35 protein-coding genes and 1 tRNA gene are annotated in these 42948 nt (G+C 71.6%); 15 read left to right on the top strand and 21 right to left on the bottom strand.

All coding sequences use genetic code 11. The features are described 5' to 3' along the window. From AAHZ94_RS01520 to AAHZ94_RS01495, 6 genes are all read right to left on the bottom strand, one after another. A partial coding sequence (locus AAHZ94_RS01520; RefSeq protein ID WP_349989985.1) for a cytochrome P450 occupies positions 1 to 1285 on the bottom strand: 1285 nt, incomplete at its 3' end. Beyond that, positions 1278 to 2309 (bottom strand): MOSC domain-containing protein, encoded by a 1032-nt coding sequence (locus tag AAHZ94_RS01515; protein WP_349989984.1) that lies wholly within the window; start codon positions 2307 to 2309, stop codon positions 1278 to 1280. The genes AAHZ94_RS01520 and AAHZ94_RS01515, both read right to left, overlap by 8 nt. Before the next feature lie 243 nt (positions 2310 to 2552). Continuing rightward, the gene (locus AAHZ94_RS01510; RefSeq protein WP_349989983.1) at positions 2553 to 3269 is read right to left on the bottom strand and encodes a class I SAM-dependent methyltransferase; all 717 of its coding nucleotides are present in this window, start codon (positions 3267 to 3269) and stop codon (positions 2553 to 2555) included. Between the two features lie 505 nt (positions 3270 to 3774). Further along, entirely contained in the window at positions 3775 to 4377 is a 603-nt protein-coding gene (gene rdgB, locus AAHZ94_RS01505; RefSeq protein ID WP_349989982.1) for an RdgB/HAM1 family non-canonical purine NTP pyrophosphatase, read from the bottom strand. Between the two features lie 64 nt (positions 4378 to 4441). Further along, on the bottom strand, positions 4442 to 5779 hold the full coding sequence (locus AAHZ94_RS01500; protein ID WP_349989981.1) for an IS701 family transposase: 1338 nt from the start codon (positions 5777 to 5779) through the stop codon (positions 4442 to 4444). A 205-nt stretch (positions 5780 to 5984) separates the two neighbouring features. Continuing rightward, positions 5985 to 6245: an acyl carrier protein gene (locus AAHZ94_RS01495; protein ID WP_349989980.1), complete on the bottom strand. Its 261-nt coding sequence runs from the start codon at positions 6243 to 6245 to the stop codon at positions 5985 to 5987. Between the two features lie 868 nt (positions 6246 to 7113). Between AAHZ94_RS01495 and AAHZ94_RS01490 the strand changes: the two genes are divergently transcribed. Further along, positions 7114 to 7926 (top strand): AfsR/SARP family transcriptional regulator, encoded by an 813-nt coding sequence (locus AAHZ94_RS01490; RefSeq protein WP_349989979.1) that lies wholly within the window; start codon positions 7114 to 7116, stop codon positions 7924 to 7926. A gap of 327 nt (positions 7927 to 8253) precedes the next feature. Here the strand turns inward: AAHZ94_RS01490 and AAHZ94_RS01485 are convergent, their stop codons facing one another. Continuing rightward, positions 8254 to 10296, bottom strand: coding sequence for a LuxR C-terminal-related transcriptional regulator (locus AAHZ94_RS01485; RefSeq protein WP_349989978.1), 2043 nt, complete (start codon positions 10294 to 10296; stop codon positions 8254 to 8256). 551 nt (positions 10297 to 10847) lie between these two features. On the opposite strand from AAHZ94_RS01485, the gene AAHZ94_RS01480 reads away from it, so the two are divergent. Beyond that, positions 10848 to 11501 carry a histidine phosphatase family protein gene (locus AAHZ94_RS01480; RefSeq protein WP_349989977.1) on the top strand — a complete coding sequence of 218 codons (654 nt, stop codon included), beginning with the start codon at positions 10848 to 10850 and terminating at the stop codon, positions 11499 to 11501. A 133-nt stretch (positions 11502 to 11634) separates the two neighbouring features. On the opposite strand, the gene AAHZ94_RS01475 is transcribed toward AAHZ94_RS01480, so the two are convergent. Continuing rightward, entirely contained in the window at positions 11635 to 12306 is a 672-nt protein-coding gene (locus tag AAHZ94_RS01475; protein WP_349989976.1) for a CatB-related O-acetyltransferase, read from the bottom strand. Positions 12307 to 12405: 99 nt separating this feature from the next. On the opposite strand from AAHZ94_RS01475, the gene AAHZ94_RS01470 reads away from it, so the two are divergent. Then, positions 12406 to 13056, top strand: coding sequence for a TetR/AcrR family transcriptional regulator (locus AAHZ94_RS01470; protein ID WP_349989975.1), 651 nt, complete (start codon positions 12406 to 12408; stop codon positions 13054 to 13056). A gap of 27 nt (positions 13057 to 13083) precedes the next feature. Here AAHZ94_RS01470 and tgmC read toward each other — a convergent pair whose 3' ends face one another. The 3 genes from tgmC to AAHZ94_RS01455 are packed head-to-tail and all read right to left on the bottom strand — an operon-like array spanning position 13084 to position 15374. Beyond that, complete coding sequence (gene tgmC, locus AAHZ94_RS01465; RefSeq protein WP_349989974.1) at positions 13084 to 14250, bottom strand: ATP-grasp peptide maturase system methyltransferase; 1167 nt, start codon at positions 14248 to 14250, stop codon at positions 13084 to 13086. Continuing rightward, positions 14247 to 15206 carry an ATP-grasp ribosomal peptide maturase gene (tgmB, locus tag AAHZ94_RS01460; RefSeq protein WP_349989973.1) on the bottom strand — a complete coding sequence of 320 codons (960 nt, stop codon included), beginning with the start codon at positions 15204 to 15206 and terminating at the stop codon, positions 14247 to 14249. The genes tgmC and tgmB overlap by 4 nt, the downstream gene beginning before the upstream one ends. A gap of 3 nt (positions 15207 to 15209) precedes the next feature. Beyond that, positions 15210 to 15374, bottom strand: coding sequence for a putative ATP-grasp-modified RiPP (locus tag AAHZ94_RS01455; protein WP_349989972.1), 165 nt, complete (start codon positions 15372 to 15374; stop codon positions 15210 to 15212). 206 nt (positions 15375 to 15580) lie between these two features. Between AAHZ94_RS01455 and AAHZ94_RS01450 the strand changes: the two genes are divergently transcribed. The 3 genes from AAHZ94_RS01450 to AAHZ94_RS01440 all read left to right on the top strand — a co-directional run bounded on the left by AAHZ94_RS01450 (position 15581) and on the right by AAHZ94_RS01440 (position 18316). Next, on the top strand, positions 15581 to 16681 hold the full coding sequence (locus AAHZ94_RS01450; RefSeq protein WP_349989971.1) for a helix-turn-helix domain-containing protein: 1101 nt from the start codon (positions 15581 to 15583) through the stop codon (positions 16679 to 16681). 20 nt (positions 16682 to 16701) lie between these two features. Then, on the top strand, positions 16702 to 17283 hold the full coding sequence (locus tag AAHZ94_RS01445) for an HD domain-containing protein (protein WP_349989970.1): 582 nt from the start codon (positions 16702 to 16704) through the stop codon (positions 17281 to 17283). A 250-nt stretch (positions 17284 to 17533) separates the two neighbouring features. Further along, positions 17534 to 18316 (top strand): hypothetical protein, encoded by a 783-nt coding sequence (locus tag AAHZ94_RS01440; protein WP_349989969.1) that lies wholly within the window; start codon positions 17534 to 17536, stop codon positions 18314 to 18316. A gap of 226 nt (positions 18317 to 18542) precedes the next feature. Here AAHZ94_RS01440 and AAHZ94_RS01435 read toward each other — a convergent pair whose 3' ends face one another. After that, positions 18543 to 19751, bottom strand: coding sequence for an MFS transporter (locus AAHZ94_RS01435; RefSeq protein ID WP_349989987.1), 1209 nt, complete (start codon positions 19749 to 19751; stop codon positions 18543 to 18545). 88 nt (positions 19752 to 19839) lie between these two features. Here AAHZ94_RS01435 and AAHZ94_RS01430 point away from each other — a divergent pair, with 88 nt between their 5' ends. Continuing rightward, positions 19840 to 20340: a winged helix-turn-helix transcriptional regulator gene (locus tag AAHZ94_RS01430; protein WP_349989968.1), complete on the top strand. Its 501-nt coding sequence runs from the start codon at positions 19840 to 19842 to the stop codon at positions 20338 to 20340. Between the two features lie 244 nt (positions 20341 to 20584). Further along, positions 20585 to 20656: transfer RNA gene (locus tag AAHZ94_RS01425), tRNA-Leu, on the top strand. 207 nt (positions 20657 to 20863) lie between these two features. Here AAHZ94_RS01425 and AAHZ94_RS01420 read toward each other — a convergent pair. Next, entirely contained in the window at positions 20864 to 21628 is a 765-nt protein-coding gene (locus tag AAHZ94_RS01420) for an NAD(P)-binding domain-containing protein (RefSeq protein ID WP_349989967.1), read from the bottom strand. 876 nt (positions 21629 to 22504) lie between these two features. Beyond that, complete coding sequence (locus tag AAHZ94_RS01415; protein WP_349989966.1) at positions 22505 to 23470, bottom strand: alpha/beta hydrolase; 966 nt, start codon at positions 23468 to 23470, stop codon at positions 22505 to 22507. A 130-nt stretch (positions 23471 to 23600) separates the two neighbouring features. Here AAHZ94_RS01415 and AAHZ94_RS01410 point away from each other — a divergent pair, with 130 nt between their 5' ends. Beyond that, a complete protein-coding gene (locus tag AAHZ94_RS01410) occupies positions 23601 to 24254 on the top strand; it encodes a TetR/AcrR family transcriptional regulator (protein WP_349989986.1) in 654 nt (217 codons plus the stop codon). Between the two features lie 143 nt (positions 24255 to 24397). Next, a complete protein-coding gene (locus tag AAHZ94_RS01405) occupies positions 24398 to 24997 on the top strand; it encodes a GNAT family N-acetyltransferase (RefSeq protein WP_349989965.1) in 600 nt (199 codons plus the stop codon). Between the two features lie 56 nt (positions 24998 to 25053). Here the strand turns inward: AAHZ94_RS01405 and AAHZ94_RS01400 are convergent, their stop codons facing one another. Next, complete coding sequence (locus AAHZ94_RS01400; RefSeq protein ID WP_349989964.1) at positions 25054 to 25572, bottom strand: GNAT family N-acetyltransferase; 519 nt, start codon at positions 25570 to 25572, stop codon at positions 25054 to 25056. A 145-nt stretch (positions 25573 to 25717) separates the two neighbouring features. Beyond that, entirely contained in the window at positions 25718 to 26581 is an 864-nt protein-coding gene (locus AAHZ94_RS01395) for an SAM-dependent methyltransferase (RefSeq protein ID WP_349989963.1), read from the bottom strand. Between the two features lie 734 nt (positions 26582 to 27315). On the opposite strand from AAHZ94_RS01395, the gene AAHZ94_RS01390 reads away from it, so the two are divergent. Both AAHZ94_RS01390 and AAHZ94_RS01385 read left to right on the top strand, forming a co-directional pair. Next, a complete protein-coding gene (locus tag AAHZ94_RS01390; RefSeq protein ID WP_349989962.1) occupies positions 27316 to 30066 on the top strand; it encodes an ATP-binding protein in 2751 nt (916 codons plus the stop codon). A 336-nt stretch (positions 30067 to 30402) separates the two neighbouring features. After that, positions 30403 to 30852, top strand: a complete 450-nt coding sequence (locus AAHZ94_RS01385) for an RICIN domain-containing protein (protein WP_349989961.1) — start codon at positions 30403 to 30405, stop codon at positions 30850 to 30852. Between the two features lie 156 nt (positions 30853 to 31008). On the opposite strand, the gene AAHZ94_RS01380 is transcribed toward AAHZ94_RS01385, so the two are convergent. Together AAHZ94_RS01380 and AAHZ94_RS01375 are read right to left on the bottom strand one after the other, a co-directional pair. After that, positions 31009 to 31194, bottom strand: a complete 186-nt coding sequence (locus tag AAHZ94_RS01380; RefSeq protein ID WP_349989960.1) for a DUF1737 domain-containing protein — start codon at positions 31192 to 31194, stop codon at positions 31009 to 31011. Positions 31195 to 31421: 227 nt separating this feature from the next. Continuing rightward, a complete protein-coding gene (locus tag AAHZ94_RS01375; RefSeq protein ID WP_349989959.1) occupies positions 31422 to 32417 on the bottom strand; it encodes an ArsR/SmtB family transcription factor in 996 nt (331 codons plus the stop codon). Positions 32418 to 32505: 88 nt separating this feature from the next. Here AAHZ94_RS01375 and AAHZ94_RS01370 point away from each other — a divergent pair, with 88 nt between their 5' ends. From AAHZ94_RS01370 to AAHZ94_RS01360, 3 genes are all read left to right on the top strand, one after another. Next, complete coding sequence (locus AAHZ94_RS01370; RefSeq protein WP_349989958.1) at positions 32506 to 33783, top strand: MFS transporter; 1278 nt, start codon at positions 32506 to 32508, stop codon at positions 33781 to 33783. 135 nt (positions 33784 to 33918) lie between these two features. Continuing rightward, on the top strand, positions 33919 to 34503 hold the full coding sequence (locus AAHZ94_RS01365; protein ID WP_349989957.1) for a DinB family protein: 585 nt from the start codon (positions 33919 to 33921) through the stop codon (positions 34501 to 34503). 615 nt (positions 34504 to 35118) lie between these two features. Next, positions 35119 to 36516, top strand: a complete 1398-nt coding sequence (locus AAHZ94_RS01360; protein WP_349989956.1) for a M20/M25/M40 family metallo-hydrolase — start codon at positions 35119 to 35121, stop codon at positions 36514 to 36516. Between the two features lie 169 nt (positions 36517 to 36685). On the opposite strand, the gene AAHZ94_RS01355 is transcribed toward AAHZ94_RS01360, so the two are convergent. The 3 genes from AAHZ94_RS01355 to AAHZ94_RS01345 all read right to left on the bottom strand — a co-directional run. Further along, on the bottom strand, positions 36686 to 38182 hold the full coding sequence (locus AAHZ94_RS01355) for an ABC transporter ATP-binding protein (RefSeq protein ID WP_349989955.1): 1497 nt from the start codon (positions 38180 to 38182) through the stop codon (positions 36686 to 36688). A gap of 272 nt (positions 38183 to 38454) precedes the next feature. After that, on the bottom strand, positions 38455 to 40353 hold the full coding sequence (locus AAHZ94_RS01350; protein WP_349989954.1) for an ATP-binding cassette domain-containing protein: 1899 nt from the start codon (positions 40351 to 40353) through the stop codon (positions 38455 to 38457). 649 nt (positions 40354 to 41002) lie between these two features. Continuing rightward, positions 41003 to 42948 (bottom strand): tetratricopeptide repeat protein (locus tag AAHZ94_RS01345; protein WP_349989953.1); only part of this gene is annotated, 1946 nt, incomplete at its 5' end.

Below are 42948 nucleotides of genomic sequence, written 5' to 3'. Positions count from 1 at the left end.
GGGGGGGGGGGGGGGGGGCCGGGGCGGCCGGCGGGCGGGGGGGGGGGGGTGGGGGGCGGGGGGGGGGGGGCGGGCCCGGGGGGGGGGGGCTGGGGGCGGGGGGGGGCGGCGGCCCGGGGGCCGCGGGTACGGGGCGCACCAGGCGTCCGCGCAGGGTGCGGTAGCGCAGGGTGGGGAGTTCCGGTTCCCGCTCGACGTGCTCCGCGCGGAACGCGACGCCCGCCCGCTTCAGCGCCTCCAGCAGGGCTTCGACGGCGGAGCGGGCCAGCGGCGCGCCGGGGCAGTAGTGGTCGCCGGCACCGAAGGTGAGGGAGCGTGCGGCGGCCCCGCGGTCCTGGACGCGCAGCGGGTCCCGGTGGTGTTCGGGGTCCAGGTTGGCGGTGGCGAGGCAGAGGTTGACCCGGTCGCCCACGGCCAGTTCGTAGGGGCCGACGGTGACCGGCTCGCGGGCGTAGCGGCTGGCGAACCTGAAGGGGGTGGCGAGCCGGAAGACCTCCTCCCTGAGCCGGGGCAGGAAGAGGTGGTCGAGTTGGTCGTGGGTGACCCGCTCCCCCACCACGCACAGCGCGGCGAGCGTCGGATCGTGCGCCCCGGTGACGACCTGGGTGAGCAGGGCGGTGGCGGTTTCCGGGCCGAAGTCGGGGTCGTCCCACAGGCGTGCGATGCCGGCGACGAACGGTGTCGGGGGCGCCGCGCGTGCCGCGTCCAGCCAGTCGCGCCGCCCCTCGACGGAGGCGAGTGCCTGCTCGATCCGTTCCATGTCGAGGCGGGCCGTGGCGAGTTCGTCCATCACGGCGCGGCTCAGTTCGATGAGGGGGGGCGCGCCGGCCTGGCCGGTCATGGCGGCGACGACCCCCCGGGCCAGCGGGCGGGCCACCTCCGTCAGCCAGTCGAAGGGCGCCCCGCCCACGGCTGCCAGGCGTTCGTCGGCCACCCGGGCGTAGCTGGCGCGCACCTGGGGTGTGACGATGCCGCGCAGCAGGCGCAGGGTGACCAGGCGGATGCGCTTGTGGTAGTCGGAGTCGGAGAAGACGGGCCAGTGGGCGAAGAACGCCTTGAGCCGGGCGCGCCGCTCGCGGTCCGCGTCCGGGAGGTGGGCCAGGCGCAGGTCGGTGGAGCGCTGGGACCAGAACTGCGGGCTGGACATGATGTGGCGTACGTCGTCGGCGCGGAAGGCGTAGATGCCGCCGTTCTCGGCCGCCGCCTGGTACGGGCAGCCGGCAGCCGCCTCGGCGAGCGCGGTGGCCGGGTCGTCCTGGCTGAAGTCACCGAATACGTCAAGCATCGACGGCTCCGGCGGGGCGGCCAGGTGTCGCGGGTGCCTCCTGCCCGGCGTGCTGGGTGGGGGGTGCCGGGGGTGCTTGGGTTGCTGGGCCGGCTTGGGTTGCTTGGGTTGCCGAAGTCGTCGGGGTTGTCGGGGCTTTCGGCGCCGGGCCGGTGGGGGTCTGGGTTGCGGCCGGGGTGGTTGGGGTGGTTGGGGCTGTGGCCGAGGTGGTCGAGGTGGATGGGGCTGTGGCCGAGGTGGTCGGGGTGCCCGTCGTGGTGGCCGGGCTGCCGGTGGTGGCCGGCGCTGGGTTGCTGGTGGGGGCGGCCGGGGCCGAAGTGCCGCTGGGGGCCGGGGTGCCGGCGGTGGCGTTCTCCGGGGTGGTGGTGCTCGTTGCTGCGGCGCGGTTCCTGGTGCGGTTCGATACGTGGAACATCATGGCGGCGCGGTCCCACTCGGGCTCTTCGTCGGCCATGGTGGTGATGCGCCGGAGCACGTCCTGCTCATCGAGGATGGCACCGACCGCCTCCGCGACCGTCACGTGCTTGGCGGGGCGCCACACCACCTCGACCCGGTCCCCGACCGCGACGCTGCCCCCCTCCAGCACCCGGAGGTAGACGCCGGGGCGGCGGGCGCCGTTGAAGCGCTTGGCCCACCCCGTCTCCTGCATCCAGCCGCCGAAGGTGCCGCACGCCATGCGGGGCGCCATGACTTGCAGAAGCACCTCGCCGACCTGCCACTTCTCGGCGAGTACGGCCCCGCTGGCGTCGAAGTCGATGAGGTCGAGGTTTTCCCCGAATACGCCGTTGCGCAGCGGCCTTTGCAGGCGCTCCGACCACCAGTCGAGGTCTTCGCGCGCGTACGCGTAGACCGCCTGGAGCTCGCCGCCGTGGAAGTACTCGGCCTGCTCGTCGCCCTCAAGGCCGAGCGGGCCCACCTTGACGCGGCCCGTGGTCGGGAGCTTCTTGATGGCCGACCTGCCGCGGCGCCTGGCGAATTCAGCCGGGACGATCGGGCCCGTGTTGACCGAAATCACATTTCCCATGGGAATGACGCTAAGCGGCATGTGACAAGCCATCAACCGCGGTCTGATTAATGTGTCAGGTATTCCCATGTCCATTCCACCGGAAAATGCGGGCCCGCCGAATGGTGACCGCCCCTTCAGACAACGCCCGGTGTGCCCCAGCGGTCCGGGAGGATTCCGGCCCGCTGGGGCACCTGGGCGCGCCGCGCGGAAAGAGAAGGTCGATGCCGGTCGGGGTTCACATCGCGTGGGACGTGCTCGGAATCACTGTGCGGCGCGGGCGCGGGCCATGACGAAGAAGGCGGGGACGTTCACGTGCCGACCGTCCGTGGTGACCGTGCCCTGGTAGTCCAGCGGGGCGGTGGAGACGATGTCGAAGCCGGCGGCCTCCAGCTTGCGCTGGAGCGCGTCGTCCTCGCGGGCGACGGGCAGCGGGACCCGGTCGAAGACGAACCCGAACTTCTCCGCGGGGCCGCCCGAGCCCTTGAGCTGGCCGAGGATGAAGTCCCTGCTGGCCGGCGCGAGCTCGTAGAAGAAGGCGCCGCCGGTGGTGCCGACCAGGTGGGCCAGGGAGGTCACCGCGCGGTCGAGTTCGTCCGGGGTGAAGGCGTGCAGGACGGTGCGGACGTACAGCGAGGCGTCGCCGATCCGCTCGTGCAGCGCCGCGGCCTGCTCGGGCTGGAGCAGGTCGAGCTGCTCGTATTCGACGCCGGGCGCGCTGTGGTGCTTGCGTGCCCGCTCCACCGCGCTGGGCGCCACGTCCACGCCGATGACCCGGTCGAAGTGGCTGGCGATGGCCGCGGTCTGCGCGCCGTCCCCGCAGCCGACGTCGATGACGGGCTTCGTCGGGTCGAGCACACTGCCGAACAGGTGCACGTGGGCGTGGGCCACATAGGTGGGATCCACGTCCCAGGGCGATGCGCCCGGCGTCGGGGGAAGGTCGGTCCAGAAGCGATCCCACATGGCCTCGAAGCGGCTCATCCGTGCGTCCTCTCTCTGGTTGTCGCGCCAGTTTCCGCACCCGTTCCGCGTATGCGTTCCAACCCCTGGATGCCATGAATGCACGGGAACGGGAATTACCTTTCGATCATTTGCCTGGATGGCTGGCTCTGTAAAGCATGGGTGGCGTGATGTGTCAGGTTGGGGAAGGGTGTTCGCATTCTCCGTCCGACCGTTCCCGAAAGGGCTTACCTATTTCCATTCGGGCATGCCGAAGGGCCCCGCTGAATTTGGCGCGCGGGGGTGGCAGGTAGCGGCTTCGGGAATTTCTCGTACGGGTGTCGAGCGGTGTCGAGAAGGGCATGGTGGGCCGGGAAGGGACATTCCCGGCCCACGCATGACGTCGATGGGTCACCCGGTGGGTTGCTCAGCAGGTACGTAGATGGGTTGCTCGACCGACAAGTCGGCAGTTACGTCGATGGGCCTGCCGGGTGGGTGGCTCGACCGGCAGTTCGGTAGGTACGCCGGTGGGTTGCTCGGCCGGGGCTCAGCCGGCCAGTTCCCTGATGTGCGGGACGAGCCCGCGGAACGCGATGCCCCGGTGGCTGATGGCGTTCTTGCGCTCGACGTCCAGTTGGGCCGCGGTCACCGTCTCGCCCAGTGGCTGGAAGACAGGGTCGTAGCCGAAGCCACCCGTGCCCTCGGGCCCGGTGCGCAGCACGCCGGGCAACTCCCCGAAGGTCACCCGTTCCGTACCGTCGGGCAGGGCGAGCGCGGCGGCGCACACGTACCGGGCGGTGCGGTGCGGATCGGCGATGTCCTGCAACTGTGCCAGGAGCAACCGCCAGTTGGCCTCGTCGTCACCGTGCCGGCCGGCCCAGCGGGCGGAGAAGATGCCGGGCGCCCCACTGAGCACGTCGACACTGATGCCGGAGTCGTCGGCTATGGCGGGCAGCCCGGTGGCGCGGGCCAGCGCATGGGCCTTGAGCAGGGCGTTCGCGGCGAAGGTGGTCCCGGTCTCCGGCACGTCCGGGATGTGCGGATAAGCATCCGCGCCCACCAGGTCGTACGGGAGCTCCGCCTCGCTGAGGATGGTCTTCAACTCGACGAGCTTGCCCGCGTTGCGCGTGGCGAGGATCAGCGTGTTCATGGCTCAAGTATCCGATCCGGCTAGAGGGGTGGGGACGGTGGGGACGGTGGCGCGCGCCTGTCGGTCAGGGAGCAGGCGTTGGCGATCCGACCCGGGGGCGGGTGGGCACGGTACTGGCCGGCGGTGCCCCACGGTCTTGGTATCCGGTCCCGCCCGCGCTGGCGGTCGCGGACGGTTCGCGGCCGTGCCGGGCGGCGGTGTAGGCGGCGGACGCCAGCGTGACGTGCCGGTGCCAGCCGGCCAGCGACCTGCCGCTGAAGTCGCGCAACCCGACCGATTCGACGGCCCGGGCCACGTCGTGGTCGACGCGGCGGGCCAGATCTGCGTACTCCACCAGCCGTTGCAGGGGCGTGTCGACCAGGTCCGTCACCCAGACGCGCTCGGGTGGCCCGGCCGGGTCCGCCCACTCGCCGACCAACAGCCGTCGCGCACCGGCCGCTGCCTCCTCCGCCAGCCGGACCGGCACCGCGACGGCCAGGGTGGGAGTCGCGGGCCGCGGGTCGTCCCCTGCCGTGTGCCACACGGGTTGCCGGGCGCTGCGCGCAGCCTCCAGGATGACCTGCGCCGAGAAGCAGCCGCGCCGGTAGCCGGGCATGCCGAGGTCGGCCACCGTGAGCCGGGTGTCGAGCGCGGCCCTGGCCAGGACCGGCGTCGCGTCGTAGGCGAACCGCGCCAAGGTGGCCCGGTTCGCGCTGCCCGGCACGTTCAGCACCACCGGTTTGCCGCTCACCCCCACGTCACGGGGTGTGGTGAGGGCGGCCGTCGCGGCCCACCCCTGCGTACCGTTGCCGCCGGCGGCCGGCGAACCCCGCCCGGCGGCGGGCGCGACCCCTTCCGGCAGGTACAGCAGCCAGTTGACCGGTACGGCCAGTTCGGCGGAGGCGAGCCAGGCACCGTACGCGAGTTGGCCGTGGAAGGTCTTCCGGTGCCGCGGGTCGGGCAGCAGGTCGACACCCACGGACTGGTTTCCGGCCCGCGGGATGGTCAGCGGGTGTACGACCAGCGCACGGGCCGGCCGCCGTCGCTCGGCCCAGGCCGCGAGGGCCGCGCGGAGGGGACGCCAGTCCCAGGTCGAGTCGGCGATGAAGTGGTGCAGGCTCTGCGCCGCCGCCGGATCGCCCGTGACCGCCGCGACGTTCCTGATGGACTTGCGGCCCTGCGCCGCCAGCAGTCCGTACAGGTACTGCCGGGCCTTGCGCCGCTGGTCCTTGCGCCGCAGCGAGGCGAACACCTCGGTGCAGAAGTCCTCCGGCACCTCGGGTGGGCCGCCCGTACGGGTCGGATCGGCGCACGGACGGCCCGCGGACCCCCGCGCCGCGCCGTTGCTGGCCGCTGCCGTGGGGCGCCGCGGAGCCAGCGGGCCCCGGCCGAGGCCCGTACCGGAAGGGGTGTGGACCGTCATCGCCTGCCTCTCCTTTCGCTCCGGCTGTCTCGGTTGGCTCGCCTGGTGCGGTTGGCTCGGATAGCTCGGCTGGTGCGGTTAGTTCGGTTGGTTCGCCGGCTGGGTGGGTTCGCCGGTTCGTCCTGTGCGTCACCGCGGCCCGGTCGATGCGCCGGCAAGGCCGCCGGTGACCTGGGACAGCGGCGGGCCGCCGATCGGGGTGTGGTCATGCCTGCGCGAGCTTGCGCCGGACCAGTTCACGGACGCTGAGCAGGGTGGTGACGTTCGTGAACTCCTCGTCCGAGACGGCGACGCCGTACCGGTCCTCCAGCCGGGTGACGATCTCCAGGACGGCGAGCGAGTCGGCGTTGAGGTCCTCGGCGAACTGCGCGTCGTCGGTGACCTCCGCGGGCGGCAGCTCGAAGGTGACGGCCAGCAAGCTGCGGAGTTCTTCCAGATCGACGGAGCCCGAGGCGGGTTGGGGCACAGTGCTGTTCCTTTCGCTCATCGGAAGGGCGCGCACGGCACGTCGGACACGGTCGGGGCAGTACGGGTACGAGTCGAGTACGGGTGTTGCACCCTGCCCGTACGCGGCGTCGGGCCTGCCCGTCGCGCCTCGCCGTCGGAACGGGCGTACACCTCCGCCTTCTCCGCCTGGGGCCCCCTTCGTCCCGGCGGTTGCCCTGGTGACCGCGGACGATCCCCTTCCCGCACCCGTGCCGCGACAGTAACCACCCCGCCCCGCCCCGGGCACCGCACGACCGAGTAGGGACGGCCGCGAACCACCTACCTCTTCGAGTGGTTTCGGCACCCACCGTCCACGGCCCGCCGCCCCCACGGACGTGACACACCCTGCACGGCCCCGCTCGGCACCGCCCGGCACCGCCCGGCACCGCCCGAGAGTCCGCGCCGGAACGTACGAGACGACCGCCGCGCACACCCTGGGGCGGCCGAAACCGCCTGGTAGCGGCATGGCCGGATTTCCCCGTTCCCCGTCGTCCGGATGGCCTCGGCCCTGCCGATCCGCCGCCGCATACAGCAAACGGGCCAGTGCATTTACGCCAAGATGGTCCTGGACAAGGTGGCCGAGACACTGCACGGCTTACCCTTGTCGATAAAGCAGCACCCCGGTCGCCGTTGCCCGCATGGGTCGAACAGAAGCTTCCCGTACCCGTGGAGCAGTTCCTTCTGTCAGGCGGTTCCCCTCCGCACCCTTCTCTTCGACCAGGGCGGACGTTTCCTCGGAGAACCGGGCCACGCGCAGTTCCGGCCGACGTCCTCGGCCGACGTCCGCCCCGTCGCACGACGGCATGACCGTGCTGCTTTGTCACTCATCGGATCGCCAAGGGAGCAGTATGCAACTGGAACGGTTCGACTCGGGGCCCTGTTTCGGTCTTCTCGGCACCTCGGAAGTCCTGGTGGCGGGCCGGCGGATCAGCATCGCGGGAGTGCGGCAGCAGACGCTCGTCGCCATGCTCTCGCTGGACGCCGGGAACACCGTGGGGGCGGGCCGGCTCATCGAAGGCATCTGGGGCGCCCACCCGCCCAAGACCGCGGACGCCCAGTTGCGCATCTGCGTGTCGCGGCTGCGCCGCCGGCTGACCGAGGCGGGCACACCGGGTCTGATCAGCACCGAAAGCCACGGCTACCGCCTGGCCGTGGCCCGGGACCGGGTCGACGCGCACCGCTTCAGCGACCTGTTGGACGCGTCGCGGAAGGTGGAGGCCGCGGGGGACCGTGCGGAGGCCGTACGGTTGCTGCGCACCGCACTCGACCTGTGGCGCGGCCCGGCCGCCGAAGGACTGACCAGCCCGTTGCTGCGGGCCGCGGCGGCCCGCCTCGACGAGAAGCGCGTGGGGACGTTCGAGCACTGTTTCGCCCTGGAACTCAGGCTCGGCCGGCACCATCACATCCTGCCGGAACTCATGGCCCACACCACCGCCTACCCGTTCCGGGAGCGCCTTCAGTTCCAGCTCATCACGGCCCTCTACCGGTCCGGCCGGCAGGTGGACGCGCTGCACGCCTACCGGGAGATCCGGCGGAAGTTCGCGAAGGAACTCGGGATCGAACCCTCGCAGTTCCTGCGCACCCTGGAGCGGAAGATCCTGGTGCAGAGCCCGGAGCTGAACAACGGGACCTATCCGCAGGAGACCCGAATCCCCGCCTGACGTCTATAGGAGCATCCACACCGCCGCGACACGCCCGTAGCCGAGCCGTCGACAGTCGGGGAGGGCGCCCCTGCAAGGGCACGGCGGTACGCGGTAGGACTGCGCGGCAGCGCCGCAGTCGCCTGCCGGTGGTGCCTGAGCCGCGGGCACCACCGACAGGTCCGGACCCCGGGCACCACTGGCATCTGTCGGGCGAACCGCCCCACACGTACGACACACCCTGCTTGGCCCCCGGCCTGCTCCAACCCAACCCAACTCGGCACGGCACGGCACGGCCGAGCACGGGGCCCGGCCCGGCACAGCCACCCGCCGGTGCACCCACTCCGCTCAGTTCAGCGCACGAGCCAGCTTGACCCGGGAGTCCACATTGAGCTTCCGGTAGATCTGGCGCAGGTGGTAATTGACGGTGTGCGGGGAGCGGGCGACCCGGTTGGCCACCTGTTGGTTGGTCAGGCCCTCCGCGACCAGGCTCGCGATGCGGTGCTCGATCTCCGTCAACTCGGTTCGCGGCCGGGTGCCACCCGTCCGGCCCAGCCGCCTGGCCGGGCCGGCCGCGGGTGTGGGTGTGGCCGCGGGTGTGGGTGCGAGGGCGGAGGCAGGGGCGGGTACGGACGCAGGGGCGGGTACGGGCGCGGGCGCGGAGGTCGGAGCGGGCGAGGGAGCAGGGGCGGGCACCGGAGCCGGCGCGGACGGGGGCGCGGGGGCCACGGTCTGCGCACCCCGCCGGGTCTGCTGCGGCCCGCCGCTCCCCACATGTCTGAGCAGCGTCTCGACCCGGGTGACGGCGGCGAAGGCGCCGATGGAGCGGTACCCCTCCAACGCCGCCCCCAGGTGTCGGCGCGTGACGAACCGCTCCGCCGGCCGCTCCAGGAACAGGGTGCCCAGGTCCTCGCTGGCCGCCGCCGCTGCCCACGGAACGCTGTGCTCGATGGCCGCGTACTCCAGCGCGTCGACGTCCCGGTGCAGCAACCCCCGGGCGTGCCCGGCCGCTGCGGCGATCCCCGCGTACCCGGGGTTCTGGTCCGCGAGCCGCGTCACCCGCCGGGTGACCGCCTCGGCCAGCGCCGTCTCCCCCGCGGCCCGGCACAGCCGCACCAGATGGGCGGCCCGCCCGGGATCGAGCAACAGCACGGAGGTCTTGGTCAGGAGCTGCGGAAACCGCTTCACCAGCAGCCCGACCGCCCCGGCGGCGTCCATGCCGGCCGCGGTCACCCGGAAGTCGGCCCAGTCGTGGCGCACCAGCGCACCGGGTTGGGCCATGATCTCCGAGCGGGCCTGCCAGATCTGGTCCGCCGCCTCCGACCAGTGGCCCTGGTCGAGCGTCACGTGCGACAGCAACGACAGGCCCTGGGCGGCGGCAACATGGGCGTCGGCCCGTTGTGCCCGGGCCACCCCCGCCCGGATCTCCGCCTCGGCCTGTTCCGTACGTCCCATGCCGACGAGCAGCCGGCCGCGGGTGATCGACGCCTCCGCCAGCGCCCACGCGTGGTCGAGCCGCTCGGCCAGTCGCCGGGTACGGGCGAGGTGCGCCGCGCCCTCCGAGAAGCGGCCGAGGTGGATGAGCATGACGGACAGCGTCAGCAGCGGGTACGGGCGCCATGCGAGGGGCAGCACACCCTGGTCCAACCGGAGCGCCGCACGGCACCACTCCAGCGCCTGGTCGACCCGGCCCGCGACCCAGTCCAGATTCGTCAGCACCAGGGCGGCGACCACCGTGGCGATACTGCGCTCCCCCGTCGCGACCAGTGCCTTCGCCCGTTCCCGCTGCTCCGACTCGCCCGAGCCGAAGAGGGCGAGTATCCGCGCGAGGTCACCGCCGTCGCCCGGCGTGCCGTCGACGGGCTCGGGCGCCCGGTCAAGGGCCCGGCTCAACGCCGCGACGGTGTGCGCGTCCAGCGGCCGGCCGGGGCCCTCCCGACAGAGCAGCAGGGCCGAGACCAGGGGCTCCGGTGTCTGGTCGGGCGCGCGGGCCGCCGGCGCCGCCCACCCGGTGGTGACGGGCGGCCGGGGACGGTCGTCGGGGTCCGGTGCTACCGCGGCCGACCCGGCGGGCCGGTGCAACGAGGCGCCCCGCAGCAGGGCCTGCCGGACGCGGGCGGGAATCCGGGCGTTGAGCGTGTGGCGCAGGCCTGGCGAGCGGAACGTCAACCCGTTCCCGGTGAATCCGATCACGCCCGCCGCCATGGTCTCTTCGAGCGCCGCCATCATGGACAGCGCCGTCACCGACTGCACGCGAGCGACCTCTTGCAGCGTGAACGCCTCTCCGATGAGCGCGGCGGCCTGGGCGAACTCCACTGCGTCCGGCGACAGTTGAGCCAACTCCGGTGGCGCGTCCAGCGGCGGCTTCCGCGGCATCAGGTAGTCCGGCATGCGAGGTGTTCACCAGCTTCGGTCGGCCAGCTCTCGTCGTTGCATCGTGAGTGTTACCGACCGCTCGACATCCGAACAAGCCCGCTCCGCTTCCCGCGCCGCTGCGGATGCTCCGGTGATACGGCCGTGATACGCGAGGTCTCTCGACCCACCGCATATCCGACGAAAGTCCCTCCCGCCGGGCCCGCGACCAGGAGGCTTCGCCACCCTTGCCGGGCGCGCACCTCCGTGATGGCGACGGGCGACTGGGGCCAGTCGACAGACCGCAGGGGGCACGGGGAGTGGGCCGCAGGAAGTACACGACAGGTAGTTGACAACAGATGGCGCGGCCAGGCCGCAGACGGCAGACGCCGCGCACGGCACGATCGGATGGATGGCCCCAAGCGCTGGCGGCGTGGCGGGCGGTACACCGGAGCGAGGGTGTGCCCCGCCCCGTGCCGTACGGCAAGTAGCACACCCAACACGGACCGCAGGGCGGAGACACCCACGGACACCTTCGCCGCCCACCGCCACCCGACGCCCGAGCCCGCCCCACGGAACGGAGTCCCCGCATGGCAGTCGACCTCATCTACGAGACCCATTCACTGACCGAGGACAATGAGAACGGCATCGCGTCCGGCTGGCTGCCGGGCCGGCTGTCCGCGCGGGGCCGGCGCCTCGCCGCCGAACTCGGCGCCCGCCGCCGCGACACCGGCCTGGCCGCCGTCTACGTCTCCGACCTGCACCGCGCCGTAGAGACCGCGGACATCGCCTTCGCCGGTACGACGGTCCCCGTGCACCGGGACCCCAGGCTGCGCGAGTGTGACTACGGCGAACTCAACGGCGGCCCGGTCTCCGTGGTGGCGGCCGAACGCGCCCGGCGCATCGACACCCCCTACCCGGGCGGCCAGAGCTACCGCCAGGTCATCCGGGCCACCAACGACTTCCTCCACGACCTGGCCGGGGTCCAGGACGGCCGGCGCGTACTCCTGATCGCACATTCGGCGAACAAGTGGGCGCTCGACTGCCTGCTGACCGGAGCCGTGATCGAAGAGCTGGTCGACGCCCCCTTCAACTGGCAGGAGGGTTGGCACTACACGCTGCCCGCTGGCTGGCCTGGCACGGCAACCGACATCGACACCGGTACGGGCACGGGCACGGGCACAGGGGCCAACCCCGGCCACCACCGCCCCGGCCTACCCCCACGGTCCCGGCCGGAGCAGTAGCCCCCCGCCACTCCCCTGTCCTGAAGAGGATCGGCTCCAACCCTGGAGGCAACAGTCCAACCCTGAGGGCGGCAGCCGGCGAGGCTCACAGCGCGGGGAAGTCACGGCGTATCAGCCCCCACACCGAGCCCCGTCAGGGCCGGTCGAGCTGCGCGGCGGCCTCCTCCAACTCGTCGACGGTTCCCGACATGATCGTCCGCAGGTGCGTGGTGATGTGCTGCACGGGCCAGTCCCACCAGGCCACGGCGAGCAGCCGGGCGACGTCCGCGGCGTCGTAGCGGGTACGGATGAGCCGGGCGGGGTTGCCGCCGACGATGCCGTAGTCGGGAACGTCGGCGGTGACGACGGCGCCGGCGGCGACGATCGCCCCGTGGCCGATGCGCACGCCGGGCATGACGGTGGCGCCGTGCCCGAACCAGACGTCATGGCCGACGACCGTGTCGCCCCGCCCGGGCAGGTCGGTGATCAGGTCGAAGTGCTCCGCCCAGGAGCCGCCCATGGTGGGGAAGGGGAAGGTGGACGGGCCGTCCATGCGGTGGTTGGCCCCGTTCATGATGAAGCGGGTGCCGGTCCCCAGGGCGCAGTACCTGCCGATGACGAGCCGTTCGGGCCCGTAGTGGTAGAGGACGTTGCGCGTCTCGAACGCGGTCGCGTCGTCCGGGTCGTCGTAGTACGAGAAGTCGCCGACCTCGATCAGCGGCGATGTCACCAGCGGTTTGAGCAGCACCACGCGCGGATGCTCGGGCATGGGGTGGAGCACGGTGGGATCGGCGGGGAGGGCAGGGACAGCAGGCACGGGGGGCATTGCGGTGGGTGGTTCCTCTCTGGCGACTCTTCGGCGACAAGTGTCGCGTTAAGATGCTGGCACACCCCTCCGCCGCGCTCAACCGAATACGGATCGCCGATGACAGAGCCTCTGGACACTCCGTTGAACACGCCGTCGGACACCCCGTCGGACCGCCGCCCCGGCGGTCGCTCCGCCCGGGTCCGCACCCAGGTCCTGGACGCGGTGCGCGCCGAACTCGCCGAGAACGGCCACGAGAGCCTCACGATGGAGGGCGTCGCGACCCGGGCCGGGGTGCACCGCGCCACGGTCTACCGGCGGTGGCGCGACGTCGGCGGCCTCCTCGTCGACCTCATCGACGCCACCGGCGAAATCGACTGGCAACCGCCGGACACCGGTTCGCTGCGCGGCGACCTGACCGCCCTCAACCAGGAGATCCAGGACTCCCTGCTCGTCCGCCCGTCGTTCGCGGTGGCCCTGATGGCCGCCTCGTTCCACTTCGAACGGGCTGCCCGCGCCCAGACCCGGTTGTGGACGGACCGCTACGCCCAGTGCGAGGTCCTCATCGAACGCGCGCGAGCGCGCGGCGAACTCCCCACCCCCCACACGGACGCCCACGCCCTACTCCTCCTCGCCACGGCCCCCATCTACCACCAACTGGTCCTCCTCCGCACACCCCCGGACCCCCACCTCCCCGAACGCGCCGCAACGGCAGCAACCCTGGCCGCCGCGGCGGGGGCGTTCTCGGTGGTTCGGGGTGGGGGTGGGTGAGCGGATACGCCAGGCGTCCGCCCCCGCTCAGCCGAGGTGGTGCTGCCAGCGGAGGGCGGGGTGGCCGTCGATCCAGTAGGTGTGGGTCCTCTGGCTGATGTGCACGCGTACCGCGGTGATGTCGGGACTGCCCGCGGCCAACCATGCGGTGAGGGTCCGCTCGATCCGGTCCCACAGGGTCAGCGGACCGCCTTGGCGCACCGTCCAGCCGGTGTCGTTCTGGGTGAAAGAAGCGAAGGACTCGCGGTCGGGGTCGAAGAGGTAGAGCCGTTGACCGCCCGCCGACGTGGCGCGGGTGAGGTGCGCGCCGGGGGTGGAGAGTTGGGCGAGGAAGGCCGGCATCCACTCGTCCAGCAGCACTGGGGACACCTGGGTCGCACGCTCGCTGTCCGGGTAGGCGGTACGCGCGGAGAGGTCACCGCCGATCGGCACCTGGATCTGGGACCTGGCCTGCATGAAGGAGCTACGGCCGATGATCTGGCCGTGGGCGGTGCCGTCAGCGGCGACCGTGACCTTGGCCAGTCCGGTGCCGTAGTGCCAGCAACCGCCGACCGTGGCCAGCACGATGCCACCCGGCTTGGTCTGCCTGATCCAGGCATGGGGGATGCGGCGTACCGCGCAGGTGGCGATCGTGCGGTCGTACGGTGCCCGGCGGGGATGGCCGAGGAGCCCGTCTCCGATGACGGTCCACGTCGAGAAGCCGGCCAGCTCCAGGGCGGCATCCGCACGGGCTGCGACGTACGGGTCGACTTCGACCGTGGTGACGTTGTCCTCACCGAGTCGGAAGCACAGCAGGGCGGCCGAGTAGCCGGTGCCCGTGCCGATCTCCAACACCCGGTGTCCCTCCTCCACTTCCAGCTTCTCCAACATGTCCACGACGGTGACCGGGGTGGTGGACGAGGAGGTCGGGGAGCCTGTCACGAGGTCACCTGCCTGGTCTGCGGTGAGCTGCCCGTCGAGTTGGGTGGTGAGTGACTCATCGCGGTAGGCGATCCGTACCCACTCCCCCGGTTCGGTCCCCGACGCCGTGACCGTACGCCACCGGCCGCCACCCACGGGGAGAAACACCCCGGGGCGACGAAACAGCTCACGCGGCACCGCTTCCACCGCGGCCCGCCAGCCGGGGCTGGTGAGCACGCCCGCTCGCGCGAGGCGCTCAGCGAGGGCGCGCCGTTCAAGGGTGGTGTCGGTCATGGCGTGACTCCCTGTGTCAGCAGGTGTGCGAAGGCGGCGGACATCGGAAGGCCGGTGGGTTCCTCTAGCCAGCCCCACTGTCCGTTGGGGTTCAACTCCAGCCACCACAAGCGGCCGTCCCGCCCCACGGCGAGGTCAAAGCTCCCCGAGACCAGGCCGAAGTGGTCAAGGTAGGCCAGAAGCGCCTTCGCCACCCGATCGGGCAGCTCCACCACGCGGTAGACCAGGGCAGAGTAGTCCTTGCGCCAGTCCAGCATCCCCGACTCGATCCGTACGGCGAAGATCTGGCGACCGACGATCAGCACGCGAAGGTCGGCCACCTTGTCGATGGCGGCCTGGAACAGGTGCGGCACCACGGCCACGCTCTCGTCCAGCTCAGCCGCGGTCACCAGGTCGGCCCACCCAGTGAGGGGAACTCCCGCACGTTGGTAGGGCGTCCACCGGAGCGTCTTGTAAATGACGTGGTCGTAGCGGGTGACGAACGCCCGTGCCGCGTCGGGGTCGTTGGTCACCAGTGTCGGCGGGACAGCGAGCCCGAGCCTGTGTGCGAGGGCGAGTTGGGCCGGCTTGTAGTCGGCGGCAGCGTTGCGTTGGGGGTGGTTGACCCACAGCGCAGCGTCGAGGGCGTACAGGATGCCGCCGAGACCGTAGCGGGTCTGGGCCACGGCGTACCGCGCGTCGTCGGGGCCCAGGTGTTCGAAGGTGGGCCAGGTCGGGCGGCGCCAGTACACCGACCGGATCCGGGTCAGGTCCACGCTCCTCGATGAGGTGCGGATGTGCCCGGCCACGGGGGCCGGGCAGCTACCGAACCGAGCGGAGACTGTCAGGCCCGGGCCCATGTCGGCGGGGTTCACTCTGACCACCGGCACCTCCCGCCTGTTCAGCTCGGTGATCACCATGTCGGCGGTGCAGTCGTCCGCTTCCGTGGCCACAAGCACCGGCCTCTGGTCGGCCATGGGTCAGTCCTGTTCGGAGTCCTGGTCGTGTCCCTGGTCGGGCGCGGAGTCCAGATTGGTGTAGGTACTCGTCTCGGTGCCTTTGCCGGTCCCGTGCTTGCCTATTTCGACCGGCCGGCCGTCACGGTCGGTGTAGACGCCGAGTTGGGACTGGGGGTCGAGCGTCACCGATACGAACGGGCGGCGGGTGGTGGTCGGGTAGGGGGCAAGCCGACCGCCCCCCAGGGCCGAACGTCGGTCTCCACTGCGGTATCCATCATGGCCTCCTTCATGACAGAGAGCGACTGCCGTCGAACTACACGCTACGGTCACCGTGAATGCGGTAGGACTGATCCTGAGTACGGGTTGGTCGACCGAGGGGCCCAGGGGGCGGCATGGCCGCGAGCAGAGTGACGCGTGGGCGTACGACCACGGGCACGATCGCCGGGTTCGTCCTCCGTCTCGCCCGGGAGAGCACGGACCGGACACAGGTCGCCATAGCCGAAGCGATGAGCGTCGACCTCGCCACCTGGCAGGGCTGGGAGACTGGGCGGCGGCCGTTGGCCAACGTGAAGGCAGGCGTCCTCCGTCATCTGCGGCATCGCCTCCTCGCGCTGGGCGCCGCCCCCGAGGTCCTCCGCCTCCTCGATCCGGCCATGGACGCGGACCGCGTCATCGCCGCAACGCTCCAGCCAACGGAGCGCGATCGGCACCCGCTGGCCGATTGGGTGCACACCCGCGACACGGCACACATGATCGCCTGGGCGGTGAACGGCGTCCCGCCTCCCTGCCTCGCCCACCGGCGCAAGCCAGGACGCCGCGGGCCGGTCGCCGTCGCCCCACTGCTCCCGGCACTCGATCGCACCACGTTCTTCTCCCGCCTTCGGGACATCGCTGAATGTGCCCTACGCGCCGGAGGCGACGGGATGCTCCTGCACCGCCAAGCGCTCTACCTGTGCTCCTATGACCGGTCCCCCGAAGCCACCTCGTGGATGGGCCACACGCTTCACACCCGTCGCGGTCTGATCTCGGTCCGCGGTGGGACCTCGCAATGGGCCACCGCACGGTCAACCGCAACGGCCCTGGCTCGTCTCGGCGACCGCCAGCCGCTGCTGGACTTCATCGCCAACGACCTTGCCGGCGACGACGAAGCCGAGACGGCCAACCTCAACTACTGGGCATACTGGCTCGGTTCCATCAGAGAACCACAGCCGGACGACGGCTTCATGCTGCATGGACCCGTCAACTGGGAGCCCGTACGCCTGTTGCACGGTCTCGCCACCGGCCTCCACCAAGCCCCGACCTACCTCGACCTCTACGCCCACTCACTCTGGGCGCTACTGGCCACCAAGCCGTGGCTGCCCCTGGCCGACCCCGGCCTGACGAACGACCTGAGCGAACGTGTCGTCCAACTCCTGGACCACGGCGAGGGCCCACCTCGCACCCGCCGGGAACTGAGTTCACTGCACGACCTTCTACGCGAAAAGCGCACATGACACATCGGAGGGCGCACTTCATGGCGGACACGGAGCAGGAGCAGGCGAAGGGCACGGCAGGCTTCCTGCTGGAGATGGGAATGCTCAAGCGCGCCAAACGGTCGGGGTGGTGGATTGCCGGGGTCAAGGACCCCGAGACCATCGCCGAGCACAGTTTCAGGACCGCCCTCATCGGTTCCGTGCTTGCCATGATGGAGGGCGCCGACCCGGCAAAGACAGCCCTCCTGGGCCTGTGGCACGACACCCAGGAGACCCGAGTCAGCGACATTCCACACATCGGCCGCCGCTACCTCGAAGCCACCAGCAACGAACGGGTCACCGCCGACCAGGTCTCCGCCGCGCACCCGGCCGTCAAGGCCGGAGCTCAACGCATCGTGGAGGAGTACGAGAAAGGCGACTCTCTTGAGGTCGTCTGCGCCCATGACGCCGACAAGCTCGAATGCCTCCTCCAAGCCGTCGAATACCGCGAGCAGGGCTGCACCAACGTCCAACCCTGGATCGACACCAGCGTCGCCAAACTCAAAACCGCCTCCGCGCACGCCCTCGCCGACGCCGCACTCAGCATGACCTCCATCGAGTGGCAGCAGACCTATCTGCGCTGACCCCACCCGCCTCCACACCGCCGCCCCACCCCCGGACCCCCACCTCCCCGAACACGCCGCAACGGCAGCAACCCTGGCCGCCGCGGCGGGGGCGTTCTCGGTGGTTCGGGGTGGGGGTGGGGGGGGGTGAGCGGGGGGTGACGGACGCGGCCTCCGTATCCGTCTTCCCGCCGGTCAGGCGCCACGGGTCGTTCAACCCTCGTTCAACGCTGCCGGCGACGGTCGGGTCTTCACCCACAGAGAGGCCCCCATGCAGCGCCGTGACTTCGCCGTCGTCCTGGCCACCACCGTCCCCGCAGCCCTCGCCGCCACCCCGGCACTCGCGCACGGCCGACCCGGCGGTGGGCAGCCCGCCGGGCAACTGCCGCACCGGATGTTGCAAGCCCTGGCCGGAGAGTTGGAGGACCGGGACACAGCGGCCGAGTTGGTTCCCCACCTGTACGACGTGGGGTTCGAGTGGGAGCCGGAGACCGCCCCTCTCGGCAGGCTGGACTTCCTTGTCGCCTACGGCTTCGGCAACCGCCCTGCGGTCGGCGGTGGCGACCCCACGAAGGTGCTTCCGGAGCCCGGGCCGGTCAACGAGGAGCTGGCCGACACGGTTGCCCGCATTCGACGACGCCGGCGCATCCCCGTCTACGCACAGTGGGAGATCGCCCGGTTCCTCAAGGACAAGCACCAGATGAAGGATGTGACCTCCATCGAGCCGGTGATCGAGCCGGACGGCACCATCACCTATCTGAGCACCGACGGCGTCGCGGCCCAGGTCGCCGAAGCCCGTCGGCACCTTCCCGGCGGCATCGGCACGGCGGGCGTGATCGGCTTCCGCGACCACGTCAAGCGGTGCGTGCAGACCACCCGCGACCGTGGCATCACCGCGTACGCGCCCCGCGGCTTCGACATGCCCGACACCTACGACCCGCAGTCGGGCCAGCCCTGGACCAGGCGCCGGGACCTGTACCTGGTCCACGACATGGCGGCCCAGTGGCAGGTCCTGCGGCAGAAGATGATCACCGCGGCCTACCCCAACGGCTGACCCACCCGGGCCGGGGCCGGCCTCCACACCCGGCAACTGCCGGCCTGACCGTCGGACCTGACGACGACCAGGCCGGCAGCCCACCAGCGGACGCGGCGCCCTCCCATCCTCGGGCGCCCACGCACTGGTCGCGAACGCTCGGGCGGCGGCCCATCACACCCATACCCACGCCCGCCCAGCAGCACCGTCGGGAAATCGACAGGCACCCGCCTCACCTTCCAACCCCTCACCCTCCAACCCGTTCCACCTCCCGCCCCCGATCCACGGCCACCCCGCCACCTCCCACCCGCGCACCAACCGCCCACACCATCAATCCGCACACCGCGAAGCCGGCTCCGAGCAGGCTGGAGCCGGTCCAGCCGTGCGTGGTGAACAGGGCGGTGGTCGTGGTCGCGCCGAGGGCTGAGCCCAGGGAGTAGAAGACCATGTAGCCGCCGATGACGCTGCTGGTCCGGTCGGGGTGGGATGCGGTCAGGAGGTGTTGGTTGCTGACGTGGACGGCTTGGACCGCGAAGTCGAGAACCACGATGCCGATCGCAAGCAGCCACAGCGACCGGGGCAGTTGGGCGATCGCGAGCCAGGAGAGGGCGAGCAGGCCGAGGGCGAGGCCGGAGACAGGGATCGCGCGGCCCGCGTCCGCCCAGCGGCCCGCCCGGGCCGCGCCGAGCGCGCCGGCGAGTCCCGCGATGCCGAACAGGCCGATCTGGCTCTCGGTCAACCGCCACGGCGCGTCCGCCAACGGCAGGGAGAGGCCGTTCCACAGCGCGCCGAACGAGGCGAACAGGAAGAACGCGATCAGTCCGCGCGTCAGGAACGTCGGCTCCCTAAACGACCCACCCAGCGCGCGGACCGCCCTCCGGTACCCCGCGCCCACCGCCGGGCGGGAGCGCCCTTCCGCCGGCAGCAAGTACAGGACCAGGGCGGCGAGGGAGAGCGAGAGCGCCGCGAGCGCGAGGTAGATGCTCCGCCAACCCCATGCGTCGGCCAGCGCGCCGGTCGCCACCCGCGCACCGAGGATGCCCACCACCACGCCCGAGGTCACCACGCCGATGGTGTGCCCGCGTTCGGCGGGTGCCGAGGCCGAGGCCGCGTAGGCCACCGTGGTCTGCACGACGACCGCAAACACCCCGGCCAGCGCGAGGCCCACGAAAGCCACCCACGCCGCCGACGCCACAGCCACCGCGGCCGTGCCCACCGCGGTGACGACCAGGTGTCCGGCGATCAGGCGCCGCCGGTCCAGTACGTCGCCGAGCGGCACCAGGAGCACCAGGCCGGCCAGGTAACCGAACTGGCCGATCGCCACGATCCATCCGGCGAGCGAGGCCGAAAGCCCCAGGTCATGCCCCATCGGCTCCAGCACGGGCTGCGCCGCGTACACGCTTGCCACCGCAACGCCGCACACCACGGCCAGCAACAGCCGCCGCCATACGTCCATCGTGCCCCCAGATAAATTTAGTAGCAGATTGCAACTGCTTTGACCGTACGGCATGATGGTTTCAATCCGCAACTCATTGCGAGGTGTCATGTCACGGGCCACTACGAACCCGCCCGCCGTCGACTGGACGGACGCCCCCTGCCCCGTCGCCCGCACGCTCGACCTCATCGGCGACCGGTGGAGCATGCTCGTCATCCGCGACGCGATGGACGGCGTACGGGCGTTCACCGAGTTCCAGCGGCGCACCGGAATCGCGCGCAACATCCTCACCGATCGACTGCGCAAGCTCACCGCGCACGGGCTGCTCGCCCAGCGCACCGCGCCGTCGGGCCGCCGCCAGGAGTACGTGCTCACCGACGCCGGGCGCGACCTGTTCCCGGTCGTCCTCACCCTGCGCCAGTGGGGAGAGCGCCATGCCTTCGACCCGGACGAGCCCCACTCCACACTGCTCGACCAGCACGGCACCCGGGTACCCGACGTCACCCCGACCGGCGTCGACGGCACCCCGCTCACCTGCGAGACCACCCACGTACAGAAGGTTGATGAGCAGCCGGTGACACCCGACCAGCGACCCAACGAGGCGGGGTGACCCGGGTCCATCTCATCCCCACGCCAGGGCAACTCCACTTGCGGGCAGCACAGTTGGAGGCTGGAGGCTACACCCGAGTTCCACGCCGTTGGCGACTCGCGGGGGGATGCGGCGCCTTTCCGGCGGGTTTTCCGGCGGCACCGCTTGGGCGTGTGCGCAGGCCCCGAGCACACCCTGTATGATCATCAGCATCGCTTCACCGCGCGGCATCTTCACACTGAACGATGCTCAGCGGAGGGGTTGCGCGTCTGTGGTCCAAGGCAAGACGTCCGCCAACCGGCGGGAAATGCAGGTGCAAGGCCTGCCGGGCGCTCCAGTTTGAGGGCCTCGCACACCGTGTGTGCGAGGCCCTCTCTCTTTTCCCAGGCCGCCACGCCACCACAGCCGACTGTCGAGAGGCCCGCTGCGGTGGCTGACGGTCAGTGGGTTGGGTGGGTGGCTGGGCGGGTCCGCGGCACTGCTGGACACAGCGCCGTGACCGCACCCAACCGCGACACGGTTCCACCCCACCAAGTCAGGGCCGCTACGTCAGGTCAGCGAGGAGGCCGTCCAGGGCCTTGCCGAGCGCCGCGGCATTGGCAGGGTCGAACCAGGTGGTGCGAATCCGTTCGTTGTTCCCGCCAGGTGTTTCGTGGTCGGCGGCGAGTTGGTGCAGGGGCCGGGTCCCGTCACCGAGGGAGTGGCCGACGTTCTGGAAGAGGCCGCGTACGTACCGGTCGGCCGCGTCGGGGGCGATGCCCTGGTCAGTGGCCCAGCCGGTGAGCGCGGCGAGGTAGGCGTAGTGGGTGGTGAGCGTCCCGGTCAGGGCGGAGAAGGCGTTGAAGGCGCCCTCGTCCGCGACGGGAAGCACGCCGCCCAGCCGCTCGAAGAGGGCGTCAACCACCGGGTGCGCGGGGCAGGTCACCGTGACGGAGCGGCGCTCGCGTACGGCGGGCAGCGGGATGGCGCGGACGATCGGGGCGCCGGTACCGAGGGTCCGGCGCAGTTCGCCCGTGGCGACACCGGCCATCAGATGGATCACGGTCGTGTCGTCGTCCACCTCAAGACCGGCGAGCGCCTCCCGGTGGTCCTGCCGGCGCACGGCGATGACCACCGCGTCGGAGCGGTCCACCACCTCCTGGTTGTCCGCACACACCCGCACCCCCGCGAAGCGCTCGGCGAGTGCTGCGGCGGTACGGGCTCCGCGGGGCGAAAGGAAGACCTCAGGCGGCGCGCCGTCCCCGTGATGCAGGCCCTCGACGATGGCCCGGCCTATCTCGCCCACTCCGATGATGCCGATGCGCTGCACTGTGTCGTCCTCCTGCTGCGGGTTGGTCGTGCCCTGGGATGGATCGGGTGGTACGGGTCCTACGGGCCCGGGCGGTCGCGAGGGCCGGAGCCGGAGGCCGACGCTCCGCGTACGGGGCGAAGCCGTCCGACGCCGGGTCAACCGCGGCCGGCTCACCAGCGATGCGACCGCGACGAGGACCGCCAGGCTGGGAATCATTCCACCCGGCCGGCCCCCAGCCGCGGGCCGGACGCGACGGTTGCCCTTCTGGGGGAGGCGCCCCGGTGCCAGCATCGGGCTGGTGCCGGGGCGCCGACCAGTACGCCCCGGTGGGACGGGGCCGCCGCTGCCTGCCCCGTCAGCCCGGGCCACCGGGGGCCGGGCAGGGTCAGCGAGCGTTCTGGTGAGGAACGGCACCACCCGACGGCCGGACCGAGGGCGGCCGGTTCCTTGAATGGGCGCCGGTCCGCGGCGGGGCGGGGTTCGCGGCGGGTGCCGATCCGTGGCAGTCGCCAATCCGTGGTGGATGCCGCGTACGCGACGGGTGTTCCGTTCGCGGAGGGTGTCTCATTCACCGCGCGGAGCCGGTGCCACCGGGGCCGGCCCCACCAGGGCCGGGCGCGCGCCCCGCCGGCGGGCGCGCCGCGTCAACCTCCGACTCCACCCCAGCCAGTCGGGCCGAGCCACCCGCCCGACCGGACCGCGCCCAGCCCGGCCGGGCCCACTGAGCCGAGCCGGAACCAGCCAAGCCAAACCCAGCCCAACAGGGCCGAGCCCACCCCACCGGCCCGAGCCGGCCCAGCCCAGCCGGGCCGGGCCGGGCCGGACCCAGCCGAACCCACCTCGCCACGCCACGCCACGCCACGCCACCAACAATGCCGCGTACCCACATCCCGATCAGCCCACGAGCGCAGCGCTGAGGAAAGCCAGCACCTCCGCCTGCGCAGCCTCTGCCTGCGGCTCCACACCGGGCAGCGTGAGGAACGCATGCCGCGCTCCCGCGTACTCCGTGAGCCGTACGGGGGTCCCGGCCGCCCGGAGCCGTTCGGCGTAGCGGCGGCCGTGGTCGGCGAGCGCGTCCCGGGTGGGCACCACCACGAGCGCCGGGGCGAGAGCGCTCAAGTCGTCGGCGCGCAGCGGCGAAACGGCGTCGGCGTCTCCCCCAGGCGGGACGGCGAGCCGGCTGAAGAGCCGGAGGAGCGGCAGGGCCGGGCTCGGCTGGTACGCGTACTCAGTGATCGAGGGGTGGTCGAGCATCCCCGACGCCACCTCGGCCACGGGGTTGACCAGCACCTGTGCCGCCAGCTCCAGGCCGCTCCCGCGGGCCCGGATGGCCGTCAGTGCGCTGATCAGGGCGCCGCAGCTCTCGCCGAAGACGGCCACCCGCGTCGGGTCGGCGCCCCACTGGCCAGCGTGCCGGAGCACGTGTTGGAGCACGTCCCAGCCGTCGTCGGCGGCGTCGGCCAGCGTGCTGTCGTGGGCGAGGAGGCGGTGTTCGACCGAGACGACGAGGGCCGGCAGCCGCGCGGCGAGGTGGCTGTTGGTCCAGTCGCACTGCGCCGCCGTGCCCACGAAGCCGCCGCCGTGGACGTGGACCACCAGTGGCAACCGGCCCGTTCGGGTCGCGGGCCCGCCGTCCGCCTCCTCAGCCGGCCGGTAGACCCGGACCCGCAGGTCACGGCCTGGCAGTGCGACGTCCTGCCAGGCGATCGTGGCGTCGGCCGTCGGCTCGCCGAGGAGCGCCCGCGCCGCGGCGGAGGCTCGGAAGTGGTTCTCCGCGTCGCGGTAGGCGCGTAGTTCCTCGGCGGTGATCGTCGCGTAGTCGGGCTCCGGCGGACGCGCCGCCCCCGTGGTCTGGCTCATGTCTCCCTCTCCCCCGCCGGCCATCCGTCGAATGGGTCGCGATGGCCGGCCAATGCGTTGCCTCCATTATGCACGCGGTGCGTGCAACGGCAAGCGCATAGGCTAAGCTGTGAGGAACGAAAGGGGCGAGATGGCGGAGCGCAGGCGATGGTCGACCGAGGAGATCCTGGACACGGCGGCGGAGGTGCTGCGGACGAGCGACGCCGAGTCGTTCAGCGTGCGCAAGCTCGCCGCGGTGCTCGGTACCGACTCCTCCAGCCTCTACCGACACTTCCGTAACAAGACCGAGCTGCTGCGCGCGGTCGCCGACCGGATACTGCTCGCCGCCATGGAGGGTTACGAGCCCGAAGGCGACTGGAAGCAGCGCGTCGGCGCCCTGGCCCTGCGCGTACGGGAGGCGTTCGGCGAGCAGCTCCAACTCGCCGCGGTGTGGGGACGGTACGGGTCGGGCGGCGCCGGGTCCCGCCTGGTCATGGAGGAGTTGCTCCAGGCCCTGCGCGCCTCGGGGCTGCCGGACGAGGAGATTCCGGCGCGTTACCACCGGATCGTGATCCTCTTCGTCGCGCTGATCACCGCCGAGGCAGGCATCAGCAGCATCAGCCCCAAGGAGTACGAGCAGGGCATGGAGCAGTTCCGGGTGGCCGTGCTCGGTGCCGACCCCGAGCGCTTCCCCGCCCTGTCCCACTTCGCGCGCGACATCCGCCCGCTGGGGGTCGACCGGCGCACCGCCTTCGAGGAGATCATCGCCGCCCATCTCGCCCAGATCGAGAGCCAGCTCCCTTGATCCGGCACCCGTGTGACCCGACAACTCGCGACCGGGCGACGCCGAGCCGCCAGGGCAACGGCGCCACGACCGAGCGGCACTGAGCCCGCACGCACCACAACCGGGTGACACCTAGCCATGGCCACCACCAACACAATGGGGCCATGGACTCCCACCCCACGGTTTCCGCCTCCGACATCACCACCCCACGGCTGCGGCTGCGGCCCGCGCACGACGGCGACGTAGCGGGCCTGATCGAGCTCCAGACCGATCCACGGGTACGGGCCCACCTCGGCGGGCCGCGGCCACCCGGTGCGGTGGAGCAGTACTTCCGGGCGAACGGCGTCGGCGCCCTGGCGGCCAAGCCCGGTGCGTACGTCATTGCCGACCGGCAGACCGACGTGCTGGTCGGGACGCTCGCCCTGGACCGGCGCGCCGCCGACCTGCCCGGGCACGTCACCGAGCAGGGTGGGGAGTTGGAGCTGAGCTATCTGCTGCGGCACGACCTGTGGGGCGCCGGGCTGGCCTTCGAGGCCGTGACGGCCCTGCTCCGCGCCGCCGCTGACGAACTGCCGGACCAGCCGGTTCTGGTGGTGACGCAGACCATCAACGAGCGTTCCCGCAGGCTCGCCACTCGCCTCGGCTTCCGCCCCGCGGGCACCTTCGAGCAGCACGCCGCCGAACAGACCCTGGCCATGGCCGACCTGCACACCTTCCGAACGCCCCCGGCAGGGCGCCCCGCTGCGCCGCCCCAGCCCGCGTGAGGCACGGGCCTGCGCGGCCCTCGCCAGCGGCTATCCCCCGACGCTGACCGGCGCGGCTACGCCACGATGCGCCGCTGCCAGCGGACCTCGCCCTCGTACCAGGTGTCGGTGGGGGTGAGTCCGGCGGCCGTGGCGCCGGCGGCCGCCGCCCGGTGCTCGGGGTGGATGTGTGCGATGACGGTGTGTACCGACTGCCGTCCCAGCCAGTCGGCCAGGGCCCGGGTGGCCTCGGTGGCCAGGCCCCGCCCCTGCCACGCCACCCCCGTCACCCAGGCGACCTCGGCGACGCGCCCGTGCTCGGCGTGGCTGACGGTCGCCTGCACGGTGCCCGTCAGGCAGGACTCCGTACGGAGCCGGGTCACCCAGTTCAGCCAGGCGACGGCCGGATCGGGAGAGCCCGCGGCCAGGCGTGCGTAGCGCGAGCGCAGGGCCGGCAGGTCGTACGGGGCGCCGCCGATGAAGGTGTGCAGCGCCGGGTCGGCCAGTACGCCAGCCATCTCCTCGGCGTGCTCGACGCGCAGCGGCAGCAGGTCCAACCGGTCCGTGCGGATCACCTCAGCCTGACAACCGTTCATCCCGCAACCACCCACACCGACCCGTCACCCTTGACGCCCACCCCGCCGGCTCCCTTCGCCCACCACTCGTGGGCCCATCCTGCCGCACGCCGCGCCGGCCCGCCGGTCAGGGCTTCTGGTCACGGCTTGCGGTCAGGGCCTTCCGTCAGGGCTTCCGCGCGACCAACCCCCACTGGTCCACCGCTGCGGCCGACCCCCCGGGTGCCGGACGCCAGTGGGTGACGGGGACCAGGCCGGGATCGAGCAGGGTCAACCCGCGGGCGCAGGCCAGGATCTCCTCGGGGTCGCGGCACCAGTAGGGGGTGGTGTCGCCGCTGGCGTACGCCTGCTGGGCACGCAGGGTTTCCGGAGTGCGGATGGTGTCACAGGTGATCAGGAAGCTGCCGGGGGCGAGGTGGGCGAGGTAGCGGTGCATCAGATCGGCGGCGTCAGGAGCCGGCAGGTGGCCCAGGGTGGAGAGGGCGAGGAGGGCGGTGGGGCGGGTGAGGTCCACGGTTCGGGCCGCCGCCGCAAGGACCGTACCGGGGTCGCGTAGATCGGCTTCGACGTAGGCGGTGGCGCCACCGGGTGCGCTGGTGAGGAGCGCCCGGGCGTGGGCGAGTACGACCGGGTCGTTGTCCACGTAGACGATGCGCGCCGCGGGTCTGACGTCCTGGGCGCTGCGGTGGGTCGGCATGGCGGTGGGCAACCCGGTGCCCAGGTCCACGAACTGGTCGACGCCGTCCGCGGCCACCTGGCGCACCGCCCGGTCCTGGAAGGCGCGTGAGGCCCGGGCCAACTCCCCTGCCTGCGGGTACGACGCGGCCACGCGCCTGCCCAGCTCCTCGTCGGCCGGGTAGTGGTCCTTGCCGCCCAGCCAGTAGTTCCACACCCGGGCGCTGTGCGGCAGGTCGGTGCGGAGGTCGACGTCGCTGCGGCTGCCGGGCCCGGGCTCGGACCCGGGTGGGAGCGCGGCGGGTTCCGGGCGCGGGGCACGCGTCGCTTCCGCGTCATGGGGGCGATGCTGCATGCCCTCGATCGTGCCCGAGCCGCGCCCGGGTCGCCGGCGGATCGGGCACCGGTGCGTACGGTCCAAGCCACGGGGCGTACGGGCCCGCCGGCACCTGCTGCGGCGGGTCGGCGGCGGCTGCCGGCGCGGCGGGCGACTGCCGTGGGGCGGCGGTCGGGGCGCACGGCCGGAGTAGGGGTGGCGTACGGGTGGGGCACGGCGAGGTGGGAGGTCAGCGGCGCGTCGCCGGAACGTCACGGCCCGCCCGTACGCCGTCGCGGGGCGCTCGTGGCACGGCCGGGGCAGTCCCTGCGCCGCCTCGCTGCCGGGCGTAAATGGCCGAAGACAGGCCCGCCGGCTCCCTACCGTCGCGTGCGGCGTGGCCTCGGCCCGCGGGGGCCGACCGGGTGGGGCCCGGTTGCCGGCTCTCCCGTCGCAGCGGCTGGTCAGGCCGCGGTGGCGCACGCGGGCGGGGCGGGCGGACCGGGCAACACCCGGCCGCTGCCGGGCCCGTACGGTCGGCGCAGACGGCGACCGGCGGTGTCCGGTGGCCGTGCGGTGGCTGTCCGGCGGATGGCTGTCGGGTGGGGCAGGGGCCTGCCCGCGGGGAGGATTTCCCCTTGGCCGACAATCACCCGAGACGAACGGGGATGGCCTAGTTTGGGTGTCGAGCGCACGCGGAGCACAACGGGCGGAGCACAGACGGGACGTCACTTCGGCCGAGCGTCTGCCGTTGCCCACGGGAGAGCCGACGGATGCTGGTGGGGCGATGTACCGAGCGCAAGGCGATCGAGAGGCTGCTCGCCGGGGTGCGGGCGGGCCGCAGCGGCGTGCTGGTGGTGTCCGGGGCGGCCGGCACCGGGAAGACCGCGCTCCTCGACCACGCCCACGACGTCGCCTCCGGGTGCCGGGTGGAGCGGTTCACCGGCGTGGAGACGGAGCGGGAGTTCGCGTACGCCGGGCTGCACCAGGTGCACGCACCCTGGCGGGACCGGCTCGACGCCCTGCCGCCTCCGCAACGGGCCGCCCTTGAGGTGGCGTTCGGGCTGCGGGCCGGTGGGCCGCCGGACCGGTTCCTGGTGGGGCTGGCCACCTGGGGTGTGCTGGCGCAGTTGGCCGCCGAACAGCCGTTGCTCTGCCTGGTGGACGACGCGCAGTGGTGGGACGCGGCGTCCGCACAGGCGATGGCGTTCGTGGCCCGCCGGGTGGCGACCGAACGGCTGGGGCTGGTCTTCGCACTGCGTGACCCCCACCCCGGCGACGTACGGGCCTTCGCCGGGCTGCCGACGGAGGTGGTGGGCGGGCTCGGCGAGGCCGATGCGCGGGAGTTGCTCGCCCGGGTGGTCAGGGCGCCGCTGGACGAGCGGGTACGGGACCGGGTCATCGCGGAGGCCCGGGGCAACCCCCTGGCCCTGACGGAGCTGTCCCCCGGCGCCGAGCCGGCGCGGCTGGCGGGCGGGTTCGGGCCGCCGGACGCGTGGCGCGTGCCGCGCAGGGTGGAGGAGTCGGTCCGGTGCAGGTCACATGGGTTGCCGGCGGAGACCAGGTTGCTGCTGCTGACCGCGGCGGCCGAGCCGCTGGGTGACCCGGCGCTGTTGTGGGCGGCGGCCGGGCACCTCGGCCTCGGCGCCGCGGCAGCAGCGCCCGCTGAGGAGGCCGGGCTGTGGGAGGTCGGTACCCGGGTGCGGTTCCACCATCCGCTGGCCCGGTCGGCGGTCTACCGGGCGGCAGCCCCCGTCGACCGTCGCCGGGTACACCGCGCGCTGGCCGCGGCGACCGACCCGTGGGCCGAGCCCGACCGGCACGCCTGGCACCGGGCCCAGGCCGCGCTGGGGGCCGACGAGGGGATCGCCGCGGATCTGGAACGCGCGGCGGGACGGGCGCGCGCCCGCGGTGGGTTGGCCGCGACGGCGGCGTTCTTGGAGCGGGCCGTCACGTTGACGCCGGCGCCCGCCGACCGGGCCCGCCGTGCGCTGTCCGCCGCGCAGGCCAAGCACGGGGCCGGGGCACCCGACGCCGCGCGGGAGTTGCTGACGCTCGCCCAGTCGGGGCCGCTGCCCGCCCTGGCGCGCGCTCGGGTGAAGCTGCTGGACGCCGAGATCGCCTGGCACACCACCCGGCACGACGGCGTCCCCGCGCAGTTGCTCGCCGCCGCACGGGAGCTCGCCCCGCTGGACGCCGCGCTGGCCCGCGACACCTATCTGCACGCCCTGGTGGCGGCCCCATTGGCTGGTACCGCGGGCCGCGCGGTGCTTGAGGTGGCCGATGCGGGCCGGACCGCACCCCCGGCGCCGATGCCGCCCCGCGCCGCTGACCTGCTGCTCGACGGGTTGGCCAGCAGGACCGTCCAGGGGTACGAGGCGTGCGCACCCACCCTCAAACGGGCGCTCACCGCACTCGTCAGCCATGCCTCCGAGCGGCATCGGGCCGCGGGGTGGGCCCGTGCCGACGATGATGGCGGCCGGTGGCTGGGGCTGGGGTGCCGCGTCGCGGTGGCCCTGTGGGACGACGAGGCACTGTGCACGCTCGCCACCCGGGCCGTCGACCTGGCCCGTACGACCGGGGCGCTCGCCGCGCTCCCCGCTGCGCTGCACGCCCTCGCCGTCGTACGGGTCCTCACCGGCGACTTCGCGCAGGCCGCCGAACTCAACGCCGAGGCCGCCGTCTACCGACAGCCGCCCGGCCTCGCGCCGCTGCCCGACGGCGACGTGCTGCTGGCGGCCTGGCGCGGCCAGCAGCACCTGGCCCACCAGCTCCAGGCGACCGCGCTCCAGGTGGCCGGGCCGGGCGAGGGTGTGACGGTGACCCCGGCCCCGTACGCCCTCGCGGTGCTCCACAACAGCTTGGGGAACTATGACGCAGCCCTCGCCGCCGCGGCGCCGCCGTGCGAGGGTGACGAGCTCGCCCACAGCAGCATGGCGCTGCCCGAACTGATCGAGGCGGCCGTCCGCGCCGATCGGCCCGACCGCGCCGGCACCGCCCTCAAGCTGCTCGACTCGCGCGCGCAGGCCAGCGGCACCCCGTGGGCGCTTGGCCTCGCGGCCCGTTCGCGCGCGCTGCTGAGCACCGGGCGGGCGGCCGAAGAGGCGTACCGCGAGGCGGTCGAACGGCTCGGCCACTGCCGGATGGTGCCCCATCTCGCCCGCGCCCACCTCCTGTACGGCGAGTGGCTGCGCCGGGAGCGCCGCCGCCACGACGCCCGGACACACCTTCGCACCGCGCACCGGATGCTGACCGACATGGGTGCGCAGGGGTTCGCCGCCCGCGCCGCCCACGAGTTACGCGCCACCGGCGAGCGCCCCCGCCGGCAGACCGCCGAGCCGGCCGGCGCTCTCACCGCCCACGAACTGCACATCGCGCGGCTGGTCGCCACCGGGGCCACGTCCAAGGAGGTCGGCGCCCAATTGTTCCTGAGCCCGCGCACCATCGACGCCCACCTGCGCAGCATCTTCCGCAAGCTCCGCATCACCTCCCGCCGTCAGTTACGCGAACTGCCGTTGCACTGACGGCTGGCCCGGCCCCAGCCGCGTACCGGGAAGTCGGCCGGGATAGGCGAAGTTCGCCGATGCGCCCGCACAGTGCGGTGCCGACCATGGGAGCACGTCGGGGAACGACCGCACGGAAGCCTGGCGACCGGGCCCGTGGACGTGGTGGCGCAAGGTGGGTGAACCGCGCGCTCGCCCACGGCGACAACAGCCGCCTGCACCGGATGGCCCGGGGCAGCTCAGCACAGCCCGGCGCAGCTCAGTCAGGTCAGTCAGATAGTCCGACACAGCTCAGTACAGCGCACCGAGCCCGCATCCCGTCCGGATTCCATCCGGTTTCGATCAGGAGGTTCAGTCATGCGGTTACGGTCTTCCCTACTGGCCGCCGTGGGCGTGGGGTGTGCCCTGGTGGGGGTGGTTTCCACGCCGGCCAGCGCCGCTCCACAGACCCGCAACGTCAACGTGGCCACGGGCAGATGCCTGGACAGCAACGGCGGCGGCAACGTGTACACGTTGGGTTGCAACGGCGGTAACTACCAACTCTGGTCGGTGGAGTACGACCAGTCCGGGGGCGCCGAAGTCAAGAACGTCGCCACCGGCCGCTGTCTGGACAGCAACGGCAACGGCAACGTCTACACGCTCGGTTGCAACGGCGGCAACTACCAGCGCTGGCGCGCCCACCCGTCGGGCGACTACATCATGGTGTGGAAGAACATCGCCACCGGCCGGTGCCTGGACAGCAATGGCAACGGCAACGTCTACACACTGGGTTGCAACGGCGGCAACTACCAGCGCTGGGGCCTGTGACCCCACGACCAGCACCACCCCACCGACCGACACCCCGTCCTGACCCGACATCAGCACCAGCCTGACCCACCCCCGGGGCAGCGCGCCTTCCCGCCGCGTGCCCCGGGGTTCGTCGTGCGCTGGTCTCATGTCACGGGCAGAACGCGATCGCAGCTCCTACGACGGTGTCGGCCACACCACGGCTTGGGCGACGATGACCCGCTCGCCGTTGAAAGTGACCGCTGGGCCTTCGTGCAACTCGTAACCAAGAGCTATCGCTTCGCTCACGCGCTGACAGAACGCGGCGTCATCCGGGCCGGTCAGGACTCGGTAGATGGGCAGTCCGTCTGGTGGTGTACTCATGAAGAGAAAGATCTCATGCACGCCCACCCACCGAGCCGGGCGACCGGCCCGGCAGGGACCGAGCGCTCCGCAGGGCGAGTCGATGGCGTCGTGCCGTGCTCGACTTCCGCGGCGTTCGCGGAGACGTACAACCGTGCCGTCCGGCCGCGCGTACGTCGGCAGTTCGCCGAACTCCGGGTACTCAGGCAGGCGGTGGTGGCTCAGGCACTCAAGCGAGTGGTGGTGGCTCAGCCCGAACCGCCGACCAGTGCCTCACCGACCAACGCCTCACCGAGCGGGGTGCGCCGATAGAGCACCGACCGTCCGGACCGGGCGCGGCTGAGCAAGCCCGCGCCCCGCAGGATGGCGAGGTGGTCTCCTACCGCGCCGGGTGCCATGGCGAGGCTTCTGGCGAGGTGGCTGGTGCTGGCCGGGGCGTCAAGCGCCAGCAGCAGCCGAGCTCGGGACCGGCCGACCAGGGCGGTCAGCGCGTCCGGTCGGGGGACGGTCTCCCGCTTGCCCCACAAGCCGGCGGTGCCGCGGGCACGGTAGACCAAGGTCCTGGGCCAGGGGTCTTCCAGATGGGCGGCGATGTTCGCAACGAAGACCGAGGGGATCAGCAACAGCCCGTCACCGGCGAGGTGGACCGCTCCGACCTGGGGGAAGTAGCCGATCTCGATGCCGCCGGCTTGCCAGGCGATGCTTGGGTGCAGGCTTTCGATGGTCGTGACCCAGCCGTGTTCGCCGATCACACCCACCCGGTGCACGACGTCGCGCTCACAGATCGCGCGCAGTTGCGGCCAGTCGGGGGCGAGCAGTGCGTGCCACGCCCAGTCCATCGCCTCGGCGATCCTGGCGACCGCGTCCGTCGAGTCCAACACGGCGCGTACGCGGGGATCACGGGCGGACGGGCCGGTCGCATACGCGGCGATTTCATGGCGGGCCGCTTCCAACGGTGTGGCCCGGATCGTGGCGAGGTCGTCCGCCCAGGTCTGGTTGAGGCCGCGCGGGGGCGGGGCGACGAAGTTCGGTCCTGATCGCGTGGTGTGCAGGGCGAGGACGGAGTTCAGGTCGGTCTCGCGACGGAGCCGCTCGAAGGCCGGCGTGAGCCGGGTGGCCCAGGCTGGCGGCAGCGGCCCGTCCTGGCCGGCGAGCGAACGCAGCAGGAAGCAGAGGTCCAGCGCCGGCGACAGCGCGAAGCGGCTGCGCAGCAGGTCATCGACGGAGACTTCGAAGCGGAGCACCCTGTCATGCTACCGAGGGGCGACCATTGGATTCGTCCAGTGACGAATCATTGGTGGGTGGTGTGGCCGTACGGTGAGGCTGGGCGTCATGGTCCCAACCGTCGAGCCCGCGCAGGGCGACCACCGCGCCACCTACCGGGAGGTGCTGGCCGAGCCGTTGTTCCGATTGCTCTTCACCACCCGCGCCGTCGCGATCACTGCGGACGCGCTGCGGATCACCACGTTCTCGGTGCTGGTCTTCTCGGCCACCGGCTCCGCACTGCTCAGCGCAGTGGCCTTCGGCATCGGCTTCATCCCGCAGTTGTTCGGCTCGCTGTTGCTGGGCTCGCTGGCCGACCGGCTGCCGCCCCGCGCGCTCATCGCCGGTGGCTACGCCGTGACCTGCGCCGCAGCCCTGCTACTCGCCCTGGTGCGGATGCCGATCGCGGCGAGTCTGGGGGTCGTGGCGCTGGTCTCCCTCGCCACACCGGTGTTTCACGGCGCGGCAGGTCGGCTGGTCGCGCAGTCGCTGGAGGGCGACGCCTACGTACTGGGCCGTTCGCTGGGCAACATCGCAGGCGCCGGCGCGCAACTGTTCGGTCTGGCGCTGGGAGGTGCGGCCGTCGCCGCACTCGGCCCACGCCGGGCGCTCGCGGTCAGCGCCGTCCTCTACCTGGGCTGCGCGCTCGCCATCCGCATCCGGCTACCCCGACTGCGGCCGGCTGAGTCCGGCGACACACCCGACGGCGCTGGGGGCGACGGCGGGGCCGTCCGCGCCAGCCTGCACGGTGCGGGCCTGCTGCTACGCGGGCTCGCGGTGCGACGGCTGATGCTCGCCCAGTGGCTACCGCCCGCGTTCCTGGCGGGCGCGGAGGGTCTCATCGTCGGCTACGCCGGAGAACACCACTTCGCGCCCGGTTGGTACGCGGCGCTGATGGGCTGTCTACCGGTTGGCATGCTCGTCGGCGACCTGCTGGTGGGACGGCTGCCACGGCCACGCGCCCGGGAGCGCCTGGTGGCCCCGCTGGTTGCGCTGGCGGGGCTGCCACTGTTCGGCTTCGCCGCCGAACCCGGAGTGGGTGTCTCGTCCTGCCTGCTGCTGCTCAGCGGCCTCGGATTCGCCTACGGGCTCGGCCTGCAACGCCCATTCCTGGATGCCCTGCCACAAGATGGCCAGGGCCAGGCATTCGGCCTGCTCGGGTCCGGCAGCATGACGCTCCAGGGCGTCGGACCGGTCTGCTTGGGCGCGGTGGCCGCAGGCATCGGAACAGGTGGCGCGATCGCCCTGGCAGGCGGCGCGGTGGTGCTCACCGCCATCTGGATTCTCACCTGGCACCCAACCGCCACACCGGCCCCCGTCCCACACCCCGCCCCCACGTCCCCCTGACAGACAGCCATCCCCGGCGGCTCCTTGCGTACGGGGTCCCCGCCCCCGGCCCTGCCAACCACGGCGGCCCCCGCACGGGATCTCGGAGGGGGAACACGAAACAACCCGTGGAAAGCTATGGAAGGCTCATGCCACATGATCGATGAACTCGCGAAGGACACCCTGCACGGAAGACTGCGCCGGGACCGCAACGCGCTGCTCTGGAAACTCGACGGCCTGTCCGATTACGACGCCCGACGCCCCTTGACGGCAACCGGGACCAACCTTCTCGGTCTGGTCAAACACGTGGCCACCGTCGAGGCCAGGTATTTCGGCGAGGTCTTCGACCGCCCGTCCCCGGAGCCGCTGCCGCGCTGGCAGGACTCGGACGGCAGCGACCTGTGGGCAGCCGAGGACGAAACCCGCGATCAGATCCTCGGGTTCTACCGGCGCACGTGGGAACACTCGGACGCGACGATCCACATGCTTCCCCTCGACGCCCCGGGCCACGTGCCGTGGTGGCCGGAGCCGCGGCCCAACACCAACCTGTTCGCCGTCCTGGTCCACGTACTCGGCGAGACCATTCGGCACACCGGACACGCCGACATCCTGCGCGAGGGCGTCGACGGCCGGACCGGGCTACGCGCCGAATACGAGGCACAGATCGACGCGCCAGCCCGCACGGCCCACCACGCGAGGCTCGAACGGGCCGCTAGGTTGGCTGCGCGGGAGGAGGGTTGAACACCGCTTCCGTTGGCTTGGTCGTCCGCTGAACCTGTGAATGCCGCCGCTTCACCCAGTGGAGCCGGGACCGCGTCTGAGCCCGGCTCCACCGCGTGATCTTGGACGAGCCCGGTGCCCAGGGCGAAACTGATCGCCCCCTCGGCGGTCGGCACCTCGTTGAGGATGCGAAGCAAGTGCCGCGTCGAACCCCCGGCCTGAGCCGCCGCGACAATCCCCACACGCTGCTCGGGTTCTCTCGCCCCACACGCCCACGTGCTGGCGGTGCCGACCACTGAACCTGGGCGGGCCTGTGCTGATACTGCCGCTCTCCGGCCCCGACGGCCCGGCAGGCGTAGCCCCGTGGTCGGAAATCCGCGCGGGGGCCGGCACAGCGGACGGCTTCACTGAAGAGAAAGGGGGTTGAATGACCGAGATGGCTCAGGCTGAGCCAGCCCCAGATGGCGGCCGGGGTGGGATGGATGTCGCCTGATCATCTGGAGGGGTAGCAATTGACCAATAGGTCGGCGCCTGAACCGTGGTGACAGAGGGTGCCGAACCTCTCGTGCCAGTTCTACTGAACCTCATATGGCCCCCACCTTGCGGACCAATTGTCGCGCGCATGACCATACCCGCATGGTGAATCCGACGGGCGCTTCCCGGCGCACCCTCCTCACGACCACCGCGGCCACCGCCGCCGTAGCCCTCGCCTCCACCGGCGCCGAAGCTGCGGGCACGCCCGGGCCTGGCGGGCCGCAGCCGCCACCGCCGGAGTTGCGGGCGGTGCTTCACGAGATCGATCAGCGGCGCATCGAGGCGACCGTCCGACGCCTGGTCGCCTTCGGTACCCGGCACACCCTCTCCGCCCAGGACGATCCCGTACGCGGCATCGGCGCCGCCCGGGACTGGATTCTCGCGCAGATGCGTACGTACGCGCGGGCGTCCGGCGGACGGATGACCGTCGAGCTCCAGTCGTACGTGCAACAGCCCGCCCCACGTATCCCCACCCCCACCCGGATCTCCAACATTGTCGCCACCCTGCGCGGCACCACATCACCCGACCGCATCTATGTCGTCTCCGGGCACTACGACTCCCGCGCCAGTGACGTCATGGACCACACCAGCGACGCACCCGGGGCCGACGACGACGCCTCCGGAGTGGCCGTCATCATGGAACTCGCCCGCGTCCTGGCCACCCGCCGCACCGGCGCCACGCTGGTCTTCGCCGCCGTGGCGGGTGAGGAGCAGGGCCTGTACGGCGCAACCCACCTCGCCCAGAGCTACCGCGAGCAACAGGCCGACGTCCAGGGCATGTTCACCAACGACATCATCGGCAGCTCCACCGCCGACGACGGCAGCCACGACCCCCACACCCTCAGGCTGTTCGCCGAGGGTGTGCCCACCTCCGAAACCCCCCAGGAAGCCGAGGTACGACGCTCGGTCGGCGGCGAGAACGACTCACCCTCACGCCAACTCGCCCGCTTCGTCCAGGACGTCGCAGGACCTGAGGTCACCGGACTGAGAGTCCGCGTCATCTACCGCCGTGACCGCTACCTACGCGGCGGCGACCACATCCCCTTCCTCGAACGCGCCTACCCGGCAGCCCGGTTCACCGAACCCGCCGAGGACTACGCCCACCAACACCAAGACGTACGCACCGTCGACGGCAAGCAGTACGGAGACCTGCCCCAGTTCTGCGACTTCCCTTACGTCGCACGCGTCGCACGCGTCAACGCCGCAGCCCTCTGGAACCTCGCCCAAGCCCCCGGCACACCACGCGGCGCGAAGATCCTCACCGCCGACCTCACCAACGAGACACAACTGGTGTGGGAACGCGGTCCCGAGCCCGACCTCGCAGGCTACGAAGTCGTCTGGCGCGAGACCACCGCCGCCGAATGGACCCACACAACCCCCGTGGGCAACACCACCCACCACACCATCGACCTCTCCAAAGACAACACGTTCTTCGGCGTCCGCGCCGTGAACCACGCGGGCCTACGTAGCCCGGTCGCCTTCCCCACCCCACAACGCTAACCACCCCGCACACCCGCGCACCTGTCGTGGGACACCAACGCCGCCAGCCGTACGAGACAGACACCCAGGCTTCCGGTGTGCGGTGGAGCAACCCCCGGCGCACACCGGAAGCCATGACCGACAAACGGCGTCGCACCCACCTCCCAGTGCGGCGCCACCCCCACACCCATCACTCCCCGTACGCCCCCGCCTGCAAGGCATACAACTCGGCGTACAGCCCCTCCCCCGCCATGAGTTCACCATGGTCACCGCACTCCGTGACCCGGCCGTCCTTCAGGACCACGATCAGGTCAGCCATGCGTACGGTCGAGAAACGGTGAGAGATCAGTAGGGTGACTCGGCCGTCGGTCTCGCCCTGGTGGGCCTCGGCGGTGATCCTGTCGAACAGGACGCGTTCGGCGCTCGGGTCCAGGCTGGCCGTTGGCTCGTCATAGACCGCGAGCAAGGGGTGGTCACGCATCATCGACCGGGCCAGCGCGAGCTTCTGCCACTGTCCGCCGGACAGTTCGACCCCGCCACGCCAACCCGCCCCGAGCGGCGTCTCAAGCCCCTTCGGCAACTCCGCCACGAAACCCGCCCCGGCGCCCGTCAGGGCTGCCCGCACGGTCGCCGTGTCCGCCATCCGCTCCGGGTCGCCCACACCGACGTTCTCACGTACCGGCAGCTCCCAGCGCGTGAAGTCCTGGAACACCGCGGTGAGGCGCTCACGGTAGGCGTGCGATGCGACGTTCGCCAGGTCGGTGTCGTCGAGCAGGATTCGCCCGGTGGACGGCCGATAGAGGCCGCACAACAGTTTGACGAGCGTCGTCTTGCCCGCGCCGTTCTCCCCCACCAGGGCGACGACTGCCCCAGCCGGCAGCCGGAGAGTGATGTCGGACAGCACCTGCCGTCCCGTCCCCGGGTACGAGAACGACAGGTCCTCCACCACAATGCCCTGGGCCAACCTGGCCGGCGACTGGGCCGTGCCCGTCCCCTCCGCTGCATGAGCACGCAGCCACGCGTAGTGCTCGGCAGTGATACGGGTACGGGTCGCCGACCCAGCCATCCCGGAGAGCGTCACCGCAGCACCCACCACAGCCGCGGCCAGCCCCAGGGTCAGCGCGACATCACCGGCGGTGGCCTGCCCTCGGCCCGCCTGGCGCAACACCAACAGGACGGCCACCGCATAGGCGACAGCGAACAGCAGCCAACTCCCCATGCGCAGGGCCACCGAACGCAACAGTGCCAGCTCCGTGGCACGCTGCCGGCTGCCGGAGGCCGCCAGGTGCCGGCGTACGAGTTCCTTCTCCAGCCCGTACACACGCACTTCAGCACCGGACTCGGGAGACACCGCGAGGTCGAAAACGTGCTGGGCCGTACGCCAGTCCGCCGCGGTGTGCAGTTCAGCCCGGCCGTACGACTCCTCAGCCCGCCGCGCCAGCCATGTGGCGGGCAGAGCGAGGAAGGGGAGAACCAGCAGTGCTGGATGCACCCCAGCCAACAGCCCTGACACCAGGGCTAGTTGAGCGATCACCAGGGGACCAATAGCAGCCAGCGTCATGCCGTCAGCCAAGTCCTCGACATTGCGTTTGAGGAGTTCGAGTCGATCCTGCGACTCGGGAAGCTCAAAGTGCTCCAGACCAGACGCCTGGGCGGACAACACCAACACCCGTCGCTGGACGACCATCCGCGAACGCTCCCGCATCCGGATCGTGGCCCACCGATAGCCCAAGGGCGCAAGACACATCAACAACAACGCCACACCCACCGGAACAGCACCCGCAACCACCCGACCCGCGTCATGCGCAGACGCGCCATCGACCAACGGACGCAACCCGAGCGCCAGTAACAGCGGACCCACCAAAGAGATCGCGCTGACACCGACGAAGAGCGCACACAGCCCGATACCCACCTCCCGGCCTATGTCGGCCAACAGCCGCCACGTACCCAGCCCGCCCCTCACCCCGCCACCTCCCCGCTCCGAGCCCCGGCGCCAAGACCATCCGCCGCACGCCGAGCAGAAACCAGCGGCACAGCCGCACCGAACTGGGCCGCCTGGAGGCGGAACATCGCCGCGTACTTCCCCTCGGCGGCCATCAGCTCCCCATGCGTACCCCCCTCCACCACACGGCCCCCATCGATCACCACAATGCGATGGGCCTGACGGACCGTGGAGAACCGGTGAGAGATCACGACAGTCGTCACACCCCGGGTCAACTCCCAGAACTCCTCGTACAACCTGGCTTCCGCCCGTACGTCCAAATGCGCGGCGGGCTCGTCCAGAATCAGCAGGTCAGCGCCCTGCCCAACCGCGAACAAGGCCCGGGCCAACGCCAGGCGTTGCCACTGGCCGCCAGAGAGATCCGCACCACCCGCGTACGAGGCGGACAACGGAGTCGCCCAGCCAAGGGGCAACGCTTCGATCTCCGCGGCGATGCCCGCCCGCTCGGCAGCAGCCCGGACGTCAGCCACAACCGCCCGGTCGTCCAACCCACCGAACGCACCGGACTCGCCAAGTCCGCCGAGGGCGATGTTGTCGTGAGCCGACAGGGCGAAGCGCAGCGAGTTCTGGGAGGTGACCGCGATGCGCCGGCGCCACGTGGCGACGTCCACGTCGGTCAGATCGGTGCCGGCGACAGTGATGCGTCCGGCTGTCGGTTCGCGCAGCCGGCACAACAGTTTGACCAGCGTTGTCTTTCCCACGCCGTTGGCACCGACGATCGCGAGGGAACGACCCGCCGGGATCTCAAGCTCCAACTGGTCAAGGATCTTGGGCAATCGGCCCGGGTAGCCGAAGGACACCTTCTCGAAGCGGATGTCGCCACGTGGTACTTCGCCACGCGGTACGTCGCCGGGCGGAGTGGTCGGCGGCCCGGCCAGCGCGTCACCGGCCTGGCTGGGGGCACCCACCCGCAACGGAGAAGCCCCGGATTCGGGACGGGCCTCGGGCCCTGGCTCGGGAACGGGCTCAGCCGCAGCGGCCACCGCGGCCACAGCAGTCACCGCAGCGTCAAAACGACGCAGTGTGGCCATCGCCAACTCCGTCTGCAAACCCGTCCACGACGACTGTTGCAGGGCGGCGATCGCCGCCATCAGGGCCTGCACCCACACCGCGGCGTCCCCCGGCGCGACGCGTCCCCGAGCCGCTTCGACCACGATCCAGACCAGCCCGCCCAACACCACCGCGGCCAACGTGAGACCAGCGGCGACGGGGCGCCGCGGCAGCGGACCGATCACCCCGGTCATCGAGCGGCGCCACGCCTGGAGGAACCGATCAGTCAGAAACCCGGAGAGCCCGAAGACTCGTACTTCCTTGGCCGCGGGGGCCTCAACACCCAGTGCGTAGAAGTACTCAAGCCGTCGGGCACCCTCGCTGTCGCCGTAATGGTGTGCTGCCTCTCCGCGCGAGGCCGCCTTCTCCTCGTACGCCGCCCACACCGCGGCGAGCAGTAGGCCAACCCCCAGGAGCACGTGGAACCCGGCCACGAACACGCACACACCGACCAGGGTGACTCGCCCCGCGACCAGACCACCGACCGTGGAGACGAGCTTGCCGGGTCGGCCCCACCCGCCACGAAACGTCTCACGACCGACGCTGATCAGGTCGACCGTCGCCGGCTCCTCCAAATGAGCAGTCCCCGTCGGAGACATGACCGCCCGCATCAACTCCCGCTGCAACAAGGTGTCGATGCGGTCGCCCAGAGCTGTGGCCGCGGCCGTGCGCAAGGCGGCCGTCACCCACAACAGCAGGAGCACCAGTCCCGCCAGAACCGCCCAGCCGACCATCTGGCGCCCCGGAGAGGAAGTGATTCCCTGGGAGGTCGTTTCGGGAACCGTCTCGATCAAGGCCCCGATCACCCATATCAGGGCGAGCGGAACGACCGCAGCGAGTAAGACCGCACCCAGCACAACAGCGCTGAGACCGTGGCCCGCCCGCCAGGACACCTCAAATAGTCGCCCATAGTCATGCGTGCCTATCCGTGGCGGCCCGTCCGCTCTTTCCGAACGGCGGCCCATTCTCCACCATGCCACTCCGAGACTCCCCTAGATCGGCGGGACGGCACCAGATTCGACCATCATCTCGTTCTTCACGCCAGCGCCTTGATCACGGCATGGAGCTGCAAGGATGCCGCACGGCGCGGAGTCGGCCGGGGCCGTCGCCCGTAGGGCTGGCTGGGGATTTAACAAGGTTGACACAGGGGTTTCACACTGCCAGATCATTCGGCGGCAGACGACTTATGGAATCGTGCACTCGGCACCGTCTGGGGAATCCGGTCCGCAGGAAGCGCACCTCATCAAGGGTTCACCAAAACGCCCGACTGAACCTCCGAGCGAATCCCTGGGCGAATCTCCGGGTAAACCCCTGGGTGAAATCATCGAAACGCGGTCGGAATTCATCGACTGGAATGTCTCCGAGCCGGCTCGGGCCGTTCGCCGAGCACCGCAGGCCACCTCACGAAAGCACCACAGGCCACGTCACTAAAGCACCGCAGGCCACGTCACCACTTCAGCGGGGCTCGTGGCCGCGGCCGGCGCTGCCGGTGTCTGCCAGGTACTGTCGCGCCACTTCCGTCAGGGGGTGGTCGACGCCGTAGAGGCGTTCCCGGTCGGTCAGTACGCGAGTGAAGAGGGCCGTGGCTGTTTCGGTGTCGCCGGCCAGTCGATGGGCATAGGCGAGGTTGCAGCGGGCGGTGACGGTCTCCGAGTGGTCCGGCCCGTAGACACGCTCGTAGGCGGCGACAGCCTCGCGGTGGAGGGCGACGGCCACCTCCAGGTCGCCGAGGTCACGATGGGCGCTGGCGAGGTTGGCGCGGGCGTTGATGGTGTGGGGGTGGTCGGGGCCGTGGAGGCGCAGCATGTCCGTCAGGTTCTGCTGGTGGAGGTCCCGTGCTTGTGCCAGGTCGCCTCGTAGGGCGTGGAGGTAGGCCAGATTGGCGCGGGCGACGAGGGTGTCCGGGTGGTCGGGGCCGTGGACACGTTCGTGGTCGGCCAGGTTCTGCCGGTGCACGGGCATGGCTGCTTCCAGGTCGCCGGCGGCCCGGTGGGCACTGGCGAGGAAGCTGCGGGCGGTGAGCGTGGCCGGATCGTCCGGGCCGTGGAGTCGGGTGTGCAGGTCCACGGCCTGCTGGGCGCAGGTGATGGCCGTGCCGGTGTGGCCATCACCTTGGAGGTACGCGGAGGCTGCGACCAGCAGCCCGGCCGTGTGCGGATCTCTCTCGTCCTGCGGGGTCTGATCAGTCAACGCCCTGAGGTGGGGCAGGAGTTCACGCCACCGGGGCCAGCCGGGAACGTTGAAGAGCGGGTTTTCCGGCAGTGCCCGTTCCAGCAGCGCAGTGGCTCGCTCGCGGGCGGTGGTGATGGCTTGGGTGGTGCGCTGGGAGTCGGCCTGGTCGGGGGTGCGTGCCACGGCCTGGACCAGGCGGTGGACGGTCACAGTCTGCCGGGTCAGGGTGATCATGCTGTAGCCGTGCAGCAGGGCCAGGGCCTCGTCGACGGCGAACGGGTCCTCGCCCAGGGCCTCGGCCAGCCCGCCCAGGACGTCGCGCGGCAGCGGATCGGGCGCGTACCAGGCGAGGAGCCGTAGGAGATCTCCGGCCACGGGCTGCTGGGCGGTGATCGCCCGGAGGGACAGTTGCCAGATCCTGGCGACGGTGCGCTGGTCGTCGGCTTCCCGACCGGTCGCCGTGGCGGCGTACATCCGGCCCGGGTGGCTGCGGAGACGCTCCAGGTACGTGGCCGGGCTGATCGCCGTGGACTCGATGTAGGCGGCGGCCTGTTCCAGGGCCAGCGGTAGCTGTCCCAACTCGTCTGCCAGGCAGGTCAGTACGTGTTCTTCGTCGGGTCCTTCGGGGTCGGTGATGCGCATCAGCAGTTCCACCGCGGCGTCTGGGGGCAGGGGGTCCAGCGGGAGGGGCCGGGCCAGCCGGCGCCAGCCGGTGGCGTGCCGGCTGGTGATGAGGTACCGCCCCGTGGCCACCCCCAGCACGGGAGCCAGGTCACGCGGGGAGGCCGCGTCGTCCAACACCAGGAGCCAACCCTGATGCGCCTGCAACCAACCCAGGGCCCACCCGGCCCGCTCGGCACTGGTCGCCGCGGCCAGCACGGGGTGGGGAGCAAGCCTGGCGGCGAGGTCCGCGAGCCCGTGCGTGAGGCTGGAGGCGGAATCCGCGCGGAGCCACCACACCAGGTCGAACCGGTCCCGAAGCCGGTGGGCGACCTCCAGGGCCAACGCGCTCTTGCCCGTCCCACCCAGGCCCTGCACGACCAGCGGCGCCACAGGACCGGTCCCGCCCAGTGCGGCGACCAGGGAAGCCTGCGGACCGACCCGGTCGACGAAGTCCGGGTTGGCCGGCGCGGGCAGGTTGGTGGTCCCGCGGGGGGCCGGCACATCGGCGGGCTGCCGTGCGGCTCCGGCCGGCAGGTGGACGGTGCGCGCGTCGATCGTGGCGTGGT

The organism is Streptomyces sp. HSW2009 (assembly GCF_040240285.1).
In the GTDB taxonomy this organism is placed as follows: Bacteria; Actinomycetota; Actinomycetes; order Streptomycetales; family Streptomycetaceae; genus Streptomyces.
This window is presented reverse-complemented; position numbering and strand designations above follow the sequence as displayed.

Excerpts from the sequence above, each read along its gene's own strand:
- AAHZ94_RS01355 (WP_349989955.1), bottom strand. The coding sequence starts at position 38,182 with ATGGTCGTCCAGCGACGGGTGTTGGTGTTGTCCGCCCAGGCGTCTGGT.
- AAHZ94_RS01500 (WP_349989981.1), bottom strand. The coding sequence starts at position 5,779 with ATGACGGTCCACACCCCTTCCGGTACGGGCCTCGGCCGGGGCCCGCTG.
- AAHZ94_RS01410 (WP_349989986.1), top strand. The coding sequence starts at position 23,601 with ATGGCGGAGCGCAGGCGATGGTCGACCGAGGAGATCCTGGACACGGCG.
- AAHZ94_RS01390 (WP_349989962.1), top strand. The coding sequence starts at position 27,316 with ATGCTGGTGGGGCGATGTACCGAGCGCAAGGCGATCGAGAGGCTGCTC.
- AAHZ94_RS01470 (WP_349989975.1), top strand. The coding sequence starts at position 12,406 with ATGACAGAGCCTCTGGACACTCCGTTGAACACGCCGTCGGACACCCCG.
- AAHZ94_RS01490 (WP_349989979.1), top strand. The coding sequence starts at position 7,114 with ATGCAACTGGAACGGTTCGACTCGGGGCCCTGTTTCGGTCTTCTCGGC.
- AAHZ94_RS01395 (WP_349989963.1), bottom strand. The coding sequence starts at position 26,581 with ATGCAGCATCGCCCCCATGACGCGGAAGCGACGCGTGCCCCGCGCCCG.
- AAHZ94_RS01450 (WP_349989971.1), top strand. The coding sequence starts at position 15,581 with ATGGCCGCGAGCAGAGTGACGCGTGGGCGTACGACCACGGGCACGATC.
- tgmB (WP_349989973.1), bottom strand. The coding sequence starts at position 15,206 with ATGGCCGACCAGAGGCCGGTGCTTGTGGCCACGGAAGCGGACGACTGC.
- AAHZ94_RS01405 (WP_349989965.1), top strand. The coding sequence starts at position 24,398 with ATGGACTCCCACCCCACGGTTTCCGCCTCCGACATCACCACCCCACGG.
- rdgB (WP_349989982.1), bottom strand. The coding sequence starts at position 4,377 with ATGAACACGCTGATCCTCGCCACGCGCAACGCGGGCAAGCTCGTCGAG.
- AAHZ94_RS01480 (WP_349989977.1), top strand. The coding sequence starts at position 10,848 with ATGGCAGTCGACCTCATCTACGAGACCCATTCACTGACCGAGGACAAT.
- AAHZ94_RS01360 (WP_349989956.1), top strand. The coding sequence starts at position 35,119 with ATGGTGAATCCGACGGGCGCTTCCCGGCGCACCCTCCTCACGACCACC.
- AAHZ94_RS01485 (WP_349989978.1), bottom strand. The coding sequence starts at position 10,296 with ATGCCGGACTACCTGATGCCGCGGAAGCCGCCGCTGGACGCGCCACCG.
- tgmC (WP_349989974.1), bottom strand. The coding sequence starts at position 14,250 with ATGACCGACACCACCCTTGAACGGCGCGCCCTCGCTGAGCGCCTCGCG.
- AAHZ94_RS01385 (WP_349989961.1), top strand. The coding sequence starts at position 30,403 with ATGCGGTTACGGTCTTCCCTACTGGCCGCCGTGGGCGTGGGGTGTGCC.
- AAHZ94_RS01515 (WP_349989984.1), bottom strand. The coding sequence starts at position 2,309 with ATGGGAAATGTGATTTCGGTCAACACGGGCCCGATCGTCCCGGCTGAA.
- AAHZ94_RS01365 (WP_349989957.1), top strand. The coding sequence starts at position 33,919 with ATGATCGATGAACTCGCGAAGGACACCCTGCACGGAAGACTGCGCCGG.
- AAHZ94_RS01400 (WP_349989964.1), bottom strand. The coding sequence starts at position 25,572 with ATGAACGGTTGTCAGGCTGAGGTGATCCGCACGGACCGGTTGGACCTG.
- AAHZ94_RS01380 (WP_349989960.1), bottom strand. The coding sequence starts at position 31,194 with ATGAGTACACCACCAGACGGACTGCCCATCTACCGAGTCCTGACCGGC.
- AAHZ94_RS01440 (WP_349989969.1), top strand. The coding sequence starts at position 17,534 with ATGCAGCGCCGTGACTTCGCCGTCGTCCTGGCCACCACCGTCCCCGCA.
- AAHZ94_RS01475 (WP_349989976.1), bottom strand. The coding sequence starts at position 12,306 with ATGCCCCCCGTGCCTGCTGTCCCTGCCCTCCCCGCCGATCCCACCGTG.
- AAHZ94_RS01430 (WP_349989968.1), top strand. The coding sequence starts at position 19,840 with ATGTCACGGGCCACTACGAACCCGCCCGCCGTCGACTGGACGGACGCC.
- AAHZ94_RS01415 (WP_349989966.1), bottom strand. The coding sequence starts at position 23,470 with ATGAGCCAGACCACGGGGGCGGCGCGTCCGCCGGAGCCCGACTACGCG.
- AAHZ94_RS01445 (WP_349989970.1), top strand. The coding sequence starts at position 16,702 with ATGGCGGACACGGAGCAGGAGCAGGCGAAGGGCACGGCAGGCTTCCTG.
- AAHZ94_RS01510 (WP_349989983.1), bottom strand. The coding sequence starts at position 3,269 with ATGAGCCGCTTCGAGGCCATGTGGGATCGCTTCTGGACCGACCTTCCC.
- AAHZ94_RS01435 (WP_349989987.1), bottom strand. The coding sequence starts at position 19,751 with ATGGACGTATGGCGGCGGCTGTTGCTGGCCGTGGTGTGCGGCGTTGCG.
- AAHZ94_RS01370 (WP_349989958.1), top strand. The coding sequence starts at position 32,506 with ATGGTCCCAACCGTCGAGCCCGCGCAGGGCGACCACCGCGCCACCTAC.